General features: G+C 71.7%; 44 protein-coding genes and 6 pseudogenes (2 of these 50 cut by a window edge). 31 read left to right on the top strand and 19 right to left on the bottom strand.

Translation table 11 applies throughout. From position 1 onward, the window contains the following. On the bottom strand, positions 1 to 265 hold the 5' end (the start) of the coding sequence (locus ACIRA5_RS26310; protein ID WP_403694249.1) for a hypothetical protein. The gene continues 350 nt to the left of window position 1, outside the view; 265 of the gene's 615 nt are visible here — the first part of the coding sequence; its start codon is at positions 263 to 265; the stop codon falls past the left edge of the window. Positions 266 to 513: 248 nt separating this feature from the next. Between ACIRA5_RS26310 and ACIRA5_RS26315 the strand changes: the two genes are divergently transcribed. Then, the gene (locus ACIRA5_RS26315; RefSeq protein ID WP_403694252.1) at positions 514 to 1,572 is read left to right on the top strand and encodes a PucR family transcriptional regulator; all 1,059 of its coding nucleotides are present in this window, start codon (positions 514 to 516) and stop codon (positions 1,570 to 1,572) included. Positions 1,573 to 1,582: 10 nt separating this feature from the next. On the opposite strand, the pseudogene ACIRA5_RS26320 reads toward ACIRA5_RS26315, so the two are convergent. Then, positions 1,583 to 1,819, bottom strand: a pseudogene (locus ACIRA5_RS26320) (flavodoxin family protein); the annotation flags it as partial. A gap of 406 nt (positions 1,820 to 2,225) precedes the next feature. Between ACIRA5_RS26320 and ACIRA5_RS26325 the strand changes: the two are divergent. Further along, positions 2,226 to 2,471 (top strand): hypothetical protein, encoded by a 246-nt coding sequence (locus tag ACIRA5_RS26325; protein ID WP_403694254.1) that lies wholly within the window; start codon positions 2,226 to 2,228, stop codon positions 2,469 to 2,471. Further along, positions 2,468 to 3,094 (top strand): annotated as a pseudogene (locus ACIRA5_RS26330) (class I SAM-dependent methyltransferase); the annotation flags it as partial. The gene ACIRA5_RS26325 and the pseudogene ACIRA5_RS26330, both read left to right, overlap by 4 nt. A gap of 176 nt (positions 3,095 to 3,270) precedes the next feature. On the opposite strand, the gene ACIRA5_RS26335 reads toward ACIRA5_RS26330, so the two are convergent. The 3 genes and pseudogenes from ACIRA5_RS26335 to ACIRA5_RS26345 all read right to left on the bottom strand — a co-directional run. Then, positions 3,271 to 3,804: a hypothetical protein gene (locus ACIRA5_RS26335; protein ID WP_403694256.1), complete on the bottom strand. Its 534-nt coding sequence runs from the start codon at positions 3,802 to 3,804 to the stop codon at positions 3,271 to 3,273. Further along, positions 3,804 to 5,054 (bottom strand): molybdopterin-dependent oxidoreductase, encoded by a 1,251-nt coding sequence (locus ACIRA5_RS26340; protein ID WP_403694258.1) that lies wholly within the window; start codon positions 5,052 to 5,054, stop codon positions 3,804 to 3,806. The genes ACIRA5_RS26335 and ACIRA5_RS26340 overlap by 1 nt, the downstream gene beginning before the upstream one ends. A 121-nt stretch (positions 5,055 to 5,175) precedes the next feature. Continuing rightward, positions 5,176 to 5,436, bottom strand: a pseudogene (locus ACIRA5_RS26345) (transposase); the annotation flags it as partial. A gap of 147 nt (positions 5,437 to 5,583) precedes the next feature. Between ACIRA5_RS26345 and ACIRA5_RS26350 the strand changes: the two are divergent. Both ACIRA5_RS26350 and ACIRA5_RS26355 read left to right on the top strand, forming a co-directional pair. After that, positions 5,584 to 6,732 carry a lactonase family protein gene (locus tag ACIRA5_RS26350; protein ID WP_403694260.1) on the top strand — a complete coding sequence of 383 codons (1,149 nt, stop codon included), beginning with the start codon at positions 5,584 to 5,586 and terminating at the stop codon, positions 6,730 to 6,732. A 415-nt stretch (positions 6,733 to 7,147) separates the two neighbouring features. Continuing rightward, on the top strand, positions 7,148 to 8,635 hold the full coding sequence (locus tag ACIRA5_RS26355) for an FGGY-family carbohydrate kinase (RefSeq protein ID WP_403694263.1): 1,488 nt from the start codon (positions 7,148 to 7,150) through the stop codon (positions 8,633 to 8,635). A 555-nt stretch (positions 8,636 to 9,190) separates the two neighbouring features. On the opposite strand, the gene ACIRA5_RS26360 is transcribed toward ACIRA5_RS26355, so the two are convergent. From ACIRA5_RS26360 to ACIRA5_RS26370, 3 genes and pseudogenes are all read right to left on the bottom strand, one after another. Next, the gene (locus ACIRA5_RS26360) at positions 9,191 to 10,348 is read right to left on the bottom strand and encodes a DUF3103 family protein (RefSeq protein WP_403694265.1); all 1,158 of its coding nucleotides are present in this window, start codon (positions 10,346 to 10,348) and stop codon (positions 9,191 to 9,193) included. 290 nt (positions 10,349 to 10,638) lie between these two features. Then, on the bottom strand, positions 10,639 to 11,367 hold the full coding sequence (locus tag ACIRA5_RS26365; protein WP_403694267.1) for a FadR/GntR family transcriptional regulator: 729 nt from the start codon (positions 11,365 to 11,367) through the stop codon (positions 10,639 to 10,641). A 689-nt stretch (positions 11,368 to 12,056) separates the two neighbouring features. Next, a pseudogene (locus ACIRA5_RS26370) lies at positions 12,057 to 12,311 on the bottom strand (helix-turn-helix domain-containing protein); the annotation flags it as partial. Positions 12,312 to 12,906: 595 nt separating this feature from the next. On the opposite strand from ACIRA5_RS26370, the gene ACIRA5_RS26375 reads away from it, so the two are divergent. Then, entirely contained in the window at positions 12,907 to 13,278 is a 372-nt protein-coding gene (locus ACIRA5_RS26375) for a DUF2255 family protein (protein WP_403694269.1), read from the top strand. Between the two features lie 243 nt (positions 13,279 to 13,521). Here ACIRA5_RS26375 and ACIRA5_RS26380 read toward each other — a convergent pair whose 3' ends face one another. Together ACIRA5_RS26380 and ACIRA5_RS26385 are read right to left on the bottom strand one after the other, a co-directional pair. Continuing rightward, positions 13,522 to 13,944: a hypothetical protein gene (locus ACIRA5_RS26380; protein WP_403694482.1), complete on the bottom strand. Its 423-nt coding sequence runs from the start codon at positions 13,942 to 13,944 to the stop codon at positions 13,522 to 13,524. A 365-nt stretch (positions 13,945 to 14,309) separates the two neighbouring features. Continuing rightward, the gene (locus ACIRA5_RS26385) at positions 14,310 to 15,473 is read right to left on the bottom strand and encodes an NAD-dependent formate dehydrogenase (RefSeq protein WP_403694271.1); all 1,164 of its coding nucleotides are present in this window, start codon (positions 15,471 to 15,473) and stop codon (positions 14,310 to 14,312) included. 210 nt (positions 15,474 to 15,683) lie between these two features. Between ACIRA5_RS26385 and ACIRA5_RS26390 the strand changes: the two genes are divergently transcribed. From ACIRA5_RS26390 to ACIRA5_RS26415, 6 genes are all read left to right on the top strand, one after another. Then, positions 15,684 to 16,244, top strand: coding sequence for a fluoride efflux transporter FluC (locus ACIRA5_RS26390; protein WP_403694273.1), 561 nt, complete (start codon positions 15,684 to 15,686; stop codon positions 16,242 to 16,244). Further along, positions 16,241 to 16,609, top strand: a complete 369-nt coding sequence (crcB, locus tag ACIRA5_RS26395; protein ID WP_403694276.1) for a fluoride efflux transporter CrcB — start codon at positions 16,241 to 16,243, stop codon at positions 16,607 to 16,609. The genes ACIRA5_RS26390 and crcB overlap by 4 nt, the downstream gene beginning before the upstream one ends. Before the next feature lie 148 nt (positions 16,610 to 16,757). Further along, positions 16,758 to 17,036: an FmdB family zinc ribbon protein gene (locus ACIRA5_RS26400; protein WP_403694279.1), complete on the top strand. Its 279-nt coding sequence runs from the start codon at positions 16,758 to 16,760 to the stop codon at positions 17,034 to 17,036. A 192-nt stretch (positions 17,037 to 17,228) separates the two neighbouring features. After that, positions 17,229 to 17,864, top strand: coding sequence for an AmiS/UreI family transporter (locus tag ACIRA5_RS26405; RefSeq protein ID WP_403694280.1), 636 nt, complete (start codon positions 17,229 to 17,231; stop codon positions 17,862 to 17,864). 24 nt (positions 17,865 to 17,888) lie between these two features. Continuing rightward, on the top strand, positions 17,889 to 19,139 hold the full coding sequence (gene fmdA / locus ACIRA5_RS26410) for a formamidase (RefSeq protein WP_403694282.1): 1,251 nt from the start codon (positions 17,889 to 17,891) through the stop codon (positions 19,137 to 19,139). Between the two features lie 175 nt (positions 19,140 to 19,314). Then, the gene (locus tag ACIRA5_RS26415; protein ID WP_403694284.1) at positions 19,315 to 19,833 is read left to right on the top strand and encodes a hypothetical protein; all 519 of its coding nucleotides are present in this window, start codon (positions 19,315 to 19,317) and stop codon (positions 19,831 to 19,833) included. A 193-nt stretch (positions 19,834 to 20,026) separates the two neighbouring features. On the opposite strand, the gene ACIRA5_RS26420 is transcribed toward ACIRA5_RS26415, so the two are convergent. The 6 genes and pseudogenes from ACIRA5_RS26420 to ACIRA5_RS26445 all read right to left on the bottom strand — a co-directional run bounded on the left by ACIRA5_RS26420 (position 20,027) and on the right by ACIRA5_RS26445 (position 24,820). Continuing rightward, positions 20,027 to 21,223 carry a cytochrome P450 gene (locus ACIRA5_RS26420; RefSeq protein WP_403694287.1) on the bottom strand — a complete coding sequence of 399 codons (1,197 nt, stop codon included), beginning with the start codon at positions 21,221 to 21,223 and terminating at the stop codon, positions 20,027 to 20,029. A 31-nt stretch (positions 21,224 to 21,254) separates the two neighbouring features. Continuing rightward, a complete protein-coding gene (locus ACIRA5_RS26425) occupies positions 21,255 to 22,628 on the bottom strand; it encodes an NAD(P)/FAD-dependent oxidoreductase (protein WP_403694289.1) in 1,374 nt (457 codons plus the stop codon). After that, on the bottom strand, positions 22,618 to 22,827 hold the full coding sequence (locus ACIRA5_RS26430) for a ferredoxin (protein WP_352053294.1): 210 nt from the start codon (positions 22,825 to 22,827) through the stop codon (positions 22,618 to 22,620). Before ACIRA5_RS26430 ends, ACIRA5_RS26425 begins: the two co-directional genes overlap by 11 nt. A 76-nt stretch (positions 22,828 to 22,903) precedes the next feature. Beyond that, positions 22,904 to 23,194, bottom strand: a pseudogene (locus tag ACIRA5_RS26435) (saccharopine dehydrogenase); the annotation flags it as partial. 29 nt (positions 23,195 to 23,223) lie between these two features. Next, a complete protein-coding gene (locus ACIRA5_RS26440; RefSeq protein WP_403694291.1) occupies positions 23,224 to 24,333 on the bottom strand; it encodes a hypothetical protein in 1,110 nt (369 codons plus the stop codon). Positions 24,334 to 24,403: 70 nt separating this feature from the next. Continuing rightward, on the bottom strand, positions 24,404 to 24,820 hold the full coding sequence (locus tag ACIRA5_RS26445) for a hypothetical protein (RefSeq protein WP_403694294.1): 417 nt from the start codon (positions 24,818 to 24,820) through the stop codon (positions 24,404 to 24,406). Between the two features lie 134 nt (positions 24,821 to 24,954). Here ACIRA5_RS26445 and ACIRA5_RS26450 point away from each other — a divergent pair, with 134 nt between their 5' ends. The 9 genes from ACIRA5_RS26450 (at position 24,955) to ACIRA5_RS26490 (ending at position 36,190) form a co-directional block, all read left to right on the top strand. Continuing rightward, complete coding sequence (locus tag ACIRA5_RS26450; RefSeq protein ID WP_403694297.1) at positions 24,955 to 26,337, top strand: hypothetical protein; 1,383 nt, start codon at positions 24,955 to 24,957, stop codon at positions 26,335 to 26,337. After that, on the top strand, positions 26,337 to 27,566 hold the full coding sequence (locus ACIRA5_RS26455) for a hypothetical protein (protein WP_403694299.1): 1,230 nt from the start codon (positions 26,337 to 26,339) through the stop codon (positions 27,564 to 27,566). Before ACIRA5_RS26450 ends, ACIRA5_RS26455 begins: the two co-directional genes overlap by 1 nt. A 3-nt stretch (positions 27,567 to 27,569) precedes the next feature. Further along, a complete protein-coding gene (locus ACIRA5_RS26460; RefSeq protein WP_403694301.1) occupies positions 27,570 to 29,159 on the top strand; it encodes a hypothetical protein in 1,590 nt (529 codons plus the stop codon). Beyond that, positions 29,156 to 30,451: a CHAT domain-containing protein gene (locus ACIRA5_RS26465; protein ID WP_403694303.1), complete on the top strand. Its 1,296-nt coding sequence runs from the start codon at positions 29,156 to 29,158 to the stop codon at positions 30,449 to 30,451. The genes ACIRA5_RS26460 and ACIRA5_RS26465 overlap by 4 nt, the downstream gene beginning before the upstream one ends. Before the next feature lie 138 nt (positions 30,452 to 30,589). Next, a complete protein-coding gene (locus ACIRA5_RS26470) occupies positions 30,590 to 31,387 on the top strand; it encodes a helix-turn-helix domain-containing protein (protein ID WP_403694306.1) in 798 nt (265 codons plus the stop codon). Continuing rightward, positions 31,366 to 33,264: a BTAD domain-containing putative transcriptional regulator gene (locus ACIRA5_RS26475; protein WP_403694309.1), complete on the top strand. Its 1,899-nt coding sequence runs from the start codon at positions 31,366 to 31,368 to the stop codon at positions 33,262 to 33,264. Before ACIRA5_RS26470 ends, ACIRA5_RS26475 begins: the two co-directional genes overlap by 22 nt. 178 nt (positions 33,265 to 33,442) lie before the next feature. After that, a complete protein-coding gene (locus ACIRA5_RS26480) occupies positions 33,443 to 34,315 on the top strand; it encodes a helix-turn-helix domain-containing protein (RefSeq protein WP_403694312.1) in 873 nt (290 codons plus the stop codon). A gap of 138 nt (positions 34,316 to 34,453) precedes the next feature. After that, positions 34,454 to 35,425 carry an alpha/beta hydrolase gene (locus ACIRA5_RS26485; RefSeq protein ID WP_403694315.1) on the top strand — a complete coding sequence of 324 codons (972 nt, stop codon included), beginning with the start codon at positions 34,454 to 34,456 and terminating at the stop codon, positions 35,423 to 35,425. 42 nt (positions 35,426 to 35,467) lie between these two features. Then, the gene (locus ACIRA5_RS26490) at positions 35,468 to 36,190 is read left to right on the top strand and encodes an alpha/beta fold hydrolase (protein WP_403694318.1); all 723 of its coding nucleotides are present in this window, start codon (positions 35,468 to 35,470) and stop codon (positions 36,188 to 36,190) included. A 39-nt stretch (positions 36,191 to 36,229) separates the two neighbouring features. On the opposite strand, the gene ACIRA5_RS26495 is transcribed toward ACIRA5_RS26490, so the two are convergent. Then, the gene (locus ACIRA5_RS26495; protein WP_403694321.1) at positions 36,230 to 37,723 is read right to left on the bottom strand and encodes an ATP-binding protein; all 1,494 of its coding nucleotides are present in this window, start codon (positions 37,721 to 37,723) and stop codon (positions 36,230 to 36,232) included. Beyond that, positions 37,720 to 38,484, bottom strand: a complete 765-nt coding sequence (locus tag ACIRA5_RS26500) for a response regulator transcription factor (protein ID WP_403694324.1) — start codon at positions 38,482 to 38,484, stop codon at positions 37,720 to 37,722. The genes ACIRA5_RS26495 and ACIRA5_RS26500 overlap by 4 nt, the downstream gene beginning before the upstream one ends. 91 nt (positions 38,485 to 38,575) lie before the next feature. On the opposite strand from ACIRA5_RS26500, the gene ACIRA5_RS26505 reads away from it, so the two are divergent. The 10 genes and pseudogenes from ACIRA5_RS26505 to ACIRA5_RS26550 all read left to right on the top strand — a co-directional run bounded on the left by ACIRA5_RS26505 (position 38,576) and on the right by ACIRA5_RS26550 (position 56,208). Then, complete coding sequence (locus ACIRA5_RS26505; protein WP_403694327.1) at positions 38,576 to 39,913, top strand: ferric reductase-like transmembrane domain-containing protein; 1,338 nt, start codon at positions 38,576 to 38,578, stop codon at positions 39,911 to 39,913. Positions 39,914 to 39,923: 10 nt separating this feature from the next. Beyond that, positions 39,924 to 40,355: an FMN-binding protein gene (locus ACIRA5_RS26510; protein ID WP_403694329.1), complete on the top strand. Its 432-nt coding sequence runs from the start codon at positions 39,924 to 39,926 to the stop codon at positions 40,353 to 40,355. Positions 40,356 to 40,359: 4 nt separating this feature from the next. After that, positions 40,360 to 41,082, top strand: a complete 723-nt coding sequence (locus ACIRA5_RS26515; protein WP_403694332.1) for an FAD:protein FMN transferase — start codon at positions 40,360 to 40,362, stop codon at positions 41,080 to 41,082. A gap of 115 nt (positions 41,083 to 41,197) precedes the next feature. After that, a pseudogene (locus tag ACIRA5_RS26520) lies at positions 41,198 to 41,404 on the top strand (alpha-arabinofuranosidase); the annotation flags it as partial. Positions 41,405 to 41,451: 47 nt separating this feature from the next. Next, positions 41,452 to 41,592, top strand: coding sequence for an AbfB domain-containing protein (locus tag ACIRA5_RS26525; RefSeq protein ID WP_403694485.1), 141 nt, complete (start codon positions 41,452 to 41,454; stop codon positions 41,590 to 41,592). A gap of 539 nt (positions 41,593 to 42,131) precedes the next feature. Next, complete coding sequence (locus ACIRA5_RS26530; RefSeq protein ID WP_403694334.1) at positions 42,132 to 49,301, top strand: SDR family NAD(P)-dependent oxidoreductase; 7,170 nt, start codon at positions 42,132 to 42,134, stop codon at positions 49,299 to 49,301. A gap of 44 nt (positions 49,302 to 49,345) precedes the next feature. Continuing rightward, positions 49,346 to 53,875: a beta-ketoacyl synthase N-terminal-like domain-containing protein gene (locus tag ACIRA5_RS26535; RefSeq protein WP_403694487.1), complete on the top strand. Its 4,530-nt coding sequence runs from the start codon at positions 49,346 to 49,348 to the stop codon at positions 53,873 to 53,875. Continuing rightward, positions 53,865 to 54,212 (top strand): acyl carrier protein, encoded by a 348-nt coding sequence (locus tag ACIRA5_RS26540; RefSeq protein ID WP_054236986.1) that lies wholly within the window; start codon positions 53,865 to 53,867, stop codon positions 54,210 to 54,212. The genes ACIRA5_RS26535 and ACIRA5_RS26540 overlap by 11 nt, the downstream gene beginning before the upstream one ends. A 1-nt stretch (position 54,213) precedes the next feature. After that, the gene (locus ACIRA5_RS26545; RefSeq protein WP_403694337.1) at positions 54,214 to 55,020 is read left to right on the top strand and encodes an alpha/beta fold hydrolase; all 807 of its coding nucleotides are present in this window, start codon (positions 54,214 to 54,216) and stop codon (positions 55,018 to 55,020) included. Continuing rightward, the gene (locus ACIRA5_RS26550; RefSeq protein ID WP_403694340.1) at positions 55,021 to 56,208 is read left to right on the top strand and encodes a glycosyltransferase; all 1,188 of its coding nucleotides are present in this window, start codon (positions 55,021 to 55,023) and stop codon (positions 56,206 to 56,208) included. 63 nt (positions 56,209 to 56,271) lie between these two features. On the opposite strand, the gene ACIRA5_RS26555 is transcribed toward ACIRA5_RS26550, so the two are convergent. Further along, positions 56,272 to 57,671, bottom strand: the 3' portion of a protein-coding gene (locus tag ACIRA5_RS26555; RefSeq protein ID WP_403694342.1) for a hypothetical protein. Its footprint extends 364 nt past the window's final position; 1,400 of the gene's 1,764 nt are visible here — the last part of the coding sequence; its start codon lies beyond the right edge, outside the window — the gene reads right to left on this strand; its stop codon occupies positions 56,272 to 56,274.

The raw sequence follows: 57,671 nt of genomic DNA on the forward strand, positions 1-57,671 counted from the left end.
CGCGGACAGCCCCGGAGGACACCAGGGGATCGAGCAGGACGGTCGCGCTCAGACTCAGGAACCAGCCGATCGCGGTCACCAGGGAGAAGACGACCGTGACCGGGACCCCGCCCAGTCCCCAGGCGTCGACATGCACGTGGCCGTCGAAGCCGTGCGACTCCGCCGCTCCGACGGCGACCAACAGCCAGAAGCCGACGACCACGACGAGCGCGGCCGTGAACAGGATGGTGGGAAACCCGCTGACAGCCACGAGAAACGACCACATGCCCCCACCCCCGCTCGTCGTGTTGTGCTGCCGACCTGTGTCGGTGGCGCACGGCTCCCCTCCGGCCATCGATGCCGGACACCGTCCAGGCGTCCGGCACCGAGACCATCCGCCGTGCTCCCCTGCGCCCATCGTGCATGTCAGGTACCGACCAGCGCATTGCCGGTTCCCGGCAGTGTTCACTAGGGTCTGCATGCCGGTCGCCGCTAAGGAGTCGTCACCGGGCCGTCAAGAAACCGGGGGACGACGTGACGGAGCGGGAGATACCTGAGCAGTATCTGGAGGGCTACGCCCGGATACTGGCCGATGTCTCGGCCACCGGCCGCCGCCTCACCCGCGACGAGATCGAGTCACGGCGTGTCCTCGGCGAACAGGCCGCCGACGCCGGCCACGGACTGCGCGCACTCGTCAGCGCCCACCTGTCCGCCGCCCGTGCCGCCTGGCCCACGACACCCGGTTCCGCCGACAGCACACTCGCCGCGATCGAGCAGGTCATCGACGCCTTCGCCGAGGGCTTCGAACGAGCACAGTTCCTCGCCGTACGGAAAGAGGAGGCGGCGCGCCGCGAGTTCATCGACGACCTCCTCTACGGCCGCAGCGACCTGGGCCGCCTCGCCGAGCGCGCCGAGCGCTTCGGACTGCGCCTCTCCCACGCGCACGTCGTGGCCGTCGCGCAGGGCACGACGGCCTACGACGAAGGCGCCGCGGTGCCACGACAGGTGGAACAGTCCCTCATCGCACGCTTCGGCGACCGGAGCATCCTGCTCACCACCAAAGACGGGCGGATGCTGTGCGTCGCGCCCGGCGACCAGGACGACGTCCTCACCTACTTCGCCAAACAGGCGTACGCGGCCACGGACGGCGGACGTGTCGCCATCGGCCGCCCCCAGACCGGCCCCGGCGGAGTCGTCCAGTCCTACGAAGAGGCACTGAACACCCTCGAACTCGCCGAACGCCTCGAACTCGACGACCCGGTACTGCGCGCCGCCGACCTGCTCGTCTACCCCGTCCTCACCCGGGACCGCCAGGCGATGGCCGACCTCGTCCTCGACGCCCTCGGCCCGCTCACCGGCGCCCGCGGCGGTGCCCAGCACCTGCTGGCCACCCTCACCGCGTACTTCGACTCGGGCTGCGTGGCCGCCGAGGCCGCACGCCGTCTCTCTCTGAGCGTGCGCGCCCTGACCTACCGGCTGGAGCGCATCCACAAACTCACCGGCGCCAACCCCGCCGACCCGGCCCACCGCTACACGCTCCAGACCGCGGTCATCGGCGCCCGACTGCTGAACTGGCCCGCCAAGAGCCTGTGACCCGGCCGAATCAGCGGTAGTCGGGGTTCGGGGCGTCCAGACGACAGCCCGCGTCCCATTCCGAGCGCTGGTTGCCGTGGGCGGGGACACCGCCCGCACATTTCAGCAGGGCCGCCAGGTGCATCAGGTTCCAGGTCATGAACGCGGTGTAGCGAGGGGTGAAGTCGTTCTCCGGGCCCCCCGAGCCCGGGTCGAGATACGAGGGCCCCGGCCCCGCCGCGCCGATCCAGCCCGCAGGGACGCAGGGCGTCCGCAGCGCGGAGTTGACGAGGCCGGCGGACGAGGGCGGGTTCGGCGTCGGAGCCGAGGTCACCCGTACGGCGTACTTCCTGGGGCGGCGCGTCGACTAGGTCCTGCGCGTGGCCGCGTACGAGCCCCCACGGCTGTGGGACATGGTGTCCGTGGCGGGCCCGATGCCCCTGCACGTCACCTACACCTTCACCCCGGCCCCCAGGGGACATCGCACCCTCAAGGGACGATTGCCCGCATCCGTGTCCGGGGCGGCGGAGGCGGCTTCTGTCGACTGGCCGCGCCGCTCCTGGCCCGCCAGGTCCGCACCTCCCTCGGCAAGGACCTGCGCGACCTCGAACGCAGCCTGTTCCGCAAGGACCGAAAGTCCGATACGCATCATTTGTCACCGTAAGGTGAAAGCCGTGACCACCTCTCCCGCAACAGAACCGGACGCGGTGCCTGTCGACGTGGTCCTGCCCTGCCTGAGGGCTGCCGCCTTCGCGGGCTGTGCCGGGCCCGCACTGCTCGCGGTGGATGTCACCGGCCGCGACACGTACTTCGATCCGGCCGGGGACGACGACTTCGTGGCCCTCGGACTCGCCGCCGCCGTGCCGCCCGGGCGCTTCGCCGCGGGAGCGGCGCGACTGGAAGCGGGAGTCTGCCGATGAGCGCGGCAGACGAGGTGGCGCCTCGACCGGGCGCCGCGGAACGCCCGCCGCCGGCTCCCCTGGGGCGCCCGGTAACCAGCCTCACTGGCCACCAGCCACTGCACCTCACGGGTCACCAGCCGCTGAGCTTCACGAATCACCCGCAGCAAGATCTCGTCGAGCGAACCGCACCAGCCATCAGACGCGCTTCCCCCGCACCGTCCGACGACACCGCACACCCCTGGTCAGGCGACCCCTACTCCACCGCCCTGCGCACCGGCCGTGGCCCCCTCTACCTCCGCGGCACCGACGGCCGGCTGCTGACGCTGGAGGTGGAGCGGTGGTGCGCCGCGGCCGATGCCGCGGATCTGGAGGTACTGCGGCGGTGCGAAGGGGTCATACTCGACGTGGGATGCGGGCCCGGCAGGCTCGTGGCGGCGCTCGCCGCGCAGGGGCGGCGAGCGCTGGGTATCGATGTCAGCGAGGCGGCCGTCGCCCACACCGTGCGGTCGGGCGGGCAGGCGCTGCGCCGGTCCGTCTTCGAGCCGCTCCCCGGTGAGGGTGGCTGGGACACCGCCCTCCTCGTCGACGGCAATGTCGGCATCGGCGGCGACCCGGCCGCCCTCCTGCGCCGGATGGCCGAACTCGTCGCCCCCGGCGGAGTCCTGATCGCCGAGACGGCCCCACTCGACGTCGACGAACGCGTGCAGGTTCGCGTCGCCGACGGCCGCGGTGTCGCCAGTACCGTTTTCCCGTGGGCCCGCCTCGGCACCCCCGCCCTCCTGCGATACGCCCGCCGAGCAGGCTGGCACCGAGACGCTCAGTGGGCGGCCGGGGGCCGCTCCTTTGTCGCCCTGCGCAACCGCTCCGACCTCGCCGACCTCGCCGACCTCCACGAGCGCAGCACGAGCAGCACGGCGGAACCCCCGAACAGCACCGCCGTGACCAGCAGCCAGCGGGCCAGGAAGCCGTCGCTGGACAGCCCGGTGTCGGACCGATAGCGGTCCGACACCTGCCCGCTGATCAGCGGAAACCACATCAGCAGCAGAAGCGCCGAGAACGCGGCCGGGAACCGGACATAGAGCGTCCACTCCCGATGGCCGACCGCGTCCAACCCCCGCGTGAGGGCCCGGTCAGCCCCCGAGTACAAGGGCACCAGTACCAGATCGTGCAGGAGCGCCACCCCCACGAACCACAGCGCCACCCCGAACCAGTCCCCCGCGAGCAGCCGCACCCCGGCGTACCCGGCGAGCGCGAACGAACAGGCCAGCAGCAGGATCTGCAGCGGACTGCCCAGGACGGGCTTCCCGAACGGCCGCCGCATCACAGGTCTGCGCATCGCAAGTGGTCGCATCACAGTTCTCCGAACGTCATCCGGGCCACCCACTTGGTGTTGAGCACACCGGGCGCCGCGGGGGCGATGATCCGCGCGGGATAGCCGTGGTCGGGGGTCAGATCCTCACCGTTGGCGAACAGGGCCAGCAGGGAACGTGGGTCGCGCACCTGGTTGTAGCGCAGTGCGCCCCGGCGAAACGCCCCGTGCCGCTGCAACGACTCCACCAGAACGTCGGGCGCCGCGCCCGCCTCGTATCCCACCAGCGCCGCGAGGTCCCGCAGCCGCACGCCCCGCCACCACTGGTCGGAGGTCGACCAGCCCTCCACGCAGGCGATGGGCAACGCGGCGCTGTGGAGCGGGAGTTTCAGCAGCTCGTCCCGGCTCAGCCGGACCGTGCGCCCGCGCCCCTCGACGACCAGCCGCCACACCTCACCCGTCGTCTCCCGCATGTCGATGCCGACCGCCGCCGCCGTCTTGTTGATCTGGAAGCCGCCCGGACCGCTGCCGGGTTCCGGGCCGCCGTGCGGCGCGAGCACGGCCGTCTCCCGCAGCGGCGCGTCGAAGCTGTGCCCGGCCGTCGTGGCGAACAGCACCAGCGATCCCCCGCCCACGAACCCGAGGGCACCACGCCGCAAGACAGTGGGCGGGTCGGGGTCCGGTGCCACCAACTCATCGTCTGATGCGGGTGGTTGACCTTCGTCCCGGAGCTGGCGCAGATTACGTGCCGCCATGGGCACCCGCAGCACGGCGTGTGCCACGAACGCGGCGATGAACACCCAGGCCCCGTAGAAGTGCAGCGGATAGAAGGAGCCGGGGAAGATGTAGTCGAGCTGGACGTTCAGCACGCCCGTCGTGAACTCGAACAGCGCGCCCCCGACCAGCAGGAGCAGCGAGATGCGCTCCAGCCCGTGCGCGAGCGACCGCACCGGCGGCAGCGTGAAGAGTTTCGGCACGACCGACCACAGCTTCGCCAGCAGTACCGGGATCAGCGTGATCCCGAGGGTGACGTGGACGCCCTGGGTGAGGCGGTAGAGCCAGGACGGGTTCGTCGGCCAGGAGAAGAGATAGAAACCGAGCAGCCCCTTGTCCGGGGTCATGTCGTTCACCGGTGACAGGTTCGGGTTGTAGGCGGCGTACGACACGAGACCCGTCACGAACAGCACGGTGATGCCGCCGAGCAGGACGACGCCGAGCGCCGAGGTGAACCAGGGGCCACGCAGTGGGCTGCGCCAGAACGCGGGTGAGGTGGGGAGCTTCGGCTTGCGCATGTCCCGACCGTAGGTCTAGGGCTCCACCGAACGGACCCTCGAACCGTGACGAAACTCCGACGTCCACCCCGGTGGCCGCGCCACAGGGCGCTCCGCACCCGAGCCTGCCGAGGTGAACCGCGATCTTCCCCACGTCCATCGCGGTGGCGTCGTCGGTCGGCCCAAGCCGGATCGCGTCCGGCGCGGCGGTCCACGATGTGCGGCCTGTTTCCAGGGCGGCGGCGAACGAGCAGGGCCGGCCCGGGATGAACTGATCAGCGCTGCGGCCCCGCCCGTCGACGTGCCAGAACAGCAGGTTCGGGCTCGTGGGGGCGTCGGGGCGCAGTCAGTTGCGCACGTCGACCGCGAGGACGAGCCGCCTGTCGGCGGCCCGCGGCGGCGGCGTGGCGCTACCGCGGGGCCTCGGCCGTCAAATCCTTACGAGTCGCGGACGTCCAGGCGATATGCCGGATTCGTCGAGTTGTCGCCCTCCCGAGCGACCTACCGTTTCAGCCAGCCCGAACTTCCGTTCCACATCCGGAGAATGACGATGACGCTTGCACGTACCGCCCGGATCACCGCCGCGATCGGCACCGCCGCGCTCGCCGTTGCCACCGCGCTCGCTGTCCCGGCCTCCGCTTTTGCCCCGCTCAAGACCGAGCAACACAGCTCCACGGTCTTCGTGCAGACCGACAACCCGGGCGGGAACGCCGTCGTCGCCTACGACCGCAACGCCGACGGCACACTCACCACTGCCGGCAGCTACCCCACCGGCGGCTTGGGCGGCAGCCTGGCCGGCTCGGTGGTGGACCACCTCGCCTCGCAGGGCTCGCTCGCCTACGACCATGAGCACCACCTGCTCTACGCCGTGAACGCGGGCAGCGACACCGTCACCGTGTTCGCCGTGCACGGCGACCGACTGAAGCGCACCCAAGAAGTAGCCTCCGGTGGGTCCTTCCCGGTCAGCATCGCCGTCCACGACAACCGGGTCTACGTGCTCAACGCCCTGGACGGAGGCACGGTGCAGGGGTTCGTCCGGGTCGGCGACCGCCTGGCCGCCGTCCCCTCCTGGAACCCCGGCCTGGGCCTGGACCCGGCAGCCACGCCCCAGTTCACCCACACGCCGGGCGAGATCGCGTTCACCCCTGACGGCACCCGGCTGATCGTCACCACCAAGGCCGCGACCAACAGCATCGCGGTGTTCCCCCTGGACCGCTCCGGCGCCCCGGCCGCCGCGCCGGTGGTGAACTCCCTCCCCGGGACCGTGCCCTTCGGCTTCGTCTTCGACGCCGCGGGCCGCCTGCAGGTCACCGAGGCCGGCACCAACGCCGTGGCGACCTTCGCCGTAGCCCGAAACGGCAAGGTCACCCCGGTGGGCTCCCCCATCGCCACCGGGCAGGCCGCGACCTGCTGGATCGTCAGGGACGGGCGTCACCTTTACACCTCCAACGCCGGCAGCAACAGCCTGTCCGGCTTCCGTACCGGCCACCGGCACAGCCTCGTCCCGCTCGGTAACACCGCCACCGACGGCGGCACCGTCGACGCCGCCGTCTCCTCGGACGGCCGCTACCTCTACGCGCAGACCGGCGCCAAGGGCATCGTGGACGAGTTCCGGGTCAACCGCGACGGCTCACTGACCGCGATCGGCTCGGTCACCGTGCCCGACTCGGTCGGCGGCGAAGGCATCGTAGCCCTGTAGCCGCCACCCGACAGGCCGCCCGATCAACGTGCGTACCCGGGGTACCCGGGAGGCGGTCCACACCTGGTCGTCACTCCAGCCGTGCACAGCCGGCCCCCCCTCCAGCCTCTACACGGAAGCGAGGACCGACAACGTTGCCTGACCGTGGAGATGATGTGCCTGAGATGCGAACGACTGTTACAAGCTGATCCCTTCGTGCGACGGGAGCAGAAGTGAAGGGGTGCAGACCGTGGAGTCCGTGTACTGGGCGCGGACCGGGTATCGCGGTTCTGGCCACGGCGGCCGGGGGCGCCGCCGCGCTCGTCCGAGGTACAGATGTGACGACATCTCCGGCAGCCGTCCGGCTGAACCGCGACCGCCCGCCGGACCGAGCGACAACCTACGGTGGCGCACCCGGCGCCAAGGGAGGCAGTACATGATCGACGTCGTCTTCGGAGTTGACGTTGGCACCTCCAGCACCAAGGGCGTGGTGGTCGATGCTGCCGGCCGCATCCTGGGCGAGGCGGTACGCAGTCACGTGGTCGACCGTCCCCGGCCGGGGCATGTCGAGATGGACGCACATGTGTGGTGGGACGAGTTCGTCTCGCTCGCGACCGAACTGCTCGACCGCGACGACATCACCGTCCGAGCCGTCGGAGTCAGCGGCATGGGCCCGTGCACCCTCCTGGTCGACGACGCGGGAGATCCGGTGCGTCCGGCGGTGCTGTACGGGGTGGACACCCGCGCCGGGGAACAGATCACGCGGCTGAACCGGGAGTTGGGGCGGGACACGATCTTCCGCAGGTGCGGGTCGGCCCTGTCGTCCCAGGCCGTCGGGCCAAAACTCGCCTGGATCCACGAGCGGGAACCCGAGGTGTGGGCACGTGCCCGCCGCCTCCTCATGCCCGCCTCGTGGCTTGCCCACCGGCTGACCGGCGCCTACGTACTGGACCTGCATTCCGCCAGCCAGTGCACCCCGCTGTTCGACATCCACGAGCAGCGCTGGATCCCCGAGTGGGCCAAGCACATCGCACCCGGCATCGAACTCCCCCCACTGCGCTGGCCGGGCCAGGAGGCCGGCCGGGTGGGCACGCCCGTCGCGGGCATCCCGGCCGGGACACCGGTCATCGTGGGGACGATCGACGCCTGGAGCGAGGCCATCAGCGTCGGCGGCCACGGCGTCGGCGACCTGATGCTGATGTACGGCACCACGATGTTCCTGGTGAACACCGTCGACCGGCTCGTGACCAGCCCGTCGATGTGGTCCACGGTCGGTGCCCTGCCCGGCACCCGTTGCCTGGCCGGCGGCATGGCCACCTCCGGAGCCGTCACCGACTGGCTGGGCCGCCTCTTCGGCGACGTCGGCCTCGGCGTGCTGATCGACGAGGCGGCCGCCTCGCCCCCGGGTGCGAACGGCCTGGTGATGCTGCCGTACTTCGCCGGGGAACGCACACCCGTCATGGACCCCGACGCCCGGGGTGTGATCGCGGGCCTGACGCTGGGTCACACCCGGGGCGACCTGATGCGGGCCACGCTGGAGGCCACCGCCTACGGTGTCCGGCACAACGTCGAGACGATGCTCGCGGCCGGCGCCGACATCCGGCGGATCGTCGCGGTCGGCGGCGGCACCCAGGGCGGGCTGTGGCCTCAGATCGTCAGCGACGTCACTGGTCTCGAGCAGATCGTCGCCCGCACGACCATCGGTGCCAGCTACGGTGCCGCCTTCCTCGCCGCCGGGCTGATCGGCCGACCGGACATCACGGCCTGGAATCCGGCGGAATCGGTGGTCCGGCCCGATCCCGCCACCGCGGGTGTCTACGACCGCCGGTTCACCCAGTACCGGGTCCTGTACGAGAGCACCACCGCGGTCACCCACGCCCTCGCACACGACCAGAACACCGGCCATGAGGAAGATGCCCCATGACGTCGTCCTACGCCCTGCCCGCCCCGTCCCACGTCCGGCCCTGAAGTCGGACGGCGAGTACCACTCGCCGAGCCACCACTGAGCGCCCTGCTCCTCGAACCACTACCCCTCTGTGAACCCCGGCTTCACCGCGAGGCCACCGAGGGGTCGTTGACGGTCTGGGTGCACGGCGCCGCCGGCTCGTCGGGAGGCGCTCAACAATCCGCGATCAAGATCCGGGCCATGCTCGGCCCAGGACCGACACACTGCTCACCCAACCGCATTCGTGCTGCGCAGAGGCGTGCAGAGGCGTGCAGAGGCGTGCAGAGCATGTATCACCAGCAGGCGAAGCACCTCCTGAGGTCCTCATCGGCGAATCGGCTGGGCTTCTTCCAGTCGCAGAAAAGGGGCGTCTGACCGGGTCAGACGTCCGGCAGGCGCCCCCCTTGACCAGTGCCGGGCGCGGCTGCGCCGTGGTATCGGTCATGCGGTCTCCACGGCACGGCCGCCGCGTCCTCGGCACGGACCGGCGCGTTCATCGACGTCCGGCTGCCGGTCCGCTCTTGCGTGCGAGGTCTAGAACTCCTCGACGAAGTAGGGCTCGACGGTCATCCAGCCGTTGCCCGAGGCGCCGTTCAGCCGGCCCGAGGAATTCTGGGCGAGGGTGTACCAGGACTCCACGTAGTCGGGGTCGTCGGTGAACCAGCTGTCTGGAATCGCGCTCAGGACCGCGTTCACCAACGGGATGTAGGTGCCCTGGTCGGTCACGGTGAGCAGCGCCGTGGTGATCGCCTGTGCCAGCGCACGGTAGTTGGTGCCGTCGTCGTCCTCCATCATGACGACGTCGGCCAGGTTGTACTTGTAGTTCGACCAGTTGACCAGGATCTGGTTCGGGTAGTAGACGGTGCCGTCGTAGTCCAGGTAGGGCATGTCCACCGAGTCGACGCGCGCCGTGCCGTCCTGGCCGAAGCCGGTCACCAGCGAGAACATCTCGGCGGCGCCCTTGAACCAGGGCTCCTGGTCGTCGTTCACCTCGACAGCCGTGATCTTGGTCGCCCACCAGCCCGCCGCGGTCGCGGCGTCGGCGCTGTTCGCTGCCTTCGACGGGACGGGGGCCAGACCCTTGTCGGCGAAGGCCTTCTGCAGCACCTTCAGGCCGGCCCGGTGAGCCTTGGTGACGTCGATGTCCAGGATGTACAGCGGGCGGTCGGGGACGCGCGCGGTGTCGACGGCGTGGGCATGGCCCTGGCTGTCGTACGCCGTGATGTTCTTGGCGTCGTCGGCGACCGCGGCGACGGCGATCCAGGGAGCGACTTCGGCGTCCAGGCGCGACCGCATGGACGGCGCGCCCAGTCGAACGCGCAGCAGCGACCCGGTCGACGCGGGCAGGCCCTTCAGGCCCGCGATGCGACGGTCCGCGGCCGAGAGGGAAGCGAACAGGTTCCTGCCCTCGGGAACAGCGGTCCTGCTCGCCAGCGCCTGGAGGTCCACGTCCTCGGTGCCGAGCACGGCCGTACCGACCTGCTCGCGCCACTGCGGGTCGACCAGCGAGGCGGACAGCGCCCGCGCAATCTCCTCCTCGGTCGATCGCACCGGAGACCGCCGGAACGGCGTGGCCTGGTCCCCCGTGTCCCGCACGGGCGCGGCGATCGCCGGCTGGCAGGTGCCGCCGATGACCGCGGACAGCATCACGCCGATGAGGACGCCGCGTCTCTTGCTTGATCTGCTCACCATGCTCCTTGTGTTGTCGGTCACCGCCGCGCCCACGGTGAACGGGCGGCCGTCCTGGGGGTGTTGGGCCCGGATTGCCTCGGGCACCTGAAAGGTCGCAGCCGCGCACCTGGTCGCGCGCCACCGGGCGTTCACCAGGACACAGCCGGATTGACCTATACATGACAGAATTGGAATCGAGGGATGAACGGGCGTCCGCGCATGATCGTGGCCGCGCCGCGGTCGAGCCACCTCGCCACACACCTCGCGCCGACGGGAACCGGCGGGCCCGGACTCATGGCCGGGAAGCGCGGCTACCGGGGGTGGTCGGCGGTCGGCCGCCCGCGAGGACTGCCCAGCGAACCGAGCATGATCTTCTCGGTGGCGGCCAGGTACGTCTCCGCCGCGCGCCGCGCCTCCTCGCCGTCCCGGTCGACCACCGCCCGTACCACCGGCGTGAGACGGTCCGTCGCCCGGGCCGCGTCCTCGAACGGTGCCCGCAGTGAGGCCCGTATCGGAAGGTAGGCGTTGAACAGCGTGTTCGTGAGGAGCAGATAGACCCGGTTCCCCGTGGCCCGCGCCAGTTCGCGATGCACTTCCACGTCGGCGAGTTGGACGGCGTCGGCATCCGGGCCGTCCGCGACCTGACGCAGCAGGTGTTCCAGCCGTCGGGCCTGTCGTTCCGTGCGCCGGTCGGCCGCGCGGCCGGCGATCAGCGTGCCGATCTGCCGCCGTACCTCGAAGACCTCCCGCAGCCACGTGGGGTCCTGTGCGGCCAGCATCGGAAGCAGGTCAGCGCCACCGACCCGCAGGTAGTCCAGGATGCGCGTACCGATGCCGTGCCGGGTGCTCAGCAGCCCCGCCTGCTCCAACCGGGTCAGCGCGTGCTTCAAAGTCGTACGGGTGACCGCGTACCTGGCGGCCATCTCCCTCTCGGGGGGCAGCAGGTATCCGGGTTCGTGCGTGCCGCTCAGGATGTCGTCACGCAGCCGTGCTTCAAGCAGGTCGACCACGGTTCGGCGCGGAATGCTTTCGACGGCCACGGAGGATCTCCCAGGCTTCGGTCAATGGTTCAGCGGCTCACTGGTCCAGCGGCTCACTGATTTCAGCGACTTCTTGGTCTAGTGGCTCAGCCACTCCCTCAGTGAAGCAGCCCCCCGAGCCCCACGTCAATTACCTGATGACACACAGCAGTTGGGCACGGGAGGTCGCACCCCGCGGTTCGGGACGATGGGTTGCGTCCAGGGAAGTGGTGTAGCGGATCAACTGCCCGGAATGCGGAGATCACCGCCGCATCGACGCGGCTCGGGGCCGCCAGCGGTGCTGACGGCAGGTCAGCCGGTCACCATGCGGGAGCGGTGTCCCCACAGGGTGGTCCCGGGCACGTGTCCGAGACCAAGATCCGGACCATTTCCGGACCAAGTTGCCGACCACCGCCGACAGCATGCCCATTTCCGCAGGTCAGCGCAGGCAGGGCACGCGTACCACCATGAGACGAAGAACCTGCCGGCGGCCTCCCCTGGTTCATCGCGCACCCTGGTCGACGCGGACGGCCGCCGGGTGGCTGCCTTCGACCGTCCGTGACCCACGAATCCGCCTCGTGTCAACGACGCCGCTGGTCGGGCCGCAGGTCGAAGTCGCCGTAGCTGTTGTCGACCGGGTTGACCGTGACCCCGGGGGCCACGATGTCGTCGATGGCGTCGAGCACGTCGGCCGGGAGCGTGACGTCGGCATTGAGCTGCAGGGCGTGTGCGAGGGATTCGAGCACCGAGTCCGAGGCGCCGGAGAGGTTTCCGCGTTCGAGGCGGACGTAGTAGTCCACGCTCATGCCCGCGAGCAAGGCGACCTCCTCACGGCGCAGACCCGCGACGCGGCGGTTCCCGCCGTAGACCGGCAGTCCGGCCTGCTCCGGGGTGATCCGTGCCCGCCGGGTGCTCAGGAACTCGCGGACCTCGGCGGCCAGGTCCGTCTTGTCAGCGCCCGCCATCGTCGGACTCCGCACGGGTGTGCCGCGGCGCTGCCAGAGGGCACGACGCGAGGCGGATGGTGGCTTCGGCGAGGGTCAGGGACACGGGAACTCCTCCTGATCGGCGTACATCTTGCGCCGGCCTCTTCACCGTAGGTCCGTGGGCCACGGCCTGCGAGGTACTGCCAGTACCTGGAAGAGCAGTGACTCCCACCTGCGGGCCCGCGCGCTGTTGCCTGGAGAAGACCGAGAGCGGGCCACCCGGAACCGAGCCCGGCTCCCCGACTCCGAACCGACCTGAAGGAACACCGTGCGCGCAGCACTCATGTACGAAACCGGCGACGTCCGCGTCGAGCATGTCGCCGACCCGGCCCTCAAGGAACCCACCGGACCGGTAGCGGACGTCGGAGGCGAGGATCCGCTCGTAGGCGGTGTCGATGCGCCGGTAGCCGAGGTCGAGGGCGGTTCACGGCCGCCCTGCTCTCGTCGGGCGGGGTCTGGAAGACGCCGAGTCCGAGGGCGGGTATCCGTGCTCGGCGGCGCGACCTTCACCGATCCGAAGCGTGACACGCACCCCGGACAACGCTCGAACAACACCCCACGGAAGGTGAGGATCATGACCGCCTGGAACGACTCGGATCTGAGGAAGATCGGCGCGGCGGAGGAGCTGGACCTCGAGTCCGAACGCACCGACGGCACACTTCGTGCCCCGGTGACCATGTGGGTCGTACGAGCGGGCGATCACCTCTACGTCCGCTCGGTCAAGGGCGTCGGCGGCCCCTGGTACCGGGGCACACGCTCGCGCAACCAGGGACGTGTCGCGGCCGGAGGCGTCCGGGCCGACGTCGTCTTCCACGAAGCCGGTCCCGGCGAGTACGCCGCCGTGGATGCCGCCTACCGGGAGAAGTACGGCCGGTACACGAGCATCGTCGAGCATGTCCTGACCGACCGGGCCCGCGCCGCCACCCTGCGTCTCGAACCCCGCTGACCCATATTCGAGCGTCATCCGAGCGTCGAGAATCGCCTGCGGCGGCGGATCATCGTCACCCGCGCGATCGTCGCCACACTAGGGAACCGCAGGTCAGGCCGCCCTGGACAGGCAGGCCGTCGGCTCGACAGCCGGTTCCAGGATCGCCACGCACTCCACGTGCGAGGTCATCGGGAACACGTCGACCGCAGCACCGCATGCCCTTGGACCGCCGGAGGCTCCCTCCGCAGCCGCTCGGGTTTCTCAGAGCTTTCCGCCGATCTCGCATGCCTGGCACGGCGGCCGGCCGCAGGTGCACTGCGTGATGGCCTCGATGACGTCGCGATCGTGGTAAAGGCACTCGTCCTTGCAGGTGTGGCGCGGGATGAATCCTGCCGGGATCTCACCGGGCCACGGCTCGTGACCGTCCCGGCAGCGCGCGAACCGCTCAGGGTCGGTGGAGTGCAGGTCGTGCATGCGCGACCGCGCCTCGTCCTCCAGTTCCCGCACTCGCTCCACGAGGCTCTTCAGCTCGGTGGCGATGCTGGAGTACCGGTCGGCGCCGGTCCTTACGTGTGCGGCCCGCAGGGCCATCGCTGCGTTGCCCAAGAACCGGCCGGCATCCTGAAGATCGGTCACGTGATGCAACTGAATGCCGTTCACGCCCCGGACCCATACGGCGTCCATGCTGCTCACTGATCCACCTTCCCGACGTTCGCCTTGATTATCTTGCGAAACAGTATGCGCGGCGCCGGTGCGTCCGCACAGAAAAAATCTGTCTGTTTAGCAAACTAAAGGTCTAGGCCGCGCCCCGCCAGCGAATTCGTGGTGAGTCGGATCACAGGAGGCGTGGGCTCGCAAGGGGCACGACATAGCCGAAGGTCCATTGCCCACTCATGTGGTGGATCTTCGGCTGCGTCTTCCCATGGATCTTCTGCTGATTTCCGCCGTCTGCAATTGAGCCGGAATTAACGGGGTTGCCTGTCAGTAAGGCGCCGACCAGAGGCGTCGCCATGCTTGGCGGCAGCAGCGTCGTTCCGGCTCACTATGCGCTATCCGGCGACCGTGTAGGAGCGCGCTCCTGTCCCGGCGAGTCCACCGCCGTCGACGATCAGGTACTCCGGGCGGATGGGGCGCCCGTCGAACCAGCATTCCAGGATCTCCCGGGTACCGGCGGCGTAGCGGGCCTGCGCCGAGAGGGTCGAACCGGACACGTGCGGCGTCATCGCCTCGTACGGCATGGTGCGCCAGGGATGGTCGGGCGGTGGCGGCTGCGGATACCAGACGTCACCGGCGTAACCGGCCAGTTGGCCGCTGTTGAGGGCCCGCACCACGGCATCCCGGTCGACGATGAGCGCGCGTGCGGTGTTGACGATGTACGAACCGCGCTTCATGGCCCCGATCAGGTCGTCGTCGAAGAGGTTCTGCGTCTGTGGATGCAGCGGAGTGTGAATCGAGAGCACGTCGATCGAGGAGGCCAGCGAACGCACGTCGGGATGCCAGGTCAGCTCCAGTTCCTCTTCGACCTCCGTGGGCAGCCGGTGCACGTCGCAGTAGTGCAGCTTGACGTCGAACGGCTTGAGGCGGCGCAGTACCGCCTGGCCGATACGTCCGGAGCCGAGGACGCCGACGTCCATGCCCTCGAGGTCGTAGGCGCGCGCGACGCTGTCGGCGATGTTCCAGCCCTTCTTGGCGGTCACCCAGTCGTGGGCCGGCATGTAGTTGCGCACCAGGGTGAGGATCTGCATGACGGCGTGCTCGGACACGCTGATGCTGTTGCTGAAGGTCACCTCCGCCACCGTCATGCCGTGGGCGATGGCGCTGGGCAGGTCGGTGTGGTCCGACCCGATCCCGGCTGTGATCGCGAGTTTGAGCCGGGGAGCGGAGGCGATCCGCTCGGGGGTCAGATAAGCCGGCCAGAAGGGCTGCGAGATCACCACGTCGGCGTCGGGCAGCTCGCGGTCCAGGGTGGAGTCCGGTGGTTCCTTGTCGCTGGTGACGACATAGGTGTCGCCTCGGTCCTCCAGGAACCGGCGTAGTCCCAGTTCTCCCGAGACGCAGCCGAGGAGCTGCCCCGGGGTGAAATCCATGGATTGTGGAGTCGGCGTTGTCTGACCGCCCGGATATCCGGTGATGACCGGAATCTCGTCGCGGGCGTAGTCGGGAGGATAACCGCTCACGGGGTCGGGATAGAGCACCGAAATGATCTTTGCCATGGCTGTCCTCCATCGGTGAGGCCTCCGCTCCGGCTGAACCGGGCGGGTACCGATGATCACGAATTTTAGTTGAGCATGTGTCGGCGCTGCAATCCCCGCGGATACCATGGGGGGTGCGCCAGTGGATAAGGATGCGGATATTCGATGGGGCCTGCGCCGGGAGTTGGGGCGACAGAGCGTACCGATCCGTATTCTGTGCGGAGGCTTCTGATGCGGGCGGACGAATCCGGGCCCGAGAGGGAATCCCGAGGGCCTACATACATCTCGGGTACGCGAGCCGAGCCCGAGCCAGATCCCGCGCCGTCACGCGAGCCGTTCCGCTCGCGTCTGCGCAAGGGCGTTCTGGCGGCGGTCGCGCTCGGCGGCGTTCTGGGCGGGGCGGCCCGTTACGGACTTGGACTGATGTTTCCTGCGCCTCGGGGGGCGTTTCCGTTGACGACGTTCGCCATCAACGTGTCCGGGGCGTTCCTGCTGGCACTGCTGCTCGTGTATGTGCTCGAGATCTGGCCGCCGACCCAGTACGCGCGACCGTTCGCCGGCGTCGGGTTTCTCGGCGCCTTCACCACTTTCTCGACGTGGATGGTCGACACCGATCGCCTTCTGGGTCTCGGCCACTACGCGGTCGCGGCGTTCAACGTCTTCGGCAGTCTGTTCGCCGGCCTGGCCGCGACCACTCTGGGCCTGGCCATCGGCAGGATGGCCCTGGCCCGGCAGGTGCGGCTCACCGCGCGGCACGGCCGCGTCCGCCGCTACGGCTGGTGGGTCCGGTGATCACCCTGCTCGCCGTCGGTGCCGCGGCCGCGGTCGGGGCAGTCGCACGCTACGTGCTCGACCAGTACGTGCAGTACAGACGTCCGGGCCTGTTCCCGCGCGGCACGTGGCTGATCAATATCACCGGTTCGTTCGTGCTGGGCACGGTGATAGGCCTCGGCGCACGGCACGGGCTGCCGGAGCAGGCCGTACTCATTGCCGGCGTCGGATTCTGCGGCGGCTACACAACGTTCTCCACCTTCAGTTACGAATTGGTCCACCTGCGCGAGAAGGGACAGGTCGGAAGGTCCCTGCTGTACGGCACTTCAAGCCTCGTGGTGGGTCTGTCGGCGGCAGCGGCGGGGCTCGCCGTCGGGTCGCTCTGAGAAAGGTCAGGCACAGCCGTCGGCGACTTGACACGTAGATTTACGAGACGTCTCCTTGATAGTGAGGAACATGATGTGGCGCGGCCTATCCGGGCACGCCGCACCCGCTCGGGGTTGGCCAGCGTCCACCGACATCCGGAGGCTGCTGATGGCAACCTACGAATATCTATGCAGCCGCTGTGGGCCCTTCGATGTGAAGTTGGAAATCGGGACGGCGCCCAAGGCTTACGGTTGCCCTGTTTGCGCAGGCACTGCGAGACGTGTGTATTCTTCGCCCGGTCTCTCGCTGACCTCTCATGCGGTCGCCGCTCTCCATCTCTCGGAGGAGCAGGCGCGTGAGGCACCGGCAGTGGTCTCCCAAGTGCCGCCACGCAGAAGGGTGCCACGGCACCCGCACCCCGCACTCTCGCGGCTGCCGCGTCTCTGAGGGCGGTGGTCGAAAAGGCAGAACGTCTCATGCGGGTTTCGACGTCGCGACACGACGGCGTTCCCGTGGTGGTGCGCGGAATTCGGAATCACGGAAGGCGCGCCGGGAGCCGAGCTGTGTCCTCGGCAACTCATCGGTGACCTGGGCGCCACGCGATTCCGCCCCCCACGCGGACTTAGGAGGTGTGTCCCCGTGGGAAACGTGGGACTGCTCTTTGTCGGTGCCGTTCTGTTCATGAACGGGCTGTTGCTGCTGGGGAAGGCCGACGCCAAATCTGCAGCAGTGTTCAACCTCTTCGTGGGTGGGCTGCAGGTACTGACGCCGACCTACCTCATCTTCACGGCCGGCGATGACCCCATGAAGATTCTGGCGGCATCCGGCATCTACCTGTTCGGATTCACCTATCTGTATGTGGGAATTGTCCTGCTCGCCGACATCGACAACGTCTGCGTGGGCTACTACTCCCTCTTCGTGGCGATCGTCGCCCTAGGGTATTCGTTCGTCAATTTCCACCTCTTCAAGGACTACCCGTTCGGAGTCATCTGGCTCTACTGGTCCTTCCTGTGGTTCCTGTTCTTCCTGGCGCTCGGTCTCAAGAAGACGGGGCTGTCCACGTATGTGGGCTGGGTGACGGCGATCGAGGGCTGGGTCACCGGTGTCATTCCCGCGGCGCTGCTGCTGTCCGGCTACTGGAAGCACACCACGGAGATCGCCATCGCCCTCGGGGCCTTCGGTGTCGTCGTATTCGCGGCACTGTGGCCGCTCACCAGGAAATCGCGGCAGCCTGCCACGGCTGGATCGGCCGGAAGTACGGGCGCAACGTCCTGACCGGATCAGACATGAGGAGCTGTCATGCCCGAAAATCTCTTCAGCGTGGACCACAGCAAGTCGATGCGTGACCAGGCCGTGCCCGGCCACAACAGGTGGCACCCGGACGTACCCACCGTCGCCATGGTGAAGCCGGGAGCGGAGTTCCGCATCGAGTGCCGCGACTGGACCGACTGCCAGGTCGGCAACAACGACAACGCCAACGACGTACGCGACATCGACCTGACCATCCCTCACATGCTCAGCGGACCGATAGGCGTGGAAGGTGCCGAACCCGGCGACCTGCTCGTCGTCGACATACTCGACCTCGGCCCCGTGCCGCAGCAGACCGGGGACGCGGCAGGCCAGGGCTGGGGCTACACCGGCATCTTCGCCAAGGCCAACGGCGGAGGCTTCCTGACCGACTACTTCCCGGACGCCTACAAGGCGGTATGGGACTTCCACGGACAGCAGGCCGTCTCCCGCCACCTTCCCGGGATCCGCTTCACCGGAATCACCCACCCCGGGCTGTTCGGAACCGCCCCTTCCACCGAGATGCTCGCCCGCTGGAACGCCCGCGAGAAGGCGCTGATCGACACCGACCCGAACCGGGTCCCCCCGCTCGCCGTACCGCCGGACGCCACCAACGCACTCGCCGGCACAGCCACCGGGGACCTCGCACGACGCATCGGCGAGGAAGGCGCGCGCACGGTGCCGGCCCGCGAGAACGGAGGCAACCACGACATCAAGAACTTCACCCGGGGATCGAGGGTCTTCTACCCCGTACACGTCAAGGACGCGAAGCTGTCCGGCGGCGACCTGCACTTCAGCCAGGGCGACGGAGAGATCACCTTCTGCGGCGCCATCGAAATGGGCGGCTTCATCGACTTCCACGTCGACCTGATCAAGGGTGGCATGGAGACGTATGGCATCTCCACCAACCCCGTGTTCATTCCGGGCAACGTCGAGCCGAGGTACACGGAGTTCATGACCTTCATCGGGATCTCCGTCGACCACGACACGGACACGAACTACTACCTGGACGCGACACTGGCCTACCGCCGTGCCTGCCTCAACGCCGTCGAGTACTTCAAGAAGTTCGGCTACAGCGGAGAGCAGGCCTACCTGCTGCTCGGCTCCTCCCCCATAGAGGGACGCATCAGCGGCATCGTCGACATCCCCAACGCCTGCTGCTCGCTGTACGTACCCACCGCCATGTTCGACTTCGACGTGCGGCCGACCTCCGCCGGCCCGATGAAGGCCGACCGCGGCGAGTGCGCGCTGGCCACGACCTGAACCGGACGACGAGGGTTGCGTGCCCTCACACAGGAGCGCGAAGGCGGCTCTGCCGAACGACACATCAGGGGCGTCACCGAAACCTTCGGTGACGCCCCATGGCCGGACCTGTTCCATGACCAGTGGGGTCGGCCGGAAAACGTTCACGCGGACGGTCGTTGCCACAATGTCGGTCATGCAGAGCATCGAGTTTCTCCACTACCCCTTCGGCCAGTCGTCGGAGCTGCTGTGGGGCCTTCGTCTCGACGGCACGGATCTGCGCGTGCACGCCGCCGACGCCACCCGCGACCTCTGGCGCCAGGAGTGGGAGGAGGAATCCCGGGCCGAGGAGGAGCGCTTCCTCCTCACGCAGCATGGCGGCCTCTTTCTCTCCGAGGTCGACGACCCCCTACGCCGTTTCCTCGGGGACCCCACGCCAGAGTTTGCTGATCCCTCCACCGGCACGACCCCGGTCCTGGGCTGCTCCTGCGGCCTCTGGGGCTGCTGGCCCCTGCTGGCGGTCATCACCACCACTCCGGCAACCGTCACCTGGACATCCTTCCGCCAGCCCTTCCGGAAGGAGTGGGGCGAGCTGTCCATGGGCCCGTACGTTTTCGACCGCGCCGCCTACGACGCCGCGCTCGCGGCGCCGGTCCTCCTCTCCGAAGACCCGCTGCTCGTCACGGGGAGGAGTTCGCCACGCCGCTTTCGTTGACGGCGAAGTGTCCGTTCGCGGCGCCCCGGCGTTCCGGCCGTGGCTTGAGAAGGCCGGCGAGCGATTGACGCCTGTCGGACGGCTGGGATCGTCCCCTCCGCACGTGCTGCCGAGGCGGCGCGAGTACGCGCACTACGTGACCGGAAGCCCCGCACGGCACGACCACCTCACCGCATAGCCGCCGTATCGCCGGTCACAGGTGGACGGCCAGGTGGCGGGGGCCGCGGAGCATGGCGTTCTGCCGGTAGGGGGGCGGGTCCTGGACCAGGCGGGCCGCGGCGAGGTGAGGAAGCAGCGCGCCGAGCGCGGTCTCGGCTTCGATGCGGGCGAGCGGAGCGCCGTAGCAGAGATGGATCCCGCTGCCGAAGCCGAAGTGCTCGTTGTCCGGGCGGGCGGGGTCGAAGCGGTCGGGCTCGTGGAACCGCTTGGGGTCGCGGCTGCCCGAGGCCAGCGCCAGTACGACGGACGTGCCCTGGGGGATCGTGATGCCGGCGACGTCGATGTCGGAGAGAGGGACCCTCTCGCGCATGTGGACCGGGGGTTCGTAGCGCAGCAGTTCCTCCACCACGCGCGGCATCAGGTCGGGTTCGCGGCGCAGCCGGTCCAGCTCGTCCGGCCGGCGCATCAGGGTGAGGACGCCGTTGGTGATCAGGTTGACCGTGGTCTCGTGTCCGGCGATGAACAACAGGATGGTGGTTTCCGCCAGTTCCTCGACGGTGAGCCGCAGGGCGGGGTCCGGTTCGTTGACGAAGTCGGAGAGCATGTCGCCGGTGGGACGGCCGCGGCGTTGTTCGGCGAGGTCGACCAGGTAGCGGCCCATCTCCTGCCGGCCCTGCAAACCCGCCTTGTCCCGTTCGGTGGTGTCCTCTTCGGGTCCGATGTCGGCGGACGCGACGATCGCCTCGGTCCATCCCTGGAACAGTGCCTCGTCCTCGCGCGGGACGCCCATCAGCCGGCAGATGACGGTGATGGGCAGGGGGTAGGCGAAGTCGTCGACGACGTCGATCTGCTCGCGGTCCCGGAGCGCCTCGACCAGTTCGTCGGTGATGCGGGTGATCTCGCCGCGCATGCCGTCGACCTTGCCGGGGGTGTGCGGCGGCCCGAACGGACGCATGGTCAGGGTGCGCAGTCTGTGGTGCTCGGGGTCGTCGAGCCGCAGGAACGGCGGCCGCCTCGCCTCCTCGGACGACGAGTCGGTGCGGCTGCGCGGTTCGGCACTCATCCGCGGGTCGTGGAGCAGAGCGGCGATCTCGTGGTAGGTGCCGATCAGACAGCTGCCGTCGGCCTGCCGCACCACGGGACCGGCCTCGCGGAGTTCCGCGTACAGCGGGTAGGGGTCGGGGCGGTTCGCGTAGTCGGAGATCCGTGCCAGCAAGGTCTCGGAGGCCATGGTGGCTCCTCGTGGTCGGACGGGACGTGGGTCAGCGCGTGGGATGCACCACCGTCAGTCGTCGATCGGGCAGGTAACCGGTGAGCGCCACGGTGGGGCCGTGCGACAGCACGCTCGGGTCGGGCACGTCGGACGGAATCGTGACGTCGGCCGCGACCGCGCGGTCCGCCGCGCCGGGCGGGGGCGGGAACGGAGCGGCCGTCTCGATCAGGTTCTTGTAGTAGTCGAGCGACTTGGCCATGTCGACGGTGACCGCGGCGGTGACCCGTCCCTGGTAGCCGTAGACCACCGCCAGACGGCGCGCCTCCAGAGAGCCCTGGGCGATGACCACGTGGTCGGAGTAGGTGGGCACGCCCACCGACTTGATGTTGAGCCCGAACTGGGTCGACCAGAACGTCGGGACGGCGAGGTGCGGACGCCGCAGAGGCCCCGGACTGACCATGTTGTGAGCCGCCACCTCTGCCTGTTCGACCGCGTTGCCCCAGTGCTCCAGGGAAAGCATCTGGTACCCGAACAGCGGGTGCGGGAACCGGGAGACGTCACCGGCCACGAAGACGTCGTCGGTGACGATCCCGTACATGTTGAAGGCCCGGCACCCGGCGTCGCAGGAGATCCCGCGCGGACCCGCCGCCAGCCCGGACTCCGCCAGCCACTCGACGTTGCGGACCGCCCCCAACGCCACCACGCACACATCCGCCTCGACACGACTGCCGTCGGACAGGTCCGCGCCGGTGAACCGGCCGTTCCCGTCCCCGCGCAGAGCGGTGACCGTCACCCCGCAGCGCAGGTCCACGCCGTGATTGCGGTGCATGGTCGCCGCGAGTTGCGCCAGGGTGCCGCCGAGGGCGCCCACCAGGGGTGCGGGGCCGCGTTCCGCGACCGTGACCTCGATACCCCGCTCCCGGCAGCCGGAGGCGATCTCCGAACCGGTGAAACCGGCGCCGATCACCAGCACCCGCTCCGGCCCGGCGTCCAGGCGCTCGGCCAGCCGCCCGGCCTCGTCACTGGTGCGCAGGGTGAACACGCCGTCCAGGGAGGCCTCATCCGGGTCGGGCCAGGGGCGCGCCCGGGTCCCGGTGGCGATCAGCAGCCGGTCGTACGGCAGCGACTCGCCGTCGGCCAGCATCACCCGCTTCTCCAGAGGGTCCACGCCGGTGGCGGCCACGCCCAGTCGCCAGTCGGCGTCAGGGTCCCGGCGCATCGGCAGCGCCGTGGTGTGCGCCGGCGCCTTGCCGAGCAGCACCTGCTTGGACAGCGGTGGCCGGTCGTAAGGCGCCCGGGGCTCGTCCCCCACCACGGTCAGTGAGCCGGTGAAGCCCTCCTCGCGCAGCGTCTCCGCGGCCCTCAACCCGGCCAGCGACGCGCCGACGATCACGATGGGGCCGTTGCTCAGATCACCGGGCACCGGCGCTCACCCCTTCACCGAGAAGGATCGCCTGGACCGGGCACGCCGCCGCAGCCTGGCGTACGCGCTGGACCTGGTCGTCCGGGACGGCCGTGGCGTACAGCAGCCCCTCCTCGCCGTGCAGCTCGAACACCTCCGGTGCGAGGAAGACGCACTGCGCATAGCCCTGGCAGCGCGTGAGATCCACAACGGTCTGCATCCTCACCACCTCCTCCGTGGCCTCGCCCCCTCATTTCCAGCATGGGGGGAGATCCGGAAGCCCGCACGGCCACCCCTCACCGCCCTCGCGCGCCGCCGCGGCTTCCGCCCCGCCCGAGCAGTTCGAGCGAGATGCGCGGGGACACGGCGCGCAGGAAGCCGGACGCGTCGAAGATCTCACCGGCGGAGGCGACACCGACGGTGTGGGTCCGGCCGGTCAGGATGCGGTGGACCGCCTCCACCGCGAGCGGCGCGCTGACGGCGTAGATGTCCCGGCCGCGTGCCACAGCGCGCCGTTCGGTGCCACCGGAGCGTACGACGACGTCGACGACGAAGGTCTGGTCGGACCGCCCGTCCTCGTCGGTGGCGCCCTTGGCGTAGCTCTCGGGGCGGACGGTCAGCGTGCCGGGTTACGGCGTACGACCCTTCCCTTCGCGTCCGCGTCGAGCGAGGCCCCGCCGTCGGGGCTGGTCACGGTGACCCGGATGACGAGGGCGCCGGTCAGGTGGTCGACGCTGAGCTGCCAGGTCCGCGGAGAGCGGACGCCGAGGGTGGAGACGGCCTCCTCGACCAGGGCGGGGAGACGTTCGTACGGCAGGGACCGCAGGCCGAACCCGGGGACCGCGGTGCCGGTGGGGGCGTACACCACCGACATCAGGTGTTCCTGGACGACGACGGAGAGCACCGGGCTCGTGTCCTTGCCCTGGGTCAGGGAGTCGACGGCCCGGCGCAGTTCACCCTTGTCGAGCAGTGTCCGGTCCGGGCCCAGGGCGACCGTGGCCAGCCCCGCCGACGACGTGACCGTGATGGACGACGACGTCGAGGAGGTGGAGGAGGTGGAGGGCCGCGCCGCGGCGGGTGGCCGCGCGGTGGCCTCGTTGCCGAACAGGTCCGCGCGGAACGACAGGATCACGGCGGCCGCGCCGAGCAGGAGTCCGACGAGGAGGACGATGCCGAACGCGCAGCCCTCGGGGGGCCGTTCCACCACGGCGGACTCGGGCGCGGAGTCCAGGAGGGCCCCGGCGGCCCGGCGCTCCCATTCCGGTGTCGGCCGCTTGACGATCCGGACCCGCCACGGCCGGTCCTGCGGGTACTCGACCACCACGATGCCGCGCGGCCGGTAGCCGGGGACGTCGACCAGGTTGATGTCCTGTGTGATCTCGACGCGGTACGCCGGCCCGTCGTCCGGCGCGACCGACAGGACGAAACGGATCGGTACGTCCGCCGACAACTCGGCCCCGGTGGCGTGCAGGCTCTCGATCATCGCGAGAGCCGTGCGGGGCACGGCGGCCGCCGCACGCGCGCGCCGGGGCCTGCCGGCCACGGAGTACAACGCGCCGTACGCGATGGGCAGGCCCAGGCCCGTGCAGAACAGCGGAACGTTCTCGATGACGCCACCGACGACGAGAGCGGCCAGGGACGCCCCGATCACACCACTGGTCAGGAACCCTCGCGTGAGAGCGACCGGACCGTTGCGGGTGGGCCGCGGGCTCTCGGTGATCGTCATGACAGCGACCGTGTCCGGTCCGGACGACCGCGACCGGCACCGGGCCGTCCCGCGCGGGAAGCGGAGTCCGTCATGACGCCATCCCGGCGTACAGGTAGCCCCCGGGCCGCGCGGGGTCGGACAGCAGCAGCACCTGGTCGCCGGTGCGGGGGATCCGCAACTTCGACACGATGGTCTGGAGCGTGACCTGGTCGGTGCCTCCGGCGGGCTGGACGACCAGGTCCACCACCGGGTCGAAGTTGACCAACTTGCCGGTGTCACCGATCGACACAACAACAGCGGACACGGTGGGCGCGCCCATGGCGAGCAGTTGCCGCACATCGACGCCGGACTGGTACGCGCCGACCGACTGCTGGAGCCTGCCGAAGTCCTCGGCGCCGAGGAACGCGCGCGTGGCCCGGCCGTAGAAACCCTTGCCGCCGGCGACTTGGTTCGCGATCTCGGCGGCCTTCTCCTCACGGCTCTTGCGCTTCCCGAAGATTCCCATGGTGTCCCTTCCTCGACGAGGTGCGGTGCGGCTCAGGTGCGACGACGTGGACGGTAGAGGCGACGCGGCCCCTACCGATCCCAGGTTCGTCCCTCGGCCGACCCCTGTTCTCGAGGCGCCGTAATCTTGGGCGCATGCCGTCTCCGAGCAGGCCGACCGGCGCGCACGCTCCGCGAGCCATGATCATCGACCGGGCTTGGCGCGCCCTGGGCCCGGGGCTGGAGTCGCTGAGCGGGCCCGGTGGCGCGCCGTTGACTCGGACCGTGAAGCTGATCGTGCTGCCGCTGGTGATCAGGCCGTCGCTGCACCCGGAACTCGCGGGGGACTTCCTCGGCCCGCGGGAGGCCGTGCAGCTGGAGGCGCTGATCCGGGAGACGGGCGCGCGTCTTGAGGCAACGGCACGATGGTTCACGCTGCTGAAGAAGACCCGCCGTGCGCTGGGAATCGTGGCGGGCAACCCGCAGGACCTCTACTTCCGGCTCTGCTTCGAACTGGCCACCGAGCACGGAGCGCCGTCGGCCGGTGCGGACGCACTGGCCAGGGCGGCGCTCGAAGAGGTCGCGGACGCGGCCGGCGGGCGCACGGTGGAAGCGCTGAAGGAGCACCTCGCCGACCCGGCCCGGTACGCACGGCTGGACCGTGAGCTGGCCTCGGCGTGGGCGAGCCGTGCACCGGCCCCGGCCGACGTCCCGGACGCGGTGGCCGCCGCGGCTGCCGAGGTGCTCGAAGCCTGCGGTGCTCCGGGCGCCGAGAAGCGGTCGCCGGCCTTCACCTCGATGGTCGACGGCGCCTACGGGAGTCTGGTCGGCCGCGCGTTGTGGGCGGGCCCGGGCGGTGTCGCGAGCGATGTCTGGGGGCGCGCCGAGGTGCCCACCCACCTGAAACTGACCGCATATCAGGTGCCGCCGCGCCCGGAGGTCGGCCGGGGCGCGTCGACCGCCACGCTCTCGGCGCCGCTCGACCGTACGGTGTTCGAGCGGATCTTCGTGGTGTTGCAGGCGTCGGCCCTGCGCGAGCAGTTGCCCACGGTGCCGGAGCTCGTCCGGCGGGAGGTCGGCCGCAGCTGTGCTCCGCTCGGACTGTGCGACGAGAGCCTGCGCGTTGCCGTGGTCGTCGGCGGCCGGCTCGCGGTCGGTCTCGACCCGCTGGGCAGCGGGGACTCCGTGCCGCGGCGGACGGCCGCACACCGCGCCGTCGACGCCCGCTGGCAACGGGAGGCCTCGGTCCTGCGCGCACGCAGGATGACGACCTCTCCGGACCCCGACGGCGGTCCGCTGGCCGCGCTCGCCGATGACCTCCGTACGCCATGGGTCGCCTACATGAGGCGACTGTGGGTGCGGCTGCACGGGCGGGACGTCCGCGAAGCCCCGCTGGACGACGTGGCGTCGGTCTGGGCGGTACTCGACGGCGTGAGCCGCTCGGTGATGATGGACCACCGGGCCCGGGTCCGGTCGGCGCTGCGCGCCCTGTCGGCGACCGCTTCGTACTCCCAGACCGCCGAGCCGAGGAGCGCGTGATGGCGGCGGAGACCGAGGTCCGCGTCGGACGGGCCGACGACGGCACGATCCGGATCACCGCCGCGTCGCCCGACACCCACCGCCCCGCCTTCACCCAGGCCGTTCTCGACGTCGCGGGCGCGGTTCTCGTCTGGCCGGTCGCCGACGACCCGGGCCCGCCGACGGCGTACGTCCATGACGTGGGCCGCGCCCAGCAGTGGCTGTGGGCGGTCTACGGCGAGCGCACCGCGGCCGCCGTCCACGCGTGTGCCGCGGCGGAGCCGGACGAATTCCGGGCAGCGGCGGACGCGACGGCTCTCGCGGGCAGCGCCGCCCGGCTCGCCTTCGGGCACTGGGCGGCCCGGTGGTGGCCCGCGTCGTATCCGGACCAGATACCCGCGCTCGAACCGGACGTGCTCGGCCTGGAGTTGGCCGCGCTCTCCTGTCAGTGCCAGCAGCTGTTCGACTCGGACTCGCTCGACGATCAGCCCGACGACTGCGCGGCCTCGTTGATCGGCGAGCATCAGACCGGGCTCGATCCACTGATCCGGTGGTGGCACTCCGTACCGGCGCAATCGGATACCGCGCGGCTCCTTGAGAACGTCCTGCGCCTGGTCGACGCCGCGGCGGACAACGCCGGACTGGACACCACCGCGCTGCGCCGGCTGCGGTCCTCGCTCGATCGACGCCCCGCGTCCGGTGGGCTGTTCACGCGACCGGGTGGACCGGGCGGCTACGCGCTCGCCGCGGGCACCGCGCACGTTCCGAGCGGCCGGGTCATCGCACGGGGAACAGGCGTCAACGACTGGCGTCGCTACCCGCCGGGTCTCGTCGACGCGGCCGAGAACGCGGTGACCTGGACCGCCCGGGCGATCGGCGCGCGACGGGAGATCGAGGTCGAGGTCCTCGCCGACGCCGTGGCACCCGCTGTCGGTGTGCCTCTCGTGGCGGAGGTTCGCGTGGACGGCGGCACGGCGGACCGGATCCGGCTCGGCAGGCGGGACGACCTGTGGACCGGCCGGGCCGACCTGAACGTACCGGCCACGGGGCAACCGCACCTCGACGTACAGGTGTTGCTCCCCGGCTTCGACCCCGGTGCCGGCGCCGACGTCCGTGCCGACCGCGACGCGATCCGCTCCCTGGTCCGGCGACGACTGGCGGCCGGTGCTGAACCCGCGCCACGGAGCTCACCCATGGGCCCGTTCCTCGCCGAGATCGCCGCCGCCACGACCACCGAAGAGGACTACTGACCGATGCCGGACGAGGAGACCGCGGAGGCGGTGGTGCAGCTGTTCGGCGAACCGTTCGACACGGGCCTCGCCACGGCCGAACGTTCCCTGCGGACGGCGGATTTCGCCGCCGCGCAGGCCTGCTACGAGCACCTGCTCGCCGCCGCCGAGGACTTCGAGGACTCGCCCGATGTGCGCTTCCTCAGAGCGCATCTGCTGGCCGGCATCGGGATGGTTCAGCTCGCCGCCACGGACCTGGCCGGGGCGGCGACCGCCATCGAGCGGGCCCTCGGCCTGCTGCGTGACATCGAGTCCACGCCGATGGGACCCCTCGGCCGCCAGCTGTTCCTGGACGACCTGCTGAAGGTACTGATCGGCAAGGCCGACCTGTCGCGCAGGACCGGGAACCTGGACCGGGCGCAGGCGTGTCTCGACGAGGCGACGGCCCGGCTGTCCGAGTTCGAGGGCGGCGACGGCACGCGCGCCGCCGAACTGGGCAGCAATCGCGTCCAGTTGCTGATGTCCCGGAGCGAGTGGGGCGCGGCCGACGAGCTGGCCTCGGCCCTGGTGTCCACCACGCCCCCGACCGTACCGACCGTGCCCCACCTGCTCACCGACCTGGCACTCGTCTGCGCCTCGACCGGGCGGTTCGACCTCGCCGAGGACTACCTCGTCCGCGCCGAGGAGAGCTTCCGGGCGCTGGGGGAAACCGGTGAGCAGCCGCAGCTGATCGCACACCGGGCCTATGTCGCGATGCGCCGTGGCGACCTCGGCCACGCCGAGCTGCTGTACGCCGAGGCGTCGTCGGTCTTCGAGCGTCGGCGGCAGTTCGGCGATCTCGCGATCTGTGAGCAGGCCCGCGGTTTTCTCGCCGCCGGACGCGGTGACACCACCGGGGCGGACGACCTGATGGCGACCAGCCTCGCCCGTTTCGAACAGGCCGGTGCCTCGATCGCCGCCGCGGACACCATGCTGCTGGCTGCCCAACAGGCGTACGGCCGGGGCGACATCGCGGAGATGCAGCGGCTGACCGAGGGCGCGCGCGAGGTGTACGAGGCACAAGGTGTCTACGAACGCTGCGCACAGGCGGACTTCATGGTCGCGTCGAGTATCGAGGACCGTCTGAACCGGTCGGACCACGGGGCTCACGAGAGGGCGGCGGTCGACGCCGCTCTCACGCTCGCGCTGCCCGCCGCGCTGGCACTGGAGGCGGCACGCTACGACTTCGCCACGGGCCACGCACGCAGCCAATGGCTGCGACTGGCGCAGGAAGCCATGCGGTTGGCCTTCCGCCTCGCGGTACGCCGCCAGGATCAGGGGCTGCTCTTCGAACTGGTGGAGTTCCGCTGCGCGGGCGCTCCACTGGCGCTGGACCACCGCACCCCGCCCCCGGATTCCGCCGCGGGTGCGGCGGTCTTCCCGGACGGGGCGATGAAGACGTACGGGCATACGTCCGGCGACATCGGTACCTGGGGCGGTCTGCGGATCGGACTGCCGCCCCAGGTGCTGATGTCGCCGGACCACGACCGCACGGCGCTGCGGGAGTACGTCGAGGCGGCCGAATCCCGTTATCACCGCAGGGTCGTGAGCGAGGAAACGGTGCAGTCCTGGTGACCGACAACGACGGCAGCCCGACGACACCGCGCCCCGTCGTCCAGGTCCGGCTGGCCGACGCGGGCGACCTTTTCATGGCCTGGCGATGGACGAGCGGGGCTCAGGGCTTCGGCACCGGGTACGCGCCCAGGGACGAGGTCGATGACGCGGTCCGTGCGCTGGCCGCGGCGCTGCCCGGCCCGGACGAGGGGATGCGCAGCGCGTTCACCTCGGGGGCGATGGCCGATCACCGGACCGAGCACCGTCTCGCGCGGCGACTGGCCGAGGCGTTGTGGCCTATCGGTCTGACACAGCAACTGCGCCACGTGTCCGCGGGCGGCGCCCGCCCGCTGGTCCGGATCCAGCCGTCGCCCCGGGTCGCTCAGATCCCCTGGGAACTGCTCGCCGTCGACGACGAGACCGACGTCCGGCTCCTCGACCTCGCGGACGTCGTGACCACCGCACCGGTGTCACTGCGGCAGCGGCCCGGGACCGCCGCCCGCCCGGCCCCCACCGTCGAAGCCGACGGCGACGGCGACGCCGTCGTGCTCGTCCTCGACCCCCGGGTGCCCGGATTCCGGGCCGACTCCCCGCTCGGTTCGGTACTGGGGCCGGCCGGCTCGGACCCCGCACTGCTCTCGCTGGTACGGCGCCACCTCGACACAGGCGTCGTCGAGCCGCCGCTCGCCACCGCCGCCGAGGCCTTCCGCCGCACCGACCTCGACCGGGACTGGCTGAGCCGCGTTCTCCGGGAGGGCGCGCGCAGACTCCTGTACGTCGGCCATGTGAGCGGGGCGCCGGTGGAGCACGGGCAGAGCGAGGACGCGGCGCTCCACCTGTGCTGCGGCCCCGGGACCACCGGGTTCACCGAGCCGGTCCGTACCCATCGGCCGCTGTCCGCCAAGGATCTCCTGCTCGGCACCCTCACCTTGCGGGCCGACGGCGTGCCGGGTTCGCGCCTTTGGCCCGCGCCGCGCCGCGTCGCGTTGATCGCCTGCGAGAGCGGCGGCGATCTCCGGTTCACCGAGTCGTTCGGCCTGGCATCGGCGATGATCCACAACGGTGCCGAACTGGTCACGGCCACCCGCTGGGTGCTGCCGACCAGTTTCGCGTTCCACCGGCTGGCCGGTCTGGCCGAGTCCGTACGACCGCTGTCGGAGGCGATCGTCGCCGTGGACACCGCCCACGAGCACCCCGACCCCGTGCACCGACTCGGTCTCTGGCAGCGGGAACAGCTGGACCGCTGGCGCACCGGCCACCGGATCGAGCATTCGCCCCTGCTGTGGGCGGCCATGAGCTGCGTCGTCGTATGACGACCGACCCCCGTCGCCCTCTCGCACCAGCCCTTGCCGCCTGCTACCGGCTGCTTCCCTGCTGCGCGAGCATGCCCCACCCCCACAGCCGTTCCTCAGTAAGGGCCCTGGGCCCGACATCTCACCTCGGGAGTCCTCATGATCGACTCGGTGATGTCACGCGACACCGCACCGGTCCGTCGTCTCTTCCGGCTGCCGGACCCGGCCGACGACGCGTTCCTGCACCTGGGACTGCACGTCCAGGGCTCGGTCTCGGTGACACGGGGCGGCACCCAGGTGTTCCTGGCCCCCGGCGACCTGGTGTTCCACGATCCGGCCCGGCGTGACCACCTGCGTTTCAGCGGCCCTTGCCGGCTGACGGTCTTCCGGGTGCCCCGCGGTCACCTGGGGGTGTCGCCCTCGGACCTGCACCGGATCATGGGCCGGCGCGTGCGGGGCGACGAGGGCGTCGGCGCGCTGGTGTCCAACTTCCTCTCGGCGCTCGTCGCCGAGACGGACTTCCGCAGGTCGAGGACGGGCCACCGGCTCGCCCGCTCCGCCGTCGACCTGGTCGCCGTGCTCGTCATGCAACTCCTCGGGGAGGAGACTCCCGACGCGTCGGACGTCGGCACCGAGACGGTGTCGCGGATCCAGGCCTTCATCGAAGAGCATCTGACGGAGCCGGATCTGTCACCGGAGTCGATCGCGCTCGCCCACCACATCTCCGTCCGCTACCTGCACAAGCTCTTCCGGCACGAGGGCACCACGGTGGGCCAGTGGATACGCCGGCGCAGGCTGGACGCGTGCCGGCGCGAGCTGGGCCGCGGCGCCGACCGCAGGCCGAGCGTGGCCGCCGTGGCGCAGCGCTGGGGGTTCAGCAGCCCCTCGCACTTCAGCCGCACCTTCCGGGACGCCTACGGCATGTCTCCCAGCGAATGGCGGAGTGCGACGAGGTGATGCGGTTCGAGGTGCTGGGTCCGTTGCGGGTCCGGCGGGCTGGGCGGGAACTCGATCTGGGGTTCCCGCAGCAACGCGCCCTCCTGGCCCTGCTCATGGTGCGGGCGGGGCGGCCGGTGCAGGTGAGCGAGATCGTGGATGTGCTGTGGGCGAGCCGTCCGCCGGCCAGCGCCCCGAACGTGGTGCGCCGGTACGTCGGTGCGCTGCGGCGGCTGCTCGAACCGGGGCTGCCGCCCCGGGCGCCCGGCCGTCGCCTGCCGCGCGGCACCGGTGCCTACCTGCTGGACGCGGAGCCGGACGAGATCGATCTGCTGCGGTTTCGCGAACTCACCCTGCGGGGCAAGCGGGCGGTCGCCACCGGTCGGCCCGAGGTGGCGGTACGGCAGTTCGTCGGGGCCCTCGGCGAGTGGCGCGGGCCGGTGGCGATGGGGCTCCCCGCTTCGGCTCGCGAGCACGCCCTGTTCCGCGCCGTGGAGCACGAACTCGTGCTCACCACGCGGATGGCGGCCGACGCGGCCCTGCTGTGCGGCACGGCGGCCCTCGTGCTGCCGAGCCTGCGCCGGGCCATCGACCTCGAGCCCCTGGACGAGTCCCTGCACGCCCGGCTCGTGTTGGTGCTGGCGGCCTGCGGACTGCAGGCCGAGGCGCTGACGGCGTACGAGGAGGTACGGCGCCGACTGGCCGCGGAGTTGCGGGTCGCCCCGGGCGCCGAGCTGAGCGCGGCCCACACCCGGGTACTCCGTCAGGAGGTGCGCGCGTCCGCGCCCCCGGTGCACCGACCGGTCAGGACAGTGCTGTCCGAACCGGTGCAACTCCTCGCCCGGCCCGCCCAGTTGCCGCCAGGCCTGACGGTCTTCGCCGGTCGGAGCGAGGAACTCGGGGAGCTGACCGCCCTCGCCGGGGCGACGGCGTCCTCCGAGGCCCCCGGGACGATCCTGGTCAGCGGAATGGCGGGCGTCGGGAAGACCGCGTCGGTCGTGCACTGGGCCCAAGCGATCGCACCCCGGTTCCCGGACGGCCAGCTCTACGTCGAGCTGCGCGGTCACGATGCGGCCGCCAGGCCCGCGCCGCAACCCGTGGAGGCGTTGCGAGGGTTGGTGGCGGCACTCGGAGCACCGCCCCGGCACCTCCCGGACGGCATGACCGCGCTCACGGACCTCTACCGCGAGCTGCTGGCGGACCGCCGCGTCCTCGTCGTGCTCGACGACGCTGCCCGCACCGAGCACGTACGCCCGCTGCTGCCCACCGCCCCGGGCTGTCTGGCCGTGGTCACCAGCCGTCACCGGCTGCCCGGTCTGATCACCTCCGGGGCCCGCCCGCTGCACCTGGAACTGCCGTCCCTCGCCGACGCCCGCGCCGCGCTGGCCCTGCGCGTCGGCTCCGAGCGGCCGGCCGCCGAACCCGAGGCGACCGAGGAGATCATCGAACGCTGCGGCCGACTGCCGCTGGCGCTGGCCATCGTGGCCGCGCGCGCCGTCAGCCGCCCCGACTTCCCGCTGGCCGCCCTCGCCACCGAACTCCGCGCCGCGCACGGGACCCTCGACGCCTTCGCGGGCGTCGACGGGACGGCCGACGCCCGCGCCGCGTTCGCCGCGTCCCACCGGTCGCTGCCGCCCGGCGACGCCCGGCTCTTCCGCCTCCTGGCGCTGCACCCCGGCCCCGGCATCGCGGCGGACATCGCCGCCGGGCTCGCCGGTCTGTCGCCCCGCGAGGCCCGGCCGGTCCTCGACCGCCTCGCCGACGCCCATCTCGTGTGCGAGGACGCTCCGGGCCATTACACCGTGCACACCCTGCTGCGCGCGTTCGCCGCCGAGCTCGCGGAGGCCGGCGAGGCCGCCGCGACGGAGTCCCCGTCACTCCCGCGTCACTCTTTTTGAACTTGCCCCGACCTACTCTCCGAGCGGAGTGGACGACCGTCCCACGAGGCGTCGTCGCTCCTCTCGACAGTTCGGCAGGGCTCGGAGGCAACGGCGGATGACGTCCAGTTTCAGCACCATTCGGACCGACCGCGATGACACGGATGAGACAGGTGAGACCGAGAGGTGCCGCATGCCCATGGGCCTCGACATCGTCGTCTCGGGCACGGCGCCCGCGGAGCTGCCCGGGGCGGGCCGGCCCTACCCGGCCCGGCGGGCACACCGGTTGGTCGCCCGGGACAGCGGCGAGTACCTCTTCGTAGGCATACGGGGCGCGGCAGGCGTACGAGGCGGGAGCGGCGCGCACGGTCCGCGGCAGCCCGAGGACGTCTTCCTCGGGCCGGGAGACATCTGCTTCTACGACGCGCACGGTCCGGCGACGCTCGACTTCCCCGAGCGGTTCCGCATGAAGGTGTTCCTCGTGCCGTACGAGTCGCTCGGGCTCGACGCGGCCGATGTGGCCCGGCTCGCGGGGACACCGGTACCCCGTGTGTCCCGGCTGGGCAGCCTGCTGTCACCGTTCCTGTCGGAACTCGCCGACACGGCCTCCTCGTCCCGGCCGCCGGTCGGCGACCTGCTCGCCTGGAACGCCGTGAACGTGCTGGCCACCCTCGCCACCGAGCGGCTCGGCCGGGACGCCACCGCGACGCCCGACGCCCGGACACCGCTGAGGGCCCGGATCCTGGAGTTCATCGACCTGCATCTGACCGACGAGGACCTCTCCCCCGAGACGATCGCCGGGGCCCATCACATCTCCGCGCGCTATCTGCACCGGATCTTCCAGGACGAGGGCACCACGGTCGGCCGGTGGATCCAGCGTCGCCGGCTCGAGGAGTGCCGCCGGGACCTGATGATCCGGGCCCGGGGCGGTCGGACCATCGCGGCGGTGGCCAACCGCTGGGGGTTCATGAGCGCCACCCACTTCAGCCGGGTCTTCCGGGCCGCGTACGGGATGTCGCCCAGCGAATGGCGGGACACCGTCGGCCGCGGCACGCCCACCGGGCGCCGCTGAGGTGGTCGACGCGTTGGGCGCTGTGAGTTCAACGGCGGTGCGCTGACGGACCATTCACGCCCGCACCGCGCCTCTAGCGTGGGTGCGAGGCCGGAGCATTGCCCGGCGTATCCAGGAACAACGCTTCAGGAGATTCCCATGTCCGACGCCGTAGAGCCGGTCACGCCCGTACTGGAACCGGCCGCCGCCGCTTTCGCGGAAGCCACCGCCAATCCGCCGTACCTGTTCGACCTCGCCCCGGCGGAGGGTCGCAAGGCCGTCGACGAGGTGCAGTCCGGCGAGATCGACAAGCCGGCGGTCGACGAGGAGTGGATCACCGTCCCGGGCGGTCCGACGGGCAGCGTCCGTGCCCGGATCGTCAAGCCCGCCGGGGTCACCGGCACCCTGCCGGTGATCCTCTACATCCACGGCGCGGGCTGGGTGTTCGGCAACGCCCACACCCACGACCGCCTGGTCCGCGAACTGGCCGTCGGCGCCGAGGCCGCCGTGGTCTTTCCCGAGTACGACCTCTCGCCCGAGGCCCGCTACCCGGTCGCCATCGAGCAGAACTACACCGTCGCGCAGTGGGTCGTGCAGCAGGGCGCGACCAAGGGCCTGGACGGCAGCCGCCTCGCGGTGGCCGGAGACTCCGTCGGCGGCAACATGACCGCCGCGCTCACCCTGATGGCCAAGGAGCGCGGCGATGTCCCGCTGCTCCAGCAGGTCCTGTTCTACCCGGTCACCGACGCGAACTTCGACACCGGCTCCTACCACCAGTTCGCAGAAGGCTACTTCCTGCGCCGCGACGGCATGCAGTGGTTCTGGGACCAGTACACGACCGACGAGGCCGACCGCGCCCAGATCACCGCCTCCCCGCTGCGAGCCACCACCGAGCAGCTCACCGGCCTGCCCCCGGCCCTGGTCATCACCGGCGAGGCCGACGTCCTGCGCGACGAGGGCGAGGCGTACGCCAACAAGCTCCGCGAAGCCGGCGTCGCCGTCACCGCCGTGCGCTTCCAGGGCATCATCCACGACTTCGTGATGCTCAACGCCCTGCGCGGCACCCACGCCGCCGAGGCCGCCATCACGCTGGCCACCCGCACGCTGCACACCGCGCTGCACGCCGGCTGACCCGGTCCACAAGACCGCCAAGACCGCCAAGGAGACACCGTCATGTCCGGGAACACCACCCCCACCGCCCTGCTCGTGCACGGCGCGTTCGCCGACGCCGCCAGCTGGTCCGGCGTCATCGCGGAACTGCAGAACCACGGCATCCCCGTCGTCGCGCCGCCGAACCCGCTGCGCTCTCTCGCCTCCGACGCCGCGTACATCGCCTCGGTGGCCGCGCAGATCGACGGCCCCGTCGTGCTGGTCGGCCACTCCTACGGCGGCGCGGTCATCACCGTCGCCGGCACCGCGGAGAACGTGGTCGGCCTGGTCTTCGTCGCGGCGTACGTCCTCGAGGAGGGCGAGAGCCTCGGCGAGTTGCAGGGGCGCTTCCCCGACTCGCCGCTGGGCAGCAGCCTGAAGCAGGCCACGTATCCCGTCGAGGGCGGTGACCCGGCCGTCGAGGTCACCATCGCCCCCGAGGCGTTCCCGTCCGTCTTCGCCGCGGACGTCCCCGCCGAGGTCACCAAGGTGCTCGCGGTCGCCCAGCGTCCGCTCGCCGCCGGCTCGTTCACGGAGACGGCCACCGCCGCCGCGTGGAAGACCAAGCCCTCCTGGGCCCTGGTCGCCGCCGCGGACCAGGCGATCAACCCCGAGGTCGAGCGCTTCGGCGCGAAGCGTGCGGGGGCGACGATCCTGGAGGTCGAGGGCGCCTCGCACGCCGTAGCGGTGTCCCGGCCGAAGGTGGTCGCCGAGCTGATCCGCGACGCGGTCCGCGCGACCGGCTGAGCGAGCCGACGGCGGCCGTGTGGATGTACTCCCCCGTAGTCATGGGAGCGCGGGCGGGAGGGGGAGGCGGATCGTGAACGTCGTCGAGCCGGGGAGGCTGGTCACCTCGATGGTGCCGCCGTGCGCACGGACCAGTGAGCGGGCGACCGCGAGGCCCAGCCCGCTGCCGCCGCGGTCGCGGCTGCGGGCCTTGTCGACGCGGTAGAACCGGTCGAAGACCCGCTCCTGGTCCGCGGCCGGGATCCCCGGCCCGGAGTCGCGGACCCGCACGACCGCCGTGCCGGACGAGCCGACGCGCACCGCCTGCCCCGCCCCCGTGGCCGACACCTCCAGGCGCACCTTCGTCCCCGCCGGGGTGTGCATGGCGGCGTTGGTGAGCAGGTTGTCGAGGACCTGACGGATACGCAGGGGGTCCAGGCGCAGGCGCACCGGGTCGGGGCCGGCCGTCACGGACAGCACGTGCTCCCCTCGCCCGGCGCGGAAGGCGTCCGCGGCCTCCCGCGCCAGTTCCGTCAGGTCCGCGTCCTCCAGCCGCAGCGGTGTCTCCACCTCGGCGGCGTCCAGGCGGGCGAGGAGGAGCAGGTCGTCGAGGAGTACGCCCATCCTGGCGGCCTCGGCGCGCAGCCGGGCCAGGTGCTTCTCGCGTTCCTCGGGCTCGTTGGCGGCGGCGTACTGGAAGAGGTCCGCGTAGCCGCGTACCGACATCAGGGGCGTACGCAGCTCGTGCGAGGCGTCCGCGACGAACCGGCGCAGTCGCTGTTCGGCCTCGGTGCGGACGGCGAGCGCGTCGTCGATGTGCTCCAGCATGGTGTTGAACGCGGTGCGCAGTTCCTCGACCTCGGGTCCACCGCGCCCGCCTCCGGCCCGCACCTCCAGCCCCGCCGAGCCGGTGAGGTTGTGCGAGGTGATGCCGCGGGCGGTGTGGGCCATGTCGCTGAAGGGCTTCAGCCCGCGCCGCAGTACCGTCCGGCCGATCACGACGAGCCCGAGCAGGGCGAGCGCGAAGGTGACGACCTGGACCGTGATCAGCTGCCGCACGGTGGCCTGCATGTCCTGCATGGGCGCCGCGGTGACGAGGACGACGCCGGGTTCGACCTCGCAGGCACGCAGTTTGTACGTGCCCTCCCCTGCGATGTGCGCGTTACGCAGCAGGTGCGCGTCACCTCCGTCCGGCAACGCCTGGGCGACGGCGGTGAGCTCGGCGGTGTCGGCGGGGACGTCGGCGGGCTTGCGCAGGACCGCCGTACGGCCCTGGACGTCGTACACGGCGGTGAACCAGCCGTAGTAGGGCCGCCGCTGGACGATGCCGTGCGCCTGGGCGTCCTTGGACTGGGTGACCTGGACGAGCTTCATCTGCTCGCCGAGCTGACGTTCCAGGTACTCCTTCATGTACGTCGTCAGGGCCGTGCCGACGACGGCGAACACCACGAGGGACAGCACGCCGATGCCGAGGGCCAGCCGGGTGCCCAGACGTGTGCGGCGGTAGGCGCCCCGCAGACGGCGCAGCGCACCGCCGGTCCCGGGGCTGCTCACTCGGCGACCTGCCGCACCACGTACCCGACGCCGCGCACGGTGTGGATGAGCGACTCGCCGCTGTCGGTCTCGCCGTTGCCGTCGAGCTTGCGGCGCAGCCGGCTGACGACGAGTTCCACCACGTTGGAGCGGCCGCCGAAGCCGTACTCCCACACGTGGTCGAGGATCTGGGCCTTGGTGAGGACGGTCGGTGACTTGCGCATGAGGTAGCGCAGGACCTCGTACTCGGTCGGGGTGAGGGTGAGCAGCCGGTCGGCGCGCCGCACTTCACGGGTGTCCTCGTCCATCGTCAGGTCGGCGACCTGGAGCACGGAGCGCTGGAAGCCGGGACCCGCGGCGCGCCGCAGGACGGTCCGCAGCCTCGCCATGAGTTCTTCCACGGCGAACGGCTTGACGAGGTAGTCGTCGCCGCCCCGGGTCAGGCCCGCGACCCGGTCCGCGACGCCGTCGCGGGCGGTGAGGAAGACGACGGGCACCATCGTCCCGGACCGCCGCAGCCGGTCGAGGACGGCGAACCCGTCGAGCCCGGGCAGCATCAGGTCGAGCACCACGATGTCGGGGTGGAACTCGGCGGCCCGGCGCAGCGCGTCCTCTCCGGAGTACGCGGTCGTCGCCTCCCAGCCCTCGTAGCGGGCGACCGTCGCGACGAGGTCGGCGATGGGAGGGTCGTCGTCCACGACCAGGAGGCGCACTTTTTCCACCTGCCCATAGTGCGTGACGTGGCCGCCGACGCCATAGCCGCCGGCGTCTGTGATCCACATCGATAAACACTTGAAAGTTCAGTGACAGGAAAACGACAGCTCCCACCGGGCAGGCTCGGTATCCCCACACCCGAACGAGGAGCTGCTCTCCGTGACCACTGTCGAACGTGTCCAGCCGCCCCCGACGGCGATACGCCCGAAGGTGGTGGCCCGCACCGGGCTGTACGCCCTGCTGGCCGCGAACGCGGCCGTCGTGACCGTGTTCTTCCTCCAGGCCGGGCCCGGCTCGGACACCCCGATCATGCTCGGCCGGCTGGCGGGCCTGTACGGGGCGCTCCTGATGGCCTTCCAGCTGCTGCTGGTCGCCCGCCTGCCGTGGCTCGATCACCGGATCGGCATGGACCGGCTGACCTCCTGGCACCGCTGGGTCGGCTTCGGCCTGCTGTGGACACTGCTGTCGCACGCGCTGTTCATCACCCTCGGCTACGCGGGTGCGGCGTCGGCGTCCTTCTGGGACGAGCTGGTGGAGCTGGCCACGACGACCGAGGGCGTGCTGCGGGCGATCGTCGCGCTGGCCCTGATCCTCGTGATCGGCGGGGTGTCGGCGCGCTTCGCGCGGCGCCGGCTGGCCTACGAGACCTGGCACTTCATCCACCTCTACACGTATGTGGCGGTGGTGCTGGCCTTCACGCACCAGGTCGCGGTGGGCACCACCTTCACCACCTCGTCCGCGGCCACCGCTTACTGGTGGGGCCTGTGGGGCGTGGCCCTCGGTTCGGTGTTCCTGGGCCGGGTGGTCCTGCCGGTGTGGCGGAACCTGCGCCACCAGCTGCGGGTCTCGGCCGTCGTCCCCGAGTCCGACAACGTCGTCTCGATCTACGTCACCGGGCGCGACCTCGACCTGCTGCCCGCGCGGGCGGGGCAGTTCTTCCTGTGGCGGTTTTTGACCAAAGACCGCTGGTGGCAGGCGAACCCGTTCTCCCTGTCGGCCGCCCCGGACGGCAACCGGCTGCGGCTGACCGCGAAGACGGCCGGCGAGGGCACCGCGGCCCTGCGGCACCTGAAGGTGGGCACGCGGGTCTTCGCCGAGGGCCCCTACGGCGCCTTCACCACCCTGCACCGCACCCGCTCGCAGACCCTGCTCGTCGCGGGCGGCGTGGGCATCACCCCGATCCGGGCCCTGCTGGAGGACCTGCACGACCATGTCGTGCTCATCTACCGGGTGGCCACGGACCGGGACGCGGTGCTCCTCGACGAGCTCCGGGAACTCGCGTACGCCAAGGGCGCCGAGCTGCACGTGGTGACCGGACCGGCCACGCCGGACAAGCTGGCGCCGCGCGAGCTCGCGCGGCTCGTGCCGGACGTCGCCGAACGGGACGTCTTCGTGTGCGGGCCGCCCGCCATGACGAGCGCGGTGCTGCGCACCCTGCGCGACCTGGGCGTGCCGGGGCCGCAGATCCACTTCGAGCGTTTCAGCCTGGCGGGATGAGAGAGACACCGTGAAACGAGCACTGCCTGTAGTGGCCCTGTCCATCGCCGGTCTGATCCCGCTGTGGCGCTACGCGCCGTCGAGCGGTACGACGACCACCGAGGTCGCCGCGCCCGCCTCGACTCCGTCTTCCTCTTCTTCTTCGGCGCCTTCCCCGTCCACGTCGTCCGCGTCGCCCGCGGCCTCGCAGGTCGTCCAGGGCTCCACCGTCAACACCTCCAAGGGCTCCGTGCAGGTGGAGGTGACCTTCGAGGGCGACAAGATCAGTTCGGTGCGGATGCTCCAGCAGCCGAACCACCCACAGACCACGGCGGCCGTGCCGAAGCTGATCCAGGAGACGCTCCGGGCACAGAGCGCCGACATCGACTCGGTGTCCGGCGCCACGATCACCAGCGACGGATACGTCACGTCGCTGCAGGCCGCCCTCGACGCGAAGGGATAGCGGGATGCGGCGCGTCGAACAGGTCATGGGGTTCCCGGTCTCCCTGCGGATCGACGACGAGAGCGCGTCCGAGGAGAGCGCGGACCCCGTGTTCGCGTGGCTGCGCGAGGTCGACGCCCGCTTCAGCCCGTTCCGTGCGGACAGCGAGGTGTCCCGGCTCGACCGGGGTGAGCTCACCCCCCACGAGCTCAGCCCGGACCTGACCGAGGTCCTCGGCCTGTGCGAGGAGTACCGGGTCGCGACCGGCGGCGCGTTCGACGTGCGGCTGCCCGGCCGCGGCCTGGATCCCTGCGCGATGGTGAAGGGCTGGTCGGTGCAGCGGGCCGCCGACCTCCTCAGCAGTCGGGGGACTTCCCGGTTCTGTCTGAACGCCGGTGGTGACGTGGTGGCCGCGGGCGGTCCCTGGCGGGTGGGCGTACGCCATCCCGAGCGGGCCGACCGGCTGTGCACGGTGCTGGAGATCACCGACGGCGCGGTCGCGACCTCCGCGCGCTACGAACGCGGCGACCACATCCTCGACGGGCGCACCGGCCGCCCGGCCACCGGGCTGCTCAGCGTCACCGTCGTGGCGCCGTCACTGACCGAGGCGGACGCGACGGCGACGGCGGCGTTCGCGATGGGCGCGGAGGGCGTCGAGTGGGCCGCGTCACGCGAGGGGTGCGAGGTGTTCGCGGTCGACGCCGAGCGCAGGGTCCTGCGTACGGCGGGGCTTCCTGTGGCCGGATGACCACCCCTGTGCGGCCGGGCGAGCCCCAAGTCCCCTGGGGGCGACCGGACTCGAAGCATGTCGGCGGACTCGAACCATGGCGAAGCATTGACGTGTCCCTGCAGAGATCCACTTCATCGACGGCAAGTGGTACGTCCACTTCGCCGCCGGGTCGACCAGCGACGTGGGGGCGATCCGGCTGTACGTCCTGGAGAGCGACGCCGCGAACCCGCTGACCGGCACCTGGACGGAGAAGGGCCGGATCGCGACCCCGGTCTCCTCCTTCTCCCTCGACGCCACCACCTTCACCGTGAACGGCGTGCGCCATCTCGCCCGGGCACAGCGCAATCCGTCCGAGGACGACAACGCCAGTCCGTTCCTCGCGCCAACCTGGCCGACGCGGCCTCCGGTGTCTCGTTCGAGTCGCACAGCGGCGCCGGCCGCCACCTCCGGCACTACGACTACCTGCTCTACACCCAGCCCGCCGACACGGCGCTCGCCAGGGCGGACGCGACGTTCTACGCCGAGTGACCCGCCCCAGCACCTTTGGATCCAGCACGGCCCGGCCGCTCCCGCGGCCGGGCCGTGCTGTTGAAACGAGCCAACTTACCGGCGAGTACGAATCGTGGCCATTCACCCTCAAGTGCCGAAAATCCCACCCTTCCACCCCACGTGAATTTTGATTATGAAGAGGGGAACTAATAAAAGTTTCAATTTACAGCGGGGGAAACAGTTCGTTTCCGCAAGATCGAAGTGGACCCCGTGTTCGACACTGCGTCAGCAGGCATTGCCGCAGGCCGAATCGAGGTCGCGGAGGCCACCGACCAGCGATCACCGACCCCCTCAACTCCCCGGAACAAGGCCTCTGTTGCCAGCCCGAACCTGGCTCGGCAACGCCTGTATCGACCGTGTTACGTCCGGTAATGGCAGCCTCCTTGAGAGTTTGACTTTCACGGTGATGCGCAATAAGCATGAGCGTGCTTCACATCAGCTGTCGGCTTGTTGTGAAGCGCAAGCGCTCTCCGCTCTCCCCCACCAATCCTCACCCTCGTGCGATTTGGAGCGTTCGCGTGCCTGTGTCGAAGTTCGATACTTCCGGCCTGTTTGCCGTAGAGGACATCGTCATCGCCCTGAACCCGTTCGCCGTCCCCTCGGCACGGGTCACGGCGGCCGCCGTACGGGCGGGCGGTCTCGGGGTGCTCGACCTCACCGCGGGTGGGCGCCGGGCGGCAGCGGAACTCGCGCTGTCCGAGGAATGGTCGGCCGCCGGTTTCGGCGTACGACTGTGCGACAACGATGCCTTTCCCGCGCGGGACCTCCCCGCCTGTGTCCACACCGTCCTGCTGACCTCCGACGCCTCCTGCACGCCCGCCGACTTCCCCAGCCACCGCGTACTCGTCGAGGTGACCGGCCGCGCCCAGGCGTTACGGGCCGCCGCGGCCGGGGCACACGGGCTGATCGCCCGGGGCCACGAGGCGGGGGGTCCCGTGGGCGAACTCAGCACCTTCGTACTGCTCCAACAGCTCCTCAACGACGACGAGTTGGACCTGCCGGTCTGGGCCTGCGGCGGCGCGGGCCCGCACACCGCGGCGGCCGTCGTCGCGGGCGGCGGGGCCGGTGTCCTCCTGGACACCCAGCTCGCCCTGCTCGCCGAGGCCGAGGCCGAACTGCCCGCCGGGACCGCCGCGCTGCTCGCCGGGCTCGACGGCTCCGAGACCACCGTGGAGGACGGCCGCCGAGTCGTACGGCGCCGGGGCGCCCAGGAGGGCACGCCCGCCCCCGAGGTCGGTCAGGACGGCTTCCTCGCCGCCCGTTTCCAGGAGCGCTGGGGCACCGTGCACGCGGCGGTACGGGGCGTACGGGACGCCGTCCTCGACGCGTTGAAGAGCGCGGGACCCGGTCTCGACGCATTGAAGAGCGCGCGACCCGGTCTCGACCCGGCGAGGAGCGCGGGTGCCTCGCTCGGCCCCGACGGCTCGGGCAGCCGCTCGTTCGGGAGCGAACTGCCCGTCGCCCAGGGGCCGATGACCCGGGTGAGCGACCAGGCCGCGTTCGCCGCCGCGGTGAGCGGCCACGGCGGGCTGCCCTTCATCGCGCTCGCGCTGTCCGGCGCCGACCAGACCCGCGCCGTACTGGAGCAGACCAGGGACGCGCTCGGCGAGGCCCCCTGGGGCGTCGGCGTCCTCGGCTTCGCCGCCGAGGAGATCAAGGCCGCCCAACTGGAGGTCGTACGGGAGATCCGCCCGTCCCACGCGATCATCGCGGGCGGGCGTCCCGCGCAGGCCGCCGCGCTGGAGGAGGTGGGCATCTCCACCTTCCTGCACGTGCCGTCGCCGGGGCTGCTGAAGCAGTTCCTGGCAGCGGGCGCGCGCAAGTTCGTCTTCGAGGGCGCCGAGTGCGGCGGCCACGTCGGGCCACGGGGCAGCTTCCCGCTGTGGGAGGCGCAGCTCGGCGTGCTCGAAGACTTCCTGGCGGGCGCGAAGAACGGCACCGCCGGCGAACTCCAACTGTTCTTCGCGGGCGGGGTGCACGACGAACGCTCCGCCGCCATGGTCACCGCGCTCGCCGCGCCGCTGAGCGCGCGGGGCGCCGCCGTGGGCGTGCTGATGGGCACGGCATACCTGTTCACCGAGGAGGCCGTGAGCGCGGGCGCGGTGCTGCCCCTGTTCCAGCGACAGGTGATCGACGCCGAGCGCACCGACCTCCTGGAGACCGCCCCCGGACACGCCACCCGCTGTGTCCACAGCCCCTTCACCGACGAGTTCGCCGCGGTCAAGGAGGACCTGGCCGCCCGCGGGACACCCGGCCGCGAGGCCTGGGAGCAGCTGGAGCGGCTCAACGTGGGGCGGCTGCGGCTGGCCGGCAAGGGCATCGAGCGGGTCGACGGCGGGCTGAGAGCGGTCGGCGAGGACAGACAGCTCGCCGAGGGCATGTTCATGGCCGGCGAGGTCGCCGTGCTGCGCTCCGCCGTCACCACCGTCGCCGAGCTGCACGCCTCGGTCACCAGCGGCGCGGCCGACTTCCTGGCGGCGCGGCGGGAGGCCCTCGGCATCGGGGAACCCGCCGCCGAGCCCTCCCCCGAACCGCTGGACATCGCGATCGTCGGCATGGCCTGCATGTTCCCCGGCGCCCCCGACCTCGCCACCTTCTGGGCGAACGTGCTGGCGGGCGAGGACGCCGTCACCGAGGTGCCCGCGACCCGGTGGGACGCCGAGCTCTACCACGACCCGCGGGGCGCCGGCGAGAAGACCCCGTCGCGCTGGGGCGGCTTCCTGCCCGAGATCCCCTTCGAGCCCCTGCGGTACGGCATCCCGCCCGCCTCGCTGCCCGCCATCGAGCCGGTGCAGCTGCTCGCCCTGGAGGCGGCGCGCCGCGCCCTGGAGGACTCCGGCTACGGCAGCCGCTCCTTCGACCGGGCCCGCGCGTCGGTCGTGTTCGGCGCGGAGGCGGGCAGCGACCTCTCCCACGCGATGACCCTGCGCTCCGTCCTGCCCGCCTACCTGGGCAGCCTGCCGCCCGCGCTGGACGAACGGCTGCCCAAGCTCACCGAGGACTCCTTCCCCGGCATCCTCGCCAACGTCATCGCGGGCCGGATCGCCAACCGCCTCGACCTCGGCGGCGCCAACTACACCGTGGACGCCGCCTGCGCCTCCTCCCTCACCGCCGTCGACGTGGCGTGCAAGGAGCTGGCGAGCGGGACGAGCGACCTGGTGCTGTGCGGCGGCGCCGACCTGCACAACGGCATCAACGACTACCTGCTCTTCGCCTCCGCGCACGCCCTCTCGCCCTCCGGCCGCTCCGCGCCCTTCGACAGCGCGGCCGACGGCATCGCGCTCGGCGAGGGCGTCGGCTGTGTCGTCCTCAAGCGGCTCGCGGACGCCGAGCGGGACGGCGACCGGGTGTACGCGGTGATCAAGGGGGTCGGCAGCGCCAGTGACGGCCGGGCGCTCGGCCTGACCGCGCCCCGGCCCGAGGGCCAGTACAACGCGCTGACCCGGGCCTACCGCAACGCGGGCATCTCGCCCGCCGAGGTCGGGCTCGTCGAGGCGCACGGCACCGGCACCGTCGTCGGTGACCGCACCGAACTCGGCTCCCTCACCCGGGTGTTCGAGGAGGCCGGGGCTCCGCCCGGCGCGTGCGCGCTCGGCTCGGTCAAGTCGCAGATCGGGCACACCAAGTGCGCGGCCGGACTCGCCGGACTGATCAAGACCTCGCTCGCCCTGCACACCGGTGTGAAGCCGCCGACCCTGCACCTGACCGAGCCGAACCCGGCCTGGGACGCGCAGAGCAGCCCGTTCGCCTTCCACACCGAGGCCCGCCCCTGGTCCGCCGCCCCGGCCGAACGGGTGGCCGGGGTCAGCGCCTTCGGCTTCGGCGGCACCAACTTCCACGTCGTCCTGCGGGCCTACGAGGACGGGCCGCCGCCGGTCACCTCGGCCCAGCACTGGCCCGCCGAGCTCTTCACGTTCCGGGGCGCGGACCGAGCGGCGGCGGTACGGTCCGCCTCCGCACTGCTCGCCCTCGTGGAGGCGGATCCCGGACCGTACGAGCCGTGGCGGCTGCGGGACTTCGCGCTCGCCGCGTCCCGGCGCGCGGAGGCCGCCACCACCCGGAGCACCGCAAGCACGGCAAGCACCGCGAGCACGGCAAACGCCACGAGCACGGCAAGTGCCACGAGCACCCGTGGCGCCCGGACCTGGATCGCCCTCGTCGCCGGGTCGACCGAGGAGCTGACGGCGCTGCTGCGCCGCGCGGTCGCCGGTGAACACGCTCCGAAGGACGGCCTGTTCGCTGCCGACGAGGACGAGACGGGTGACGTGGCTCTGCTCTTCCCCGGGCAGGGCAGCCAGCGCCCCGGGATGTTCGCCGAACTCTTCGTCGCCTTCCCCGAACTCCAGCGCCATCTGCGGCTCGACGAGACGACGGCCCGTGTCCTCTTCCCGCCGGCCGCCTTCGACGAGACGGGCCGCAAGGAGCAGCAGGAGCGCATCACCGACACCACCGTCGCGCAGCCCGCGCTCGGCCTGACCGGGCTCGCCGCGTTCCAGCTCCTGACCAGGGCGGGAGTGCGCCCGGCGATGGCCGCGGGCCACAGCTACGGAGAGCTGGCCGCGCTGGCCGCGGCGGGCGCCCTCACCCCCGACGCGCTGCTGCGCACCAGCCGCGAACGCGCCGCCGCCATCCTGCGCGCCACCGGCGAGAAAGACCCCGGCACCATGGCCGCCGTCGCCGCGGGCGAGCCGGAGGTCGCGGCGGCCCTCACCGCCGCGGGCCTGGCCGGCTCGGTGGTGACGGCGAACCGCAACTCGCCGCGTCAGACGGTGATTTCGGGTCCCACCGAGGACGTCCTCACCGCCGTGGAACGACTGCGCGCCCAGGGGCTCGGCGCCCAGCGCATCCGGGTCGCCTGCGCGTTCCACAGCCCGCTGGTCGCGGCGGCCGGCGAGACCTTCGCCGAGGTGCTCGCCGAAGTCCCGTTCGCCTCCACCGACTTCCCGGTCTGGTCGAACCGTACGGCCACCCGCTACCCGCGGGGCCCCGAGGAGATCCGGGCCGAACTCGCCGCGCAGATCGGCTCCCCGGTCCGGTTCGCCGACCAGATCGAGGCGATGTACGAGGCCGGGGCCCGGGTCTTCGTCGAGGCCGGACCCGGCTCGGTGCTGACCCGGCTGGTGGGTGCGGTCCTCGGCGACCGGCCGCACCGCACGGTCGCCCTGGAGGACGGCCGACGTGCCGGCCTCGCCGGGTTCCTCGCCGCGCTCGCCCAACTGGCCGTCGCCGGTGCGGACATCAGGACGGCGTGGCTCTTCCAGGGCCGGGACGCGGTCCCCGCCGACGCCCGCGCCCCGCGTCCCCGGCGCGCCGCGTGGACGGTCGACGGCCATCTGATCCGTACGGCGGACGGCGCGATCCCCGCCGCCGCACTCCACCCCGCCGAGCGTGTCCCGGAGGCCCTCGTGACCCACAGCAGCCCGGTCGGACCGGCGGCGGCAGCCACCGGATCCGAGGCCCTGATCAGCGAGTTCCTGCGCACGAGCCGGGAGATGATCGCGGCGCAGCGGGATGTGATGCTGGGATACCTGGGAGCGGATCCGGGGATACGTCCCCCGGCCCCCGCGCCGATCACGTACGCCGATGCCCCGGTCACGGTGACCGCGCTGCCCGCCGCCGCGCCGGTTGCGGTGGCCGTACCGGCAGGCGGCTCGGTGCTGTCGGTCGTCCTCGACGTGATCGGCGAACGTACCGGCTACCCCGTCGACATGATCGAACCCGACCTCGACCTCGAAGCCGACCTCAGCGTCGACTCCATCAAGAGAGCCGAGATAGCCGGCGAACTCGCCACCCGCCTCGGCCTCACCACCACCGGCGACACCGACGTCGAGGAACTGACCAAGGCCCGTACCGCCGCGAGCATCGCCGCGCTGGTCGAGCGGGTGACCGGCTCGGGTGCCACCCCGGCGCCCGTTTCCGCCCCCGCCGCAGGGACCGCCCCGACCGCCCAATCCGTCCTCGCCGTCGTCCTCGACGTGATCGGCGAACGTACCGGCTACCCCGTCGACATGATCGAACCCGACCTCGACCTCGAAGCCGACCTCAGCGTCGACTCCATCAAGAGAGCCGAGATAGCCGGCGAACTCGCCACCCGCCTCGGCCTCACCACCACCGGCGACACCGACGTCGAGGAACTGACCAAGGCCCGTACCGCCGCGAGCATCGCCGCGCTGGTTTCGGGCGCCCGGGGTGAGGCGGCCGGACCCGCGGGCCCGGAAGCCGGGCCTGCCGCCCCCGAACCCGTCGTCGTGGCGCCCAAGCGTCTCGTGATGCGGGAGTTCGACCTCGCCCCCGCCGATCCGGCGCCCTCCAGTGACCTGCTGATCGGCCGCAGTTTCCTGCTGCTCGGTCCCGGACCGGTCGCCGAGGCGCTGACGGCCCGCCTGACCGTGCACGGCGCCCATGCCGTGACCGCCGAAGAACCCCCGGTCGAGGGAGAGTTCGACGGGATCGTGCACCTCGTCGCGCCGGACGCCCCGCCCGTCCTGCCGGACGTCTTCCCCGCCTACCAGCGGGTGCTGGCGGGCCATCCGCGCTGGGTGCTCGCCGCGGGCGCCTCCGCCGGGCTGCGTGGCTTCTTCCGCTCCCTCGCGCGGGAGTACCCCGAAACGGTCGTCCGGGTCGTCGAGCACGCGCCCGGCACCGCGCCCGAGGACATCGCCGCGGAGCTGGTCGCCGAGCTCACCGCGCCCGGCCACGAGCCGGTCGTCCTGCGTTCCCCCGGCACGAGGCGCGGACTGCGCATGGCCGAGGAGGGGCTCGGTCTGCTCGGCAGCACGGGCGCGGGGCCGGCCGGGGACGGTGCGGCCGAGGCCGCCGCGCTCGGTCTGGACGCCGACTCGGTCGTCCTGCTGGTGGGCGGCGCCCGGGGGATCACCGCCCGGTTCGCCGCGACCCTGGCCGCCGCGAGCCGCTGCCGGATCGAACTGTTCGGCCGCACCGCCCTGCCCGAGGGCGCTGAGAACCCGGTGCTCGCCGCCGCGGACACCGCCGGTGAACTGCGGAGCGCGCTCATCGCGGGCGGGCTGCGCGTCCCCGCCGAGATCGAGCGGGCGATCGGCCGGATCCAGGCCGAACGCGAGGTGCGCGCCACCCTGCGCACACTCGCCGCGCTCGGCTCCGAGGTCCGCTACCGCACCGTGGACGCCCTGGACGGCGACGCCGTGCGCCGGGCGGTGAAGGAGATCCACGCCGAGCACGGGCGACTCGACGGCGTCGTGTACGCGGCGGGTGTGATCGAGGACAAGCTGATCGCCGAGAAGAGCCCGCGGTCCTACGACCGGGTGTTCCGTACGAAGGTCGACGGCGCACGCGAACTGCTGGCCGCGCTGGGCGAGTTGCCGGACGGGGAAGGCCCACGGTTCGCCGTGCTGTTCGGCAGCATCGCCGCGACCCTCGGCAACCGCGGCCAGTCCGACTACGCCGCCGCCAACGACGCCCTGGAGACCCTCGGCGCCCGCTGGGCGGACTCCGGTACCGGCCGCCGCGGACTGACCGTCCACTGGGGTCCATGGGCGCCGACCGGCGACGGCAACCACGGCATGGTCACCCCCGAGCTGATGCGGCACTACGCGGGCCGCGGCATCCAGCTCATCGACCCCGACGAGGGCACCATGAGCCTGCTGCGCGAGCTGGCCTGGGGACCCGAGGGCGACACCGCCGTCGTCTACACGGCGTCGGGCTGGTGACCGAGGTGACCGGCCCCCGCGCCGAACCCGTCGCCATCGTCGGCATGTCGGTGCTCTTCCCGGGCGCCCCCGACCTCGCCACGTACTGGCACAACCTGGTCTCCGGTGTCGACGCCATCACCGAGGTGCCGCCCGGCCGCTGGGACGCCGGGGAGTACTACGCGCCCGGCGCCGAGCCCCGTGCCGACCGGGTCTACTGCCGGCGCGGCGGATTCGTGGACGAGCTGGCCGAGGTGGACGTCACCGAGTTCGGGATCATGCCGGCCGCGGTCCCGGCCACCGAGCCCGACCAGCTGATCGCGCTGCGGGTGGCCGCGGCGGCCCTCGCCGACGCGGGCGGCCAGGGCCGGCTGCCCGCCGACCGGCACCGGGTCGGTGTCGTGCTCGGCCGGGGCGGCTATCTCACCCCCGGCCTGGTCCGGCTCGACCAGCGGGTGCGGACCGCGAGCCAGCTCGTGCGCACCCTGGGCGAACTGCTGCCGGACCTCGGCGCCGACCGACTGGAGGCGGTGCGGCAGGCGTTCACCGACCGGCTCGGGCCCCAGGCACCGGAGTCCTCGATCGGTCTCGTGCCCAACCTCGCCGCGTCCCGGCTGGCGGGCCGGCTCGACCTGCGCGGGCCCGCATACACCGTGGACGCCGCCTGCGCCTCCTCGCTCATCGCCGTCGACCACGCCGTGCGTGAACTCGGCAGCGGGCGCTGTGACGTGATGCTGGCGGGCGGGGTGCACCACTGTCACGACATCACCTTCTGGAGCGTGTTCAGCCAACTCGGCGCACTCTCCCCGAGCGAGCGCATCCGGCCGTTCGACCGGGGCGCGGACGGCGTGCTGATCGGTGAGGGCACGGGCGTCGTCGTCCTCAAGCGGCTCGCCGACGCCGAGCGGGACGGCGACCGGATCTACGCCGCGATCACCGGCACCGGTGTCGCCTCCGACGGACGTACGACCAGTCTGATGGCGCCCGACTCCGGCGGCCAGGTCCGCGCGGTCCGCCAGGCCTGGGAGGCCGCCGGGCTCGACCCGTCCGCCCCCGGCTCGATCGGTCTCCTGGAGGCGCACGGCACCGCCACCCCGGCGGGCGACGGCACCGAACTCACCACGCTCGCGGAGGTGTTCGGACCCCCGCCGACGGACACCCCGGGGGACGCGCAGGACGTGCCGGACGCCGTCATCGGCTCGGTGAAGTCGATGATCGGCCACACCATGCCCGCGGCGGGCGTGGCCGGGCTGATCAAGGCCGCACTCGCCGTCCACCACCAGGTGCTCCCGCCGACCCTGCACTGCGACGACCCGCATCCGGCGCTCGCCCGTACCCGGTTCACCCCCATCGGCGCCGCCCGGCCCTGGCGGACCGACGACCGGCAGCCGGTGCGCCGGGCCGCCGTCAACGCCTTCGGGTTCGGCGGCATCAACGCGCACGTCGTGCTCGAAGAGGTCGCGGTCGCCCGACGGCCGGCCGAGGTGTACGAGCCGGAGCCGGTGCTGCGGCTGACCGCGCCGACACCCGAGGCGATGGCCGCGCTCCTCGACCGCTCCGACTCCGCGCTCATCGCCGCCGGTCTCGACGAACACGCCCCCGCCACCGATCCGGTGCGGCTCGCCGTCGTCGGGCCGACGGCCAAGCGGCTGGCGCTGGCCCGCAAGGCGGTCGCCAAGGGGAAGGGGTGGCGCGGTCGGGGCGACGTGTGGTTCGTGCCGCGTCCCCTGCTGGGCCCCGGCGGCGGCAGGCTCGCGTTCGTCTTCCCCGGCCTTGAGGCCGAGTTCGCCCCCAACTCCGAGGACATCGCCCGGCACTTCGGGCTGCCCTGGTCGCGCGCCGTCACCGACGCCACCGTGGGTGACGTGGGCCGGCAGGGCACCGGCGTCTTCGAGCTCGGCCGGCTCCTCGACACCGCGCTGCGCCGCCTCGGCGTCGTCCCGGACGCGCTCGCCGGGCACAGCCTCGGCGAGTGGACCGCGATGGCCGCCGCCGGGATCCACCCTCCCGAGGAGGTGGACGCCTTCCTCGCCGGCTTCGACCCCGACGCGCTGAGCGTCCCCGGGCTGGCCTTCGCCGCGATCGGCGCCCCCGCCGAGGTGGTACTGACCGAGCTGGACGGCCGCGGGGACGTGGTCCTCTCCCACGACAACGCGCCCAACCAGTCGATGATCTGCGGCCCCGAGCCCGCCGTCGCCGCACTGGTCGAGGTGTTCCGGTCCCGGGCGGTGATCTCGCAGATCCTGCCGTTCCGCTCCGGCTTCCACACCCCGATGCTGGAGCCCTACCTCGACCCGATCAGGAAGGCCGCCGAGGCCTACACCCTGCGCCCGGCCGCGCTGCCCCTGTGGTCCGCGACGACCGCCGCCCCTTACCCGGACGAACCGGCCGCGATCCGCGAGCTGTTCATCCGCCATCTGCTGGAGCCGGTCCGCTTCCGGCCCCTGGTGGAGACGATGTACGCGGCGGGCTTCCGGGCGTTCGTCCAGCTCGGCGCGGGACAGCTCGGCTCGCTCATCGACGACACCCTGCACGGCCGCGACCACCTCGTGGTCCCCGCGCACTCCCCGCACCGCCCGGGCCTGCCTCAACTCCACCGTGTGGCGGGCGCGTTGTGGGCGGACGGGGCCGCGCCGGACCTCGTCCCGCTGCTGGGCGGCGCCTCGACCGTCGCACCGGCCCGTACGGTACGCCGTCCGAGCCGTCCCGTGCGGCTGGACCTCGGCGGCGCGAACGTCTCGCTGGACGCGGAGACCCGCGACCGGCTGAGCGCCGCGCTGGCCCGGCCGCCGCACACCGCGCCCCATGATGCGGGTGCCCTGGCGGAACAGGGCCCGCTGGGCGCGGAGTTGTCGGCACTGCTGCGGGACGCGACGGCGCTCGCCTCGGACGTGGTGACGGCGGGGCGACGCGGACGCGGGGCCCCGCCCCGGCCCCGTACGGGCGGCACGCCCCCGAAGAACGGCGCCGACGTTCCCGCGCCCGAGCCCGCCACCCCCGAACCCCCGCACGAACCCCAGCCCGACCCCAAGCCCGACGCCAAGCCCCTCGAAGCCACCCTCCACGTCTCCGTCGACACCATGCCGTACCTCCTGGACCACTGCTTCTTCCGGCAGCCCGCCCAGGCCGAGCCTGCCGACCGCTGGCCCGTGGTCCCCGGCACCACCGTAATCGCCCACCTCATGGAGTTCGCCGAGCGGGCCGCGCCCGGCCGGCGCGCGGTGGCCGTCCACGACGTACGGCTGCACCAGTGGATCACCGCCACTCCGGCCGTCGACATCCCCGTACGGATCGTTCCCGAGGGCCCGGACAGAGTCACCGCCTCACTCGGCCCGTACGCCCGCGCCGTGGTCGAACTCGCCCAGGACCGGCCCCGGTTCACGCCTCCTGAGCCCTGGACCTTTCCCGCCGCGCGGGAGGAGAAGCCCGGGCTGACCGCGGCGGAGCTGTACGCGCGCCGCTGGATGTTCCACGGCCCGCGCTTCCAGGGCCTGGACGAACTGACCGCGGTCGGCGACCGGCACGTACGCGGGGTGCTGGTCACCCCGCCCGCGCCCGGCGCTCTGCTGGACAACGTGGGGCAGCTCCTCGGCTACTGGATCATGGCCCGGCAGCCGGTGCGGACGACGGTGTTCCCGGTCGGCATGAAGGAGATCCGCTTCCATGGCCCGCACCCCGCTCCCGGCGAGCGCCTGGAGTGCCTGATCCGGATCACCTCCGTCACCGACGCCACCCTCGAGGCGGACATGCAGCTGGTCCATCGGGGGCGGGTGTGGGCGGAGTTCAGCGGCTGGCAGGACCGCCGGTTCGACAGCAATCCGCGCATCCGCAAGGTGGACCGGGAGCCCGAGCGGTACACGCTGTCCCGGATGCAGCCCGGCGGCTGGGCGCTGGTCCACGAGGAGTGGCCCGATCTGGCCACCCGCGAGCTGATCATGCGCAACATCCTGGCGGGCGAGGAACGCGAACGGTACGCGGCGCACGCCCCGCGCGGCCGGCGGCAGTGGCTGCTCGGCCGGATCGCCGCCAAGGACGCCGTACGGAACGTGCTGTGGGACGCCGGAGCGGGCCCCGTCTATCCGGCCGAAGTCAGGGTCGGCAACGATCCGGCCGGCCGCCCCTTCGTGACCGGCGGCTACGGCAGGACCCTGCCCGAACTGCACGTCTCCATCGCCCACCGCGGCGAGACGGCCGTGGCGATGGCCAGGAGGGAGGGTCCCTGCGGCATCGACGTCGAGGAAGTCACCGACCGCCCCGAGGGCACCCTCGCCGTGGCCCTCACCACCGCCGAACGCGAGCTGCTCACGTCGCTCGTCCGCCGGCCCCGAGGAGCCCCCGAACGGCTCTGGTTCACCCGCTTCTGGGCCGCCAAGGAGGCCGTCGCGAAAGCGCGCGGCACCGGACTCGGCGGCGAGCCGAAGCGGTTCGAGATCACCTCGGTCGACGGCGACCGGCTGACCGTCCGCACCGCGGGCGAGGAGTACCGCGTGCGGCACTGTGCGCTGACCACCCCCCGGCCGTCCGCGGGGCCCGGCAAGGAGTACGTCGTGGCCTGGACGGCAGTCAACGATCAGGAGAACGAAGATGACCACTGAACTCGACCGTCCCGTGGGCCAGTCGGACAGGGGACAGGCCTCGGCGCCCGACGCGGCGACCGCGCTCGCCGACATCTCGGCCATCCTGCGCACCGTCCTGGAGGAGTACGGGCTCGACGACTCCGAGATCACCCTCGACACGTCCTTCCACGACGATCTGGAGCTGGAGAGCATCGACCTCGTCACCCTCTCCGCCCAACTGCGCGAGTTCTACGGCGAGCGCGTCAACTTCGCCGCGTTCATAGCCGACCGCGGGCTGGAGGAGATCATCGCGCTCACCGTCGGCGATCTCGTCGGCTACGTCGTGGACTCACTGGCCGTCGCGGAGGTGGGCTGACATGGCGACGATGCGGGTGAACGGCATCGACGTACACGTCCAGCGGCTGGGTCACGAGAGCGGCTCCCCGCGCCCCGTCGTGGTCCTCATCCACGGCCTGCTCATCGACAGCCTCGCCAGCTACTACTTCAGCCTCGCGCCGCGGCTCGCCGAGGAGGGCCTGGACGTCGTCATGTACGACCTGCGCGGGCACGGCAAGACCTCCCGGCCGCCGACCGGCTACCGGATGGAGGACTTCGTCGACGACCTCGACGGACTGCTGGACGCGCTGGTGATCGACCGTCCGGTGCACCTCGTCGGCAACTCCTTCGGCGGCGCCGTCGCGTACGCCATGGCCGCCGCCCGCCCCGAGCGGGTCGCGAGCGTGATCGCCATCGAGGCGGAGCCGCCGGCCCGGGCGTGGGCGCGGAACATGTACGAGGGCCTGGTCGGCGAACAGGGCGGACTGGTGGTCCAGCAGGTCGCCCAGTGGCTGCGGGAGAACCCGGGCGAGCGCAACGCCCGGCCGTTCCGGGCGGCGGGCCGGGTGCTCGACGAGACCGCGCTCGCCGAGGAGATCCCGCTCAGCGCTCTCCTCGACGAGGACCTGTCCGCGATCCGCTGTCCGGTCTTCGCCATCTTCGGCGGCGCGTCCAAGCTGTCCGCGCAGACCGGGATGCTGGAAGCCTCGCTCCCCCACTGCCGTACGGTCGTCCTGCCCGACCTCGGCCACTCGGTGCTGGTGGAGGCCACCCAGCAGACATACGCCCTCGTACGTGACTGGCTGCTGCTCGGCCAGGAGGCGCACGCGCTGCGGGAGACCCGCTAGATGGGCCGGTTCCTGTTCGTGGTGCCGCCGCTGGTCGGGCACGTCAACCCGGCCGTGGGCACCGCGGCGGCACTCGCGGGGCGGGGGCACGAGGTCGCGTGGGCGGGCCACCCGGAACTCGTCCGCGCGCTCGTCGGATCCGACGCCGTCGTCTTCCCCTGCGCCCTCCCCGAGGACGGACTCTCCCGGCCCGCCGACCTGAAGGGGCCGGCCGCGTTCCAGTTCCTCTGGGAGAGCTTCCTCGTCCCGCTGGCGGACGCGATGGCGCCCGGGGTACGGGCGGCGATCGAGGCGTACGACCCCGATGTCGTCGTCTGCGACCAGCAGGCGGTGGCGGGTGCGCTGGTCGCCGAGTCCCTCGGGCGCGTCTGGGTGACCTCGGCCACCACCTCCGCCGAACTCGTCGACCCGCTGGCCGGTATGCCGAAGGTCGCGGCGTGGCTGGACGGGCTGCTGGCCCGGTTGCGGAACCGGATCTGCGGCGGGGCCGGCTCGGCGGACCCCCGCTTCTCCCCGCACGGCGTCCTGGCGTACACCACCCGTGCGCTGCTCGGCCCGGCCGAACTGCCCGACCGGGTCTGGCTGGTGGGCCCGTCCGTCGCCGCCCGCCCCGCGAGCGGCGACGACTTCCCCTGGGACTGGCTGGACGCGTCGCCGCTGCCCACCGTCCTGGTCAGCCTCGGCACGGCCAACAACGACGCCGGGGCCCGCTTCCTGAACGCCGCCGCGCAGGCGCTCGGCGCACTGGCGGGCCGCGTGCGGGCGGTGCTCGTCGACCCCGGCGGGCTCGTCGAGGGCCCGGTCCCCGACCACGTCCTCCTGCGCCCCCACGTTCCCCAACTCGCCCTCCTCCCCCGGCTCGACGCGGTCGTCTGCCACGCCGGGCACAACACCGTGTGCGAGGCGCTGTGGCACGGTGTCCCGCTCGTCGTGGCGCCGATCCGCGACGACCAGCCGATCGTCGCCGGGCAGGTCGTGGACGCGGGCGCCGGGGTACGGCTGCGGTTCGGCCGCGCCGACGCGGCCAGGATCCGCGCGGCGGTCGAGACGGTCCTCGACCCGGCCGGGGGCCACCGGAAGGCTGCCGAGGCCGTGGGGGAGTCCTTCCGCGCCGCGGGCGGCAGCGCCTCCGCCGCCGCCCGCCTCGCGGCACTGCCGGCCGTGCCGCGCACACGAGGCGGCGCATGAACGACAACGGCACGACCGAGCACCGGCCAGCAGGCCGAACACGGCCAGGGTGCGTCTCGAACTTCACCTCAGCGTCAACCGGTACGTCAGCGGTGAGCGCCCCGTGATCAGTACCCGCACCCCGTCCGGGGTCAGGGAGCCGCTCAGCCAGGCGTAGCGTTCGCCCGGGTCGACCACCGCGGGCCGGCGGCCACCCTTGCCGTTGCCGGGGCCGAAGGTGATGTGGTCGGTGCCGACGGTGTAGGTGGCCTCGCCGGAGACGAGTTGGAAGGTGTTCGGGGAGCCGGGGACGGGTTCGAGGCCGTCCCCGGTCAGGGTGCCGCCGGGGCGGAAGCAGAGTTCGAGGGCGAGCGGGCTCGCGCAGCCCTCCCCGGAGAGGTCGAAGGAGATGTCCCAGGCTCCGCCGCCGACCTCACGGACCAGGACTTCGGTGCGCAGTGTGCGGTACTCCTTCGGGCGGTGCGGGAAGTCCATCGCGGACCAGAAGCGGCTGTCGTCGGTCAGGGGGTAGGCACCGTCGGGGCGGCGGTGCTCGGGGGGCAGCGGGTGGTGGAAGGCGCCGCGGACCTCGGCGTGCAGCCGCCAGCCGTCGTCCGTGCGCTCGAGTCCCTCCGCCCGGAAGTGGCCGAGTGCGAAGAACCGCGGGGCCAGCCGGAGCGAGTCGAGGATCGCCGCGCCCTTGCGCATCTTGAAGAAGGTCGGGTTGGTGGACAGGCCGGACGAGATGGCGTGCAGTTCCGGGAAGTCGGTTCCGCCGAAGACGCTCGCCGTGTGCGTGCCGCGGCGCACCCGGACGAGGCGGCAGCTGTCGTCGTGGTGCTCGAAGTCGTCGGGCAGGGAGGTCACTGCGGGCAGGGGGGCGGCCAGCTCCGGCCGGTCCAGGACCTGGGCGAGGCGCTCGCCGATCGGGGTCTCGCCGAAGGTCTGGTCGGTGCCGCGCTCCTGGAGCAGCGCGGCCACCGCCGCGAACCGTCCGTCTCCGTCGCGCAGCGCCATCTCCCGGTACTGGAGCCAGAACTCGGGCAGGTGGCGGACCCTCGTCTGGTCCTGGCGGCGCGAATGGACCGTCTCCACCTCGCCGTTGGGCTCGATGACGTACAGGTTGGCGGCCAGGTTGTCGCGTACGTTCGCGTAGAGGTCCGTACGTCCGTAGTGGCGGGCCAGTACGAGCAGCGCCGGATTGGTCACCGCGGCCGAGTAGTTGGGGCTGCGTTCGCTGTACTCGCCGCCGGGCAGCTGGTCGACGCCCTCCGCGAGCCAGGTCTCGATGCGCTCGGGGTAGGCGGGGTCGGGCCAGCGGGCGTGGATGCGGGAGAGGGCCGCGCAGACCAGCCAGCGGTGGTTGGCGGTGTGGACGCCACCGGTGGCGAGGGAGGGGCCCGCCAGGCGCAGGATCCGCTCGATCGTCGCCCGCAGTGCGGTGGTCGGCTCGTGGGCGTCCTCGTCGAGCAGGTGGTGGATCA

Origin of the sequence: Streptomyces sp. NPDC096311, assembly GCF_044763085.1 — a bacterium.
Taxonomy (GTDB): Bacteria; Actinomycetota; Actinomycetes; order Streptomycetales; family Streptomycetaceae; genus Streptomyces.

Bases quoted from the DNA above. Each gene is read 5' to 3' on its own strand.
- ACIRA5_RS26515 (WP_403694332.1), top strand. From the start codon at position 40,360: ATGCGGCGCGTCGAACAGGTCATGGGGTTCCCGGTCTCCCTGCGGATC.
- ACIRA5_RS26415 (WP_403694284.1), top strand. From the start codon at position 19,315: ATGCAGAGCATCGAGTTTCTCCACTACCCCTTCGGCCAGTCGTCGGAG.
- ACIRA5_RS26490 (WP_403694318.1), top strand. From the start codon at position 35,468: ATGTCCGGGAACACCACCCCCACCGCCCTGCTCGTGCACGGCGCGTTC.
- ACIRA5_RS26500 (WP_403694324.1), bottom strand. From the start codon at position 38,484: ATGTGGATCACAGACGCCGGCGGCTATGGCGTCGGCGGCCACGTCACG.
- ACIRA5_RS26360 (WP_403694265.1), bottom strand. From the start codon at position 10,348: ATGGTGAGCAGATCAAGCAAGAGACGCGGCGTCCTCATCGGCGTGATG.
- ACIRA5_RS26545 (WP_403694337.1), top strand. From the start codon at position 54,214: ATGGCGACGATGCGGGTGAACGGCATCGACGTACACGTCCAGCGGCTG.
- ACIRA5_RS26450 (WP_403694297.1), top strand. From the start codon at position 24,955: ATGCCGTCTCCGAGCAGGCCGACCGGCGCGCACGCTCCGCGAGCCATG.
- ACIRA5_RS26460 (WP_403694301.1), top strand. From the start codon at position 27,570: ATGCCGGACGAGGAGACCGCGGAGGCGGTGGTGCAGCTGTTCGGCGAA.
- ACIRA5_RS26475 (WP_403694309.1), top strand. From the start codon at position 31,366: ATGGCGGAGTGCGACGAGGTGATGCGGTTCGAGGTGCTGGGTCCGTTG.
- ACIRA5_RS26375 (WP_403694269.1), top strand. From the start codon at position 12,907: ATGACCGCCTGGAACGACTCGGATCTGAGGAAGATCGGCGCGGCGGAG.
- ACIRA5_RS26430 (WP_352053294.1), bottom strand. From the start codon at position 22,827: ATGCAGACCGTTGTGGATCTCACGCGCTGCCAGGGCTATGCGCAGTGC.
- ACIRA5_RS26480 (WP_403694312.1), top strand. From the start codon at position 33,443: ATGGGCCTCGACATCGTCGTCTCGGGCACGGCGCCCGCGGAGCTGCCC.
- ACIRA5_RS26340 (WP_403694258.1), bottom strand. From the start codon at position 5,054: ATGCGCAAGCCGAAGCTCCCCACCTCACCCGCGTTCTGGCGCAGCCCA.
- ACIRA5_RS26355 (WP_403694263.1), top strand. From the start codon at position 7,148: ATGATCGACGTCGTCTTCGGAGTTGACGTTGGCACCTCCAGCACCAAG.
- fmdA (WP_403694282.1), top strand. From the start codon at position 17,889: ATGCCCGAAAATCTCTTCAGCGTGGACCACAGCAAGTCGATGCGTGAC.
- ACIRA5_RS26535 (WP_403694487.1), top strand. From the start codon at position 49,346: ATGTCGGTGCTCTTCCCGGGCGCCCCCGACCTCGCCACGTACTGGCAC.
- ACIRA5_RS26455 (WP_403694299.1), top strand. From the start codon at position 26,337: ATGGCGGCGGAGACCGAGGTCCGCGTCGGACGGGCCGACGACGGCACG.
- ACIRA5_RS26380 (WP_403694482.1), bottom strand. From the start codon at position 13,944: ATGGACGCCGTATGGGTCCGGGGCGTGAACGGCATTCAGTTGCATCAC.
- ACIRA5_RS26485 (WP_403694315.1), top strand. From the start codon at position 34,454: ATGTCCGACGCCGTAGAGCCGGTCACGCCCGTACTGGAACCGGCCGCC.
- ACIRA5_RS26470 (WP_403694306.1), top strand. From the start codon at position 30,590: ATGATCGACTCGGTGATGTCACGCGACACCGCACCGGTCCGTCGTCTC.
- ACIRA5_RS26350 (WP_403694260.1), top strand. From the start codon at position 5,584: ATGACGCTTGCACGTACCGCCCGGATCACCGCCGCGATCGGCACCGCC.
- ACIRA5_RS26550 (WP_403694340.1), top strand. From the start codon at position 55,021: ATGGGCCGGTTCCTGTTCGTGGTGCCGCCGCTGGTCGGGCACGTCAAC.
- ACIRA5_RS26400 (WP_403694279.1), top strand. From the start codon at position 16,758: ATGGCAACCTACGAATATCTATGCAGCCGCTGTGGGCCCTTCGATGTG.
- ACIRA5_RS26335 (WP_403694256.1), bottom strand. From the start codon at position 3,804: ATGCGACCACTTGCGATGCGCAGACCTGTGATGCGGCGGCCGTTCGGG.
- ACIRA5_RS26390 (WP_403694273.1), top strand. From the start codon at position 15,684: ATGCGGGCGGACGAATCCGGGCCCGAGAGGGAATCCCGAGGGCCTACA.
- ACIRA5_RS26385 (WP_403694271.1), bottom strand. From the start codon at position 15,473: ATGGCAAAGATCATTTCGGTGCTCTATCCCGACCCCGTGAGCGGTTAT.
- ACIRA5_RS26440 (WP_403694291.1), bottom strand. From the start codon at position 24,333: ATGACGATCACCGAGAGCCCGCGGCCCACCCGCAACGGTCCGGTCGCT.
- ACIRA5_RS26445 (WP_403694294.1), bottom strand. From the start codon at position 24,820: ATGGGAATCTTCGGGAAGCGCAAGAGCCGTGAGGAGAAGGCCGCCGAG.
- ACIRA5_RS26420 (WP_403694287.1), bottom strand. From the start codon at position 21,223: ATGGCCTCCGAGACCTTGCTGGCACGGATCTCCGACTACGCGAACCGC.
- ACIRA5_RS26540 (WP_054236986.1), top strand. From the start codon at position 53,865: ATGACCACTGAACTCGACCGTCCCGTGGGCCAGTCGGACAGGGGACAG.